48 protein-coding genes and 2 pseudogenes (2 of these 50 only partly in view) are annotated in these 57,671 nt (G+C 59.0%); 26 read left to right on the forward strand and 24 right to left on the reverse strand.

The features are described 5' to 3' along the window. The 4 genes from RHIBUN_RS0108090 to RHIBUN_RS0108105 form a co-directional block, all read right to left on the reverse strand. Positions 1-254: the start of a sugar ABC transporter substrate-binding protein gene (locus RHIBUN_RS0108090; protein WP_025659172.1), read on the reverse strand. The gene continues 1,003 nt to the left of window position 1, outside the view; the window shows 254 of its 1,257 coding nt (coding positions 1-254); the start codon lies at positions 252-254; its stop codon lies off the left edge, out of view. Continuing rightward, positions 247-1,245, reverse strand: coding sequence for a BadF/BadG/BcrA/BcrD ATPase family protein (locus RHIBUN_RS0108095; protein ID WP_025659173.1), 999 nt, complete (start codon positions 1,243-1,245; stop codon positions 247-249). Before RHIBUN_RS0108095 ends, RHIBUN_RS0108090 begins: the two co-directional genes overlap by 8 nt. Next, entirely contained in the window at positions 1,238-2,035 is a 798-nt protein-coding gene (locus RHIBUN_RS0108100; RefSeq protein ID WP_025659174.1) for a DeoR/GlpR family DNA-binding transcription regulator, read from the reverse strand. The genes RHIBUN_RS0108095 and RHIBUN_RS0108100 overlap by 8 nt, the downstream gene beginning before the upstream one ends. A 145-nt stretch (positions 2,036-2,180) precedes the next feature. Next, positions 2,181-3,494: an alpha-glucosidase/alpha-galactosidase gene (locus RHIBUN_RS0108105; protein ID WP_025659175.1), complete on the reverse strand. Its 1,314-nt coding sequence runs from the start codon at positions 3,492-3,494 to the stop codon at positions 2,181-2,183. A gap of 101 nt (positions 3,495-3,595) precedes the next feature. Here RHIBUN_RS0108105 and RHIBUN_RS0108110 point away from each other — a divergent pair, with 101 nt between their 5' ends. Beyond that, on the forward strand, positions 3,596-4,489 hold the full coding sequence (locus RHIBUN_RS0108110; protein ID WP_025659176.1) for a helix-turn-helix domain-containing protein: 894 nt from the start codon (positions 3,596-3,598) through the stop codon (positions 4,487-4,489). A gap of 115 nt (positions 4,490-4,604) precedes the next feature. On the opposite strand, the gene RHIBUN_RS0108115 is transcribed toward RHIBUN_RS0108110, so the two are convergent. The 3 genes from RHIBUN_RS0108115 to RHIBUN_RS0108125 are packed head-to-tail and all read right to left on the reverse strand — an operon-like array spanning position 4,605 to position 8,793. Continuing rightward, positions 4,605-7,085: an ImcF-related family protein gene (locus tag RHIBUN_RS0108115; RefSeq protein ID WP_037215309.1), complete on the reverse strand. Its 2,481-nt coding sequence runs from the start codon at positions 7,083-7,085 to the stop codon at positions 4,605-4,607. Positions 7,086-7,129: 44 nt separating this feature from the next. Further along, entirely contained in the window at positions 7,130-8,038 is a 909-nt protein-coding gene (locus RHIBUN_RS0108120; protein WP_025659178.1) for a M15 family metallopeptidase, read from the reverse strand. Next, entirely contained in the window at positions 8,035-8,793 is a 759-nt protein-coding gene (locus tag RHIBUN_RS0108125; RefSeq protein ID WP_025659179.1) for a protein phosphatase 2C domain-containing protein, read from the reverse strand. Before RHIBUN_RS0108125 ends, RHIBUN_RS0108120 begins: the two co-directional genes overlap by 4 nt. Positions 8,794-8,909: 116 nt before the next feature. On the opposite strand from RHIBUN_RS0108125, the gene RHIBUN_RS0108130 reads away from it, so the two are divergent. Beyond that, complete coding sequence (locus RHIBUN_RS0108130; protein ID WP_025659180.1) at positions 8,910-9,662, forward strand: OmpA family protein; 753 nt, start codon at positions 8,910-8,912, stop codon at positions 9,660-9,662. 31 nt (positions 9,663-9,693) lie between these two features. Here RHIBUN_RS0108130 and tssH read toward each other — a convergent pair whose 3' ends face one another. Then, positions 9,694-12,420 (reverse strand): type VI secretion system ATPase TssH, encoded by a 2,727-nt coding sequence (tssH, locus tag RHIBUN_RS0108135; protein WP_025659181.1) that lies wholly within the window; start codon positions 12,418-12,420, stop codon positions 9,694-9,696. A 164-nt stretch (positions 12,421-12,584) separates the two neighbouring features. On the opposite strand from tssH, the gene RHIBUN_RS0108140 reads away from it, so the two are divergent. From RHIBUN_RS0108140 to RHIBUN_RS0108225, 18 genes are all read left to right on the forward strand, one after another. Further along, the gene (locus tag RHIBUN_RS0108140) at positions 12,585-14,681 is read left to right on the forward strand and encodes a serine/threonine-protein kinase (protein WP_025659182.1); all 2,097 of its coding nucleotides are present in this window, start codon (positions 12,585-12,587) and stop codon (positions 14,679-14,681) included. Between the two features lie 94 nt (positions 14,682-14,775). Then, complete coding sequence (locus tag RHIBUN_RS0108145) at positions 14,776-15,939, forward strand: type VI secretion system ImpA family N-terminal domain-containing protein (protein ID WP_025659183.1); 1,164 nt, start codon at positions 14,776-14,778, stop codon at positions 15,937-15,939. Continuing rightward, positions 15,936-16,472 (forward strand): type VI secretion system contractile sheath small subunit, encoded by a 537-nt coding sequence (tssB, locus tag RHIBUN_RS0108150; protein WP_018856378.1) that lies wholly within the window; start codon positions 15,936-15,938, stop codon positions 16,470-16,472. The genes RHIBUN_RS0108145 and tssB overlap by 4 nt, the downstream gene beginning before the upstream one ends. Before the next feature lie 3 nt (positions 16,473-16,475). Then, positions 16,476-17,984, forward strand: coding sequence for a type VI secretion system contractile sheath large subunit (gene tssC, locus RHIBUN_RS0108155; protein ID WP_018856377.1), 1,509 nt, complete (start codon positions 16,476-16,478; stop codon positions 17,982-17,984). 28 nt (positions 17,985-18,012) lie between these two features. Continuing rightward, on the forward strand, positions 18,013-18,462 hold the full coding sequence (gene tssD / locus RHIBUN_RS0108160) for a type VI secretion system tube protein TssD (RefSeq protein ID WP_025659184.1): 450 nt from the start codon (positions 18,013-18,015) through the stop codon (positions 18,460-18,462). Then, positions 18,449-19,210, forward strand: a complete 762-nt coding sequence (gene tssE / locus RHIBUN_RS0108165) for a type VI secretion system baseplate subunit TssE (RefSeq protein ID WP_025659185.1) — start codon at positions 18,449-18,451, stop codon at positions 19,208-19,210. The genes tssD and tssE overlap by 14 nt, the downstream gene beginning before the upstream one ends. Before the next feature lie 2 nt (positions 19,211-19,212). Next, on the forward strand, positions 19,213-21,087 hold the full coding sequence (gene tssF, locus RHIBUN_RS0108170; RefSeq protein WP_025659186.1) for a type VI secretion system baseplate subunit TssF: 1,875 nt from the start codon (positions 19,213-19,215) through the stop codon (positions 21,085-21,087). Then, on the forward strand, positions 21,051-22,115 hold the full coding sequence (gene tssG / locus RHIBUN_RS0108175; protein ID WP_025659293.1) for a type VI secretion system baseplate subunit TssG: 1,065 nt from the start codon (positions 21,051-21,053) through the stop codon (positions 22,113-22,115). The genes tssF and tssG overlap by 37 nt, the downstream gene beginning before the upstream one ends. After that, positions 22,112-23,374, forward strand: a complete 1,263-nt coding sequence (gene tagH / locus RHIBUN_RS0108180; protein ID WP_025659187.1) for a type VI secretion system-associated FHA domain protein TagH — start codon at positions 22,112-22,114, stop codon at positions 23,372-23,374. The genes tssG and tagH overlap by 4 nt, the downstream gene beginning before the upstream one ends. Then, positions 23,374-23,835: a type VI secretion system lipoprotein TssJ gene (gene tssJ / locus RHIBUN_RS0108185; protein ID WP_025659188.1), complete on the forward strand. Its 462-nt coding sequence runs from the start codon at positions 23,374-23,376 to the stop codon at positions 23,833-23,835. The genes tagH and tssJ overlap by 1 nt, the downstream gene beginning before the upstream one ends. Positions 23,836-23,851: 16 nt before the next feature. Continuing rightward, positions 23,852-25,186: a type VI secretion system baseplate subunit TssK gene (gene tssK, locus RHIBUN_RS0108190; RefSeq protein WP_025659189.1), complete on the forward strand. Its 1,335-nt coding sequence runs from the start codon at positions 23,852-23,854 to the stop codon at positions 25,184-25,186. 4 nt (positions 25,187-25,190) lie between these two features. Continuing rightward, entirely contained in the window at positions 25,191-26,513 is a 1,323-nt protein-coding gene (icmH, locus tag RHIBUN_RS0108195; RefSeq protein WP_025659190.1) for a type IVB secretion system protein IcmH/DotU, read from the forward strand. Position 26,514: 1 nt separating this feature from the next. Continuing rightward, positions 26,515-30,042 carry a type VI secretion system membrane subunit TssM gene (tssM, locus tag RHIBUN_RS0108200; protein WP_025659191.1) on the forward strand — a complete coding sequence of 1,176 codons (3,528 nt, stop codon included), beginning with the start codon at positions 26,515-26,517 and terminating at the stop codon, positions 30,040-30,042. Beyond that, positions 30,024-30,569 (forward strand): type VI secretion system-associated protein TagF, encoded by a 546-nt coding sequence (gene tagF / locus RHIBUN_RS0108205; RefSeq protein ID WP_025659192.1) that lies wholly within the window; start codon positions 30,024-30,026, stop codon positions 30,567-30,569. Before tssM ends, tagF begins: the two co-directional genes overlap by 19 nt. Then, the gene (locus RHIBUN_RS0108210; protein WP_025659193.1) at positions 30,569-31,669 is read left to right on the forward strand and encodes a DUF2169 domain-containing protein; all 1,101 of its coding nucleotides are present in this window, start codon (positions 30,569-30,571) and stop codon (positions 31,667-31,669) included. The genes tagF and RHIBUN_RS0108210 overlap by 1 nt, the downstream gene beginning before the upstream one ends. Beyond that, positions 31,666-32,688, forward strand: coding sequence for a 3-oxoacyl-ACP synthase (locus tag RHIBUN_RS0108215; protein WP_025659194.1), 1,023 nt, complete (start codon positions 31,666-31,668; stop codon positions 32,686-32,688). The genes RHIBUN_RS0108210 and RHIBUN_RS0108215 overlap by 4 nt, the downstream gene beginning before the upstream one ends. Further along, positions 32,689-33,645, forward strand: coding sequence for a DUF4150 domain-containing protein (locus RHIBUN_RS0108220; protein WP_025659195.1), 957 nt, complete (start codon positions 32,689-32,691; stop codon positions 33,643-33,645). Next, positions 33,645-34,577 (forward strand): hypothetical protein, encoded by a 933-nt coding sequence (locus RHIBUN_RS0108225; RefSeq protein ID WP_025659196.1) that lies wholly within the window; start codon positions 33,645-33,647, stop codon positions 34,575-34,577. The genes RHIBUN_RS0108220 and RHIBUN_RS0108225 overlap by 1 nt, the downstream gene beginning before the upstream one ends. Before the next feature lie 27 nt (positions 34,578-34,604). On the opposite strand, the gene RHIBUN_RS0108230 is transcribed toward RHIBUN_RS0108225, so the two are convergent. The 3 genes from RHIBUN_RS0108230 to tssI are packed head-to-tail and all read right to left on the reverse strand — an operon-like array spanning position 34,605 to position 37,695. Beyond that, complete coding sequence (locus RHIBUN_RS0108230; RefSeq protein WP_025659197.1) at positions 34,605-34,952, reverse strand: hypothetical protein; 348 nt, start codon at positions 34,950-34,952, stop codon at positions 34,605-34,607. Continuing rightward, entirely contained in the window at positions 34,952-35,377 is a 426-nt protein-coding gene (locus RHIBUN_RS0108235; protein ID WP_025659198.1) for a DUF6484 domain-containing protein, read from the reverse strand. The genes RHIBUN_RS0108230 and RHIBUN_RS0108235 overlap by 1 nt, the downstream gene beginning before the upstream one ends. 11 nt (positions 35,378-35,388) lie before the next feature. Continuing rightward, positions 35,389-37,695 carry a type VI secretion system tip protein VgrG gene (tssI, locus tag RHIBUN_RS0108240; RefSeq protein WP_025659199.1) on the reverse strand — a complete coding sequence of 769 codons (2,307 nt, stop codon included), beginning with the start codon at positions 37,693-37,695 and terminating at the stop codon, positions 35,389-35,391. A 378-nt stretch (positions 37,696-38,073) separates the two neighbouring features. On the opposite strand from tssI, the gene RHIBUN_RS0108245 reads away from it, so the two are divergent. Continuing rightward, on the forward strand, positions 38,074-40,218 hold the full coding sequence (locus RHIBUN_RS0108245) for a caspase family protein (protein ID WP_025659200.1): 2,145 nt from the start codon (positions 38,074-38,076) through the stop codon (positions 40,216-40,218). A 521-nt stretch (positions 40,219-40,739) separates the two neighbouring features. On the opposite strand, the gene RHIBUN_RS0108250 is transcribed toward RHIBUN_RS0108245, so the two are convergent. Beyond that, positions 40,740-43,001 carry a glycosyltransferase gene (locus RHIBUN_RS0108250; protein ID WP_025659201.1) on the reverse strand — a complete coding sequence of 754 codons (2,262 nt, stop codon included), beginning with the start codon at positions 42,999-43,001 and terminating at the stop codon, positions 40,740-40,742. Positions 43,002-43,782: 781 nt separating this feature from the next. On the opposite strand from RHIBUN_RS0108250, the gene yghU reads away from it, so the two are divergent. Together yghU and RHIBUN_RS36320 are read left to right on the forward strand one after the other, a co-directional pair. Continuing rightward, the gene (yghU, locus tag RHIBUN_RS0108255) at positions 43,783-44,673 is read left to right on the forward strand and encodes a glutathione-dependent disulfide-bond oxidoreductase (RefSeq protein WP_025659202.1); all 891 of its coding nucleotides are present in this window, start codon (positions 43,783-43,785) and stop codon (positions 44,671-44,673) included. Positions 44,674-45,581: 908 nt separating this feature from the next. Further along, the gene (locus RHIBUN_RS36320; protein ID WP_156932679.1) at positions 45,582-45,728 is read left to right on the forward strand and encodes a hypothetical protein; all 147 of its coding nucleotides are present in this window, start codon (positions 45,582-45,584) and stop codon (positions 45,726-45,728) included. 400 nt (positions 45,729-46,128) lie between these two features. Here RHIBUN_RS36320 and RHIBUN_RS0108275 read toward each other — a convergent pair whose 3' ends face one another. The 8 genes and pseudogenes from RHIBUN_RS0108275 to RHIBUN_RS0108305 form a co-directional block, all read right to left on the reverse strand. Further along, on the reverse strand, positions 46,129-46,479 hold the full coding sequence (locus tag RHIBUN_RS0108275; RefSeq protein WP_156932680.1) for a hypothetical protein: 351 nt from the start codon (positions 46,477-46,479) through the stop codon (positions 46,129-46,131). A 191-nt stretch (positions 46,480-46,670) separates the two neighbouring features. Beyond that, positions 46,671-46,898, reverse strand: a complete 228-nt coding sequence (locus RHIBUN_RS0108280; RefSeq protein ID WP_025659206.1) for a DUF72 domain-containing protein — start codon at positions 46,896-46,898, stop codon at positions 46,671-46,673. A gap of 107 nt (positions 46,899-47,005) precedes the next feature. Then, entirely contained in the window at positions 47,006-47,278 is a 273-nt protein-coding gene (locus RHIBUN_RS0108285; protein WP_025659207.1) for a BON domain-containing protein, read from the reverse strand. 632 nt (positions 47,279-47,910) lie between these two features. Next, positions 47,911-48,236: pseudogene (locus tag RHIBUN_RS36325) on the reverse strand (DUF4334 domain-containing protein); the annotation flags it as partial. Further along, a complete protein-coding gene (locus tag RHIBUN_RS0108295; protein WP_025659209.1) occupies positions 48,173-49,090 on the reverse strand; it encodes a hypothetical protein in 918 nt (305 codons plus the stop codon). The pseudogene RHIBUN_RS36325 and the gene RHIBUN_RS0108295, both read right to left, overlap by 64 nt. Before the next feature lie 30 nt (positions 49,091-49,120). After that, positions 49,121-49,502, reverse strand: a pseudogene (locus tag RHIBUN_RS35205) (ATP-dependent DNA ligase); the annotation flags it as partial. 3 nt (positions 49,503-49,505) lie between these two features. Then, a complete protein-coding gene (locus RHIBUN_RS0108300; RefSeq protein ID WP_025659210.1) occupies positions 49,506-49,955 on the reverse strand; it encodes a BA14K family protein in 450 nt (149 codons plus the stop codon). A 457-nt stretch (positions 49,956-50,412) separates the two neighbouring features. After that, the gene (locus RHIBUN_RS0108305; RefSeq protein WP_025659211.1) at positions 50,413-50,622 is read right to left on the reverse strand and encodes a cold-shock protein; all 210 of its coding nucleotides are present in this window, start codon (positions 50,620-50,622) and stop codon (positions 50,413-50,415) included. Between the two features lie 316 nt (positions 50,623-50,938). On the opposite strand from RHIBUN_RS0108305, the gene adhP reads away from it, so the two are divergent. After that, positions 50,939-51,964 (forward strand): alcohol dehydrogenase AdhP, encoded by a 1,026-nt coding sequence (adhP, locus tag RHIBUN_RS0108310; protein WP_025659212.1) that lies wholly within the window; start codon positions 50,939-50,941, stop codon positions 51,962-51,964. Positions 51,965-52,171: 207 nt separating this feature from the next. Continuing rightward, a complete protein-coding gene (locus RHIBUN_RS0108315; protein WP_025659213.1) occupies positions 52,172-54,526 on the forward strand; it encodes an ethanolamine ammonia-lyase in 2,355 nt (784 codons plus the stop codon). Between the two features lie 206 nt (positions 54,527-54,732). Here the strand turns inward: RHIBUN_RS0108315 and RHIBUN_RS37225 are convergent, their stop codons facing one another. The 3 genes from RHIBUN_RS37225 to RHIBUN_RS0108330 form a co-directional block, all read right to left on the reverse strand. Next, the gene (locus tag RHIBUN_RS37225) at positions 54,733-54,945 is read right to left on the reverse strand and encodes a VOC family protein (RefSeq protein WP_051420043.1); all 213 of its coding nucleotides are present in this window, start codon (positions 54,943-54,945) and stop codon (positions 54,733-54,735) included. Positions 54,946-55,319: 374 nt separating this feature from the next. Beyond that, the gene (locus RHIBUN_RS38005; protein WP_348625972.1) at positions 55,320-55,469 is read right to left on the reverse strand and encodes an ATPase inhibitor subunit zeta; all 150 of its coding nucleotides are present in this window, start codon (positions 55,467-55,469) and stop codon (positions 55,320-55,322) included. Then, positions 55,462-55,695, reverse strand: coding sequence for a hypothetical protein (locus RHIBUN_RS0108330; RefSeq protein ID WP_025659214.1), 234 nt, complete (start codon positions 55,693-55,695; stop codon positions 55,462-55,464). The genes RHIBUN_RS38005 and RHIBUN_RS0108330 overlap by 8 nt, the downstream gene beginning before the upstream one ends. A gap of 579 nt (positions 55,696-56,274) precedes the next feature. On the opposite strand from RHIBUN_RS0108330, the gene RHIBUN_RS0108340 reads away from it, so the two are divergent. Beyond that, positions 56,275-56,463: a hypothetical protein gene (locus RHIBUN_RS0108340; protein ID WP_025659216.1), complete on the forward strand. Its 189-nt coding sequence runs from the start codon at positions 56,275-56,277 to the stop codon at positions 56,461-56,463. Between the two features lie 221 nt (positions 56,464-56,684). Here the strand turns inward: RHIBUN_RS0108340 and RHIBUN_RS0108345 are convergent, their stop codons facing one another. Beyond that, positions 56,685-57,671: the 3' portion of an AraC family transcriptional regulator gene (locus RHIBUN_RS0108345; RefSeq protein WP_025659217.1), read on the reverse strand. The gene runs 78 nt beyond the window's last position; 987 of the gene's 1,065 nt are visible here — the last part of the coding sequence; its start codon lies off the right edge, out of view — the gene reads right to left on this strand; it ends in the stop codon at positions 56,685-56,687.

Genomic DNA, 57,671 nt, shown 5'->3' on the forward strand with positions numbered 1-57,671 from the left:
GTCACGTCAGCAGGCGCAGTACCCGCCACCAAAGCAGTGACAAGCTTCGGTCGAATGTCGTCCCACGAAAGTGTCTGGAGATCGACATGGATTCCGGTTTCAGCTTCGAAGTCTGCCGCGATGTTCGGGCCCTGCGGAGAGGGCATCAAAACCGTAATGGACTGGCCGGCGAGTGGCTTGGCGTCATCGGCATGAGCTGGCGTTACGATCGCCAGGGCCGCCGAGGCGAGTAATGGCAAGATAAACTTATGCATGTTCCCATCCTTCATTGTTCTTAATGCTCAGTTTATTCGCAGACGTGCCAACGCTGTCGGCGGTGGCAGCGACTTGCCCGAACCAGCTCTCATCGGGGAACCAGTCGAGAAGTTGGGCGGCGGCAAGTAGCGCGCCACCAATGGGGGGAAGCTTCGAGGGGACTGGGGACTTTCCTATTCGGCGCGCCAGAGATCCCAGGAGCAGCGCACTATTGAAAATGCCTCCGGCATAGGTCCACGATGCGTCGTTGTCACAATGTCCAGAGATTGCACTGTGATGCCTGGCGAGCTCGTCAGCGGCCTGTTCGATCAGCCCGATCGCCGCCTCGTCGCCACAACGAGCAGCCCTATCCACCAATGTGGAAATCGCCGCGATACCTGCTCTTCGATTGGGTAGCAAAGTGACCCAGTCACCCAGCGCATTCATCGGATCGTCCGCTTCGATCTGCAATTCATCGAATAGAATCTTGGAAAGTGCTGTCGGGGGAGCGCGACCATCCAGACTCTTGCTGATTACACTCAGCGCGCTCCTGCCAATCCAGTAACTGCTACCTTCGTCTCCGATTTGATCGCCCCAACCGCCGATCCGTGCAGATTGGCCAGAGGCGTTGCGCGCCCACGCCATTGACCCCGTTCCCGAGAGGATAAGGATACCGGGCCTTCCGGCGAACGCACCAAGGTGGGCAGCATCGACATCGTTGAGGATGTGTCGGCGCGTGTTGGGAAACAGCCGGTCAATGGCTTGCTGCTGCAGTTCCGACAGGCGTGCAACTTCCCCGAACGCAGGCAGGGCCGCGGCCACTGCGGCCACGTTTTGGTGATTGAGGAACGGGCCAAGTTGCTCTTCCAGTTCCCGCAGCCAATTTGGATTATCCATCGGGTTAACGCCGCGACCGCGAGACGACTGCACGATACGTCCGGACCTGTCAGCTAACGCGACCAGGACCTTGCTGCCCCCGCCATCGATTCCCAGGACAAACTCGTCACTCATTCCTTCCCCCCAACTCCGCGATCGTGGTCGCGACGCCGAGCTTAGCGAGGTCGTCTCGCCAATGAACCGCTAGTCCGGAGTCAGTGATAACCTGTGCGACATTCAGCGGCGCGACCTTGTAGGTGGCCATTGTCCCGAACTTTGAGGAATCGGCGAGGACGAAGCGATTTGCCGATCTGGCGAGCATGTGGCGGTTCAAGCTCGCCTCGGCGCTATCAACGCTGTAGATCGCGCCATCAGGACTAATGGCGCTGACACCAAGGAAGAGCTGATCGAACCATATGCCGTCCAGCATCGCCTCGGCCTGGGGGCCCACGAGCGAAGCGTTTTCACTCCTCAACTGGCCCCCAAGCAAGACCACCTCGAGGTTCGGGATATTCAGGAACTCCTGGGCGACGGTCAGGCCGTTGGTGAAGATCCTCAATGGCAACGGGTTAATGCGGATCAGGCGAGCAAGCTGAAGGACGGTCGTGCCCGCATCGAGGAAGATTGCGGATCGCGGATGAAGCAATTCATAGGCGGCCGTCGCGATGACCCGCTTAGCCGAAAGGTGCTGCTTTTCCCGCTCCTGAAATGCAATCTCTACCGACGATCCCTCGGCAATGCGGGCCCCCCCATGCACCCGGTCAATCGCACCTTCTTCCTCAAGGATCTGGAGGTCCCGCCGAACGGTCGCAAGCGATGAACCGGTTGCATCAGCCAGCGCCTGGATCGTCGAAAATCCGTTCGCATACAAATGGCTGCGGATAGCATCCAGACGATCGACCTTAACCCCGATTGGTTGGCTCATTCACATCTCCGAGGATACAATATCAATCACCCTCCCACCGCAATTAATCAGAGTCAATCACAATTTTGATCGTTTCTGATGTTTTTGCGGTGAAAAGCAGAGCAGTGGGAACTGCGCACGGTCAGCCGCTGAGCGGGAATCCCATTCAGTGATATGTCGGCAGGAGGTCTCCGTGTGCCTCGATCAAGTCGTTGACAAGACTCCAGATCTGATCGGGAGAGAGTTCCGCGGAGGTGTGGGGATCAACCAGGGCCGCCTGGTAGATGCGATCTCGATTTTTTGTCAGCGCGGCTTCAACGGTGAGCTTTTGAACGGAAACGCTCAGGCTCATGACGGCCGCAAGCTGCGAGGGTACCCGCCCTATCCTGATCGGCTGAATTCCATTGCGATCCACATGGCAAGGCACTTCGACAATGCAATCGTTCGGCAGGTTCTCTATCAGTCCGTTGTTTGGAACATTTCCATAAATCAGGGCTGGAATGCCCGTTGTCGCCGCGTGAATGATCCCTGCGGCATACTCATTGCTCCGGCAAACCTCGATCGGCTTGTCGCCTTCAAGGTCCCTGCGCAGTGCGTGCCAATGAGCTATCTGAACTTCACAACGACGGATGTATTCGTCGAGAGGAATGTTGAGTTGATCAACCAGATCGCCCCTTCCTTCCTTGATGTACCAGGATGTGTATTCGGAAAAATGCTCGCTCGACTCTGTTACGAAGTAACCGAGCCGTTTGAGCACGTCGAAGCGAACGCGGTCATCCGCCGGAACACGCCCCTCAGCTGCCAGGGATTTGAGGCGCGGGTATAAGTCTTCACGGCGCCCATCTTGATGAACCTTCTCGTAACGCAGGAAGAACGCGACATGATTTATCCCGGCCGAAACGTAGTTCACGTCTGCGACGTCTTCACCGAGGCATTTCGCCAGGTGTCCGGCGGTGTGCTGGACGCTATGGCACAAACCCACACTTCGGATTTCCGGGGCTATTTCCTTGATCGCCCAGCAATTGATGGCCATGGGATTTACGTATTGCATCAAGATTGCCTGCGGGCAGACCTCTTGCATGTCACGGCAAATCGCTTCCAGCACTGGTATAGTGCGCAGCCCCCGGAAGATGCCACCAACTCCAAGTGTGTCGGCGATCGTCTGCCTTAGTCCATATTTTTTTGGAATTTCGAAATCGGCAACCGTGGCCGGCCGATAGCCGCCAACCTGCATCATCAGGATCACGAAGTCCGATCCGCTCAGCGCCACCCGCCGGTCCAGCGTCGCCTCCACTTTGACCCCGACGAGTTTGAGGGCGTCGCAAATCCGGCGCGCAACAATTTCCGATGTCTTTAAACGTTCTGGATCGATGTCGAACAGGCTGATCGTGAAGTCGCAGCCTTGCGATGAAAGCACGTCTCCAAGGATATTCTGAGCAAAAACGGTGCTGCCGGCACCGACGAGGCAAATCTTCGGCATTGCAATCTCCTTTCAGATCATGCTTCGTAATGCGCTTTAAAATTAGGGATTTCCTCCTTCGAAATGCCAATTTACTCCGATAATCGAGCGCGAAAGATATTATGAAACGCAGAGGTGAGCGCGGGGAATGGACAGGATCCAGAGGCGTCTTTTTGGTGGAGCGTCATACCGCGGACGCTATGGCCTCCGCTCACTGGCACGACCACTTGGAAATTAATCTGCTATTGGAAGGGCAAATGACCTACCTTTTCAATGGGCGACAGGAAGTGGTTGAGGCGGGCAGAATGGTTCTCTTCTGGGCCGCTATTCCGCACCAGACGATATTGGTCAGCGATAACGCGCCGCTTGTTTGCGCTTATCTTCCGCTCGTTGATTTTCTGGCTCTGCCAATAGACAAGGACGCCAGACGATTGATCATGCAGGGGAGATTTCTCGCAGATCAGCTATCGGATGGGTCAGATGCGATCGCCTTTCCGCGGTGGGAACGTGAATGGCAAAATGCTGATGCTGTTCGGCAAAGATTGATTGTGGACGAGGTGAAAGTCCGAATTCGGCGATTGATATTAGATAATGCGGACGCGGCGACTTCGACCCGACATACTGTCGGCACTACCACGAAGGGACACGCGGTCCGGCACGTTGAGATACTGAGCGACCTGATCAATTCGCAGTTTTCAAATGCAGTCAGTGTGCCGGACCTCACGAAGATCGCGGGTATGCATGAGACCACCGCCAACCGGGCGTTTCGGGATGTTCTCGGGATGTCCGTCAACGAATATCTGACCCGTTACCGCATCGCCCGGGCGATGCAACTTCTCACTGATACGGACCGGTCAGTCTTGCAAATTGCGTTTGATTGCGGATTCGGCTCGAGCAGCCGGTTTTACGAAACCTTCAAAGAGCGCACTGGGACGACTCCCCGTCAGTTCCGAATATCGATGACCCCGATAAGTCCCCCTGATCGGTTGAGCAATATCAGGGCGCGATCCTTCTGACCGCTGGGAGCTCAGGGATCTTCCAGACGAATTTTATGGCCGTCGGCCCGACGGGGTCACACTCTTCCAAATCGCACGAGGCTTCGCCCGCATGCGAAAGATAGGATAGTGAAATTCACAATGCCAGCGGACAGGTCAGGCCGCGCATCAGCGAGCGCGCCGACACCGGATTGGCAGGCCCGGCGAAGGACATCTGCAGATAGGCGCGCGCTCCCTTGGCGCGCACATCGATCAGGAACCGCCGGCCAGCGTCGCGGGGCCGCAACCGTGATCCGTCCAGGAACCGCAGGAGGCCCCATGGTCCGGCTTCGCCCTTCTTGTCGACTGCAATGCCATTATCGAAGGATATCTCAAATCCGCGCGCTGGTGACGCTCCTGGCCATTTCAAGGTCACTGCCTCCCCCGAAGTGACGACCGGAGCACGAGCGCCGCCGATTGAGACGGTCGCAGCTCCTCGTTGGGCGAGCGCCTCCAGCACGATCGGGACATTGGGCGGTGTTCCCTGTTGGAACAGAGCCTGCCCAAGGGCCACTGCCCGCTGCAAGAATGCTGCGCTTTCCGGTGTATAGCCGGAAAGCCGCGCCTCCGGTCTCCAACGCCACGGTGTCGTCGACGTGTCCATCAAATGTGCCAGTTGCGCCCGAAAATACTTTTCGATCGTGCCCTCCGGCGCGAAGATCCGTGCGACCTCGGCCATGTCCGCGTCAGGGCCATCGAAGAACGGATAATGGCCATTCACGGCGGCCCGGCAGGCGGCTGAAATCTGCGAACCCCAAGATGACTGGGACTGAGACTGGGGCTGAGACTGGGGCTGCGGCACCTCCTTTGCAACATGATCCGTTGCAACGTCCGGCGCCTGATCCAACGTAGGTTCGGCGGCCCTCGGGGCAGCCGTCTGGGAAATCACATCCTCGACGATTTGCACGACCAGAAGCGGTGCTTGCTGCAAGGCAACGATGGAGTTCGCACGCTCCTGTGCGTCCATGAGGGATTTCTTGCCAATCTGTGCATCTGCATCGAGAACAGCAAGAGCGACGTTCAACGATACGAAAAGTTGCGAGATTTCCGACATCCGCCCCTGCTCGACGAACTGGATCGCCGGCCCCAACGCCGCCGCGATCCGAAGCTGATTGGCGTGGCTTCGGCCACGATCCGTCCCGCCCGACTGGCGCCAGGCCTCACGGATAAGTGCCGAGAGCGGCGAGTTGCGTGCGCTTAGCGCACCGCTGATCACGACCGCCGTTGGCTGGTCGGTGAACGGCCTGACGCGTAGCTCACCCAGATACTCCGTCCATACGTCAAGCGTACGCTTTTGAAGCAGATCCATCACCGCGTCTTCGGTCGTCGTGCCATTGGAGGCAATAAGAGTAGCGGCCTCGGACCTTGCCCTCCGGATCGCCTCGCTTGCACCGTCGGACCGCGCGTAGCTCCATCCAGCCTCCGTATAGAGGCCGGCGATACCGCGCCCGATCGGTACGCCTGACCGGTGGATCAGGATCGTCTCGAGACCTGGCACTGCCTGGGAAAGAGACCAAGCAGGAAGTGCTGCGGCCTTTTCGGCACGGGTCAGTTCAAGCAATGCGCGCTCGCTTGCCGAGCCTTCAGCAGCGAACTGCCGTGCCTGGGCGACCGTTTCCGGATCCGGAGATGGAAGTCTCGGCTGTGGCCCGGACATGGCGGCGACATGCTCGGCCAGCAAGGCAAGTTCGGGAAAGGCCTCGGCTCGGTCGGCGACCCAACCAGCAAGAAACCGAGGCTGCCAGTCAGAAGTGCCCTTCAGGATCGACCAGGCGCGCAGGGAATCGTAGAGTGCGTTGGCCTCGCCTTCGGTGGCAAGGGCAACACCGAGTGCCTCGGCGAGTGGCTCGGCAACAAGGGATTCGGCCGCCTCGCCATAGCGACGACGTGCAGCCGCTGCCGGGTCGAGCATCTCAATATGATGAATCAGGCCAAGCGGAGACTGGCCCGCGTCCTGCTCGACAAGCTGGACTGCCGCCAGGAACGCATCGAGTTGGGCCGCCCGCGCAGCCGGCGTAGCGGCCTTGCCGGCTTCTACAACGCTTCCAACGGCTGGCAATTGCGCCAACAACCGCTCGCGAAACCGCCATTCCGCCCATCCAGCCCAGCCGACGAGCATCGCGAAAAAAAGGACAATCGCAAGAAAGACGAGTCCACGGTCTGCCCGCGTTCTATGCTGCTCCGCCTTCGACTGCGCGGCTTGCACTGCCTCATTGCAATGTCCGAGAAAGCGGGCCAGATCGCGCCGCGCCAAGCCCCCTTTCGCGGCCTGGGCAGCGCGTTCGGCGAGCCCATCGACGCCAATCATGTGGCCAATTGGAAGGGCGGCCGCAAGAGCACGTTCCCATCGCTTGGCCGGCAGCGCCGGATTGCTGCGAGCCCGCACGTCAAGCAGCGCGACGAGCGCGTCGCGCGCATCCAGGAGCCAGTCAGGGGGAATGTTCCTGCGGCGTCCTTCTTTCTCGAACTCGGCCACAAGGAGGCGGGCAGTCGCTGCCAGCTCCTGCGGATCGGGCCGCTTCTCGCTTTCGGCGCGCTTGGCGAGGCTCAGCAGCGGCTCGGCCAATGCGGGAAGCATGTCCGCTCCCGTGACATCCCGACCCGGCGGTTGGCCATGGTCGCTCACAGCTTGCCCTCCGCAGCCCATTTGCGCAGCAGCGCCTCGCCGACTTCAAAGTGCATGGAATCTTCGCGACTATAGCCGGCACCCCAGTACCAGCCGGCATCGTTGAAAAACTCCGCAAGGACAACAAGTCCGAACTGCGTGTTGTCATCGCCCATTCGGTCGAGGTTCTTCTTGAGTGTCAGGTCGACGGCCGCGCCCCAGGCGTGCGAGGAGACAGATTTCGTGGAGCCGCGCACATAACGCGCGCAAAGCGCACCGGCCGTTCCGATCGCGGCGTAGATGTCTGGCTCTTCCTTTCGCAGACGCTCCATGATCTGCCCCAAGGAATCGAGCGCAGGCCTGATCATCGTCAGGCGGAAATGCCCTATGTCTCGGCTTTCCAGGGTTCTCAGTAATTTTGGGTTGGTGACCGGCTGGCAGCTTGTGGAATAGACACTTCGTGGCTCGCCAAGGACCTCGCGTAACACTGCCGGGGTCGGGCGTATGACACGCTCGTTGAAGCGCTTCTTCGCCAATTGCATGGGCTCCGTCATATTTTCGGTTTCTTCCGGCGGCGCAATGCCACCGAACTGATCGATCGAAAACGACTGCGGGCTCACAGGTTCGCCGGGCGGCGGCGAAACCGCAGAGCTTTGCGGGACGGGTTCGGGACGAGGCGCCTCTGCCAGTTCCTTCACCTTTCCTTCTAGATCGGTTACCCTTCGCTTAAATGAGTTCAGTTCAGCGCGCAGATCCTGGATTTCCGCGTCCTGTTTGGCAAGCTGTTGCGTTGCCCGATCAATCCTTCCCTCATTCGGATCGAGCTCGGTATTTCGCAGCAAGTCTCCAACCAACGCGAACGCGACCGCCGCAAGAATGATGCTCATTCCAATGACGACGGCTGCAATCGGATCTAGTGGCCTCAAGGCGCTGCAGCTCCGTCAATCCGAACGACCACCACAGAGACGTTGTCCGGAGCGCCATTATGGAGAGCGGCGGCTATCAGTCGCTGGCAGGCGACGTCGGGGTTTGGCGCGCTCAACTGTGCGATGATCTCTGGCTCGGCAACACAGTCAGTCAATCCGTCGGAACAAAGAAGCAAATAATCCCCCGGCTTGAGAGGGACTTCGACAGAGTCGACATCGAGCCGTTCGGCGGCACCGATCGCGCGGGTAACAACGTGCGCTTGCGGATGCTGCCAGACAGCGTCAGGCGTCAAACGTCCATCATCGACAAGTTCCTGCACGACCGAATGATCGCGCGTGAGCTGCAACAAATCCCCTGCTCGCAAACGGTAGGCCCGGCTATCGCCCACCCACGCGATCGTCGCTGTTCCACCATCAATGAGTGCGACCACCACTGTTGCGCCCATCTGCGCAACATTGGCCGACGCCGCCCAACGACGGATGGCGGCATTGGCTGATTGCAGTGCAGCGACGAGATGAGCGCCGGAAATGGGTGCATGCGGAAGGAGCGCGAGCTGTTCGATGACCAGGTCTGCCGCGACATCTCCGTGGCCGTATCCGCCCATCCCGTCGGTTACCGCCCAAAGTGCGCCTGAGGGGTCAATGAGAATCGCGTCTTCGTTGTTTGTGCGCACATGCCCGGTATGGCTCAGTCCCGCTCCTTGCGGCCTGGACGGCCAGCGCGTCGAAGGATTGTCCCGAGAATCCGGGGTCATGATCGGATAACCCCATTGATCGATCCGTCGTGAGCGCAACTGCCGGATCGGTTGCAGCCACAATGATCCTATAGTATTTTCAAGGGGGGCGAAACCTTTTTGCCAAGGAGCCTGAGATGAAGCGCCTGATGACCACAAAGCTGACGGTGTTTCTCGCTCTGTTCTTCGTGACACAAGGTGGTTTGGGTGCACAGGAACTGAACGATTCCGCGCTCAAGGAACGATTCCAGCGACAGATCGACTTGTTCAAGGCGGCACGCCTCGGAGCGACGCGCGGCCTGGTTCTTACCAACGGCAACGCAGCGCCCAACGCCCAAGCCGTCCCGGTGACAATTGCAACGCCCGAGACTGAACCGGCCAAGACCGCTCCAGCTCCCCATGCAACCGTTGAGTCCCAAGGCACCCAGACTGCTCCAGCGGCCCCCAATACAGCTCAGCCATCTGCCCCGTTGCCGACGGCGACGTCGTCGGCAACGGCAGGGTCCGCGGCCGCGGCGACGACAGACCCACAGACATACTGGAAGCTCCCGCCTGATGACCAGATCAACGTCCGGGTGAATTTTGCATTTGACTCTGCGGCGATCGCTTCGGAGCAAAGACCAATGCTGAGGCAGCTTTGCGAAGTCGTAAAGGACATGGACATCAAACTCGTCCGTATCATCGGTCACACGGATTCTGTCGGAGGCGCGAGCTACAACCAGCATCTGTCGGTTCTGCGGGCGAAGGAAGTCGCGCGGTTTTTCACGGATGATTGCCATATCCCGCGCGAGCGGCTCGAAGCGGTTGGTGTCGGCGAGCAGTTTCTTCTCAACCAGGAAAACCCGAAGGCCGACGAAAACAGGCGCGTGGAATTCCAGGCGGTGAGCTAACGGCGCTCCCCGGCGACAGCCACGTCTTTGCCTATTCGAATGCGTAAGTGAAGCCTTCCGGGGATGTTCCGATCGTGGCCTTGGTAAGGCGTTTACCCTCGAGGGACCAGTTCAGAAGACCCTGGCTGAGGGTCGGCAGAAGTGTATTGGTCAGGATCGCGTCTATCATGCGCCCCCCCGATTCGACCTCGGTACACCGTGCCTTTATCAACTCCAGGACCCCGTCTCCGATGACCAGCTCGGCGTCATGGTTGGCGCGAAGCCGGCGCGCGATCTTCGCGAAATGATGTTGTGTTATCGCCTCAATCATTGAATCCGAGAGCGGATAATAGGGAACGACAATCACACGTCCGAGGAAGGCTGGCGGGAACACTTTCAACAGTGGTGAACGTAGTGCGCGTTCGAGCTCCTCGGGCGGCGGCCGCCTCTTGCCGCCGTCGGCAAGCTTCATGATAACATCCGAACCGACATTCGACGTCAGCAGGATGAGACTGTTCCTGAAGTCGATCCGCCGGCCCTCGCTGTCGTCCATCATTCCTTTGTCGAAAACCTGGAAGAAGATTTCGTGCACATCGGGATGCGCCTTCTCCACTTCATCGAGCAAAATGACGGAATAGGGCCGCCGGCGCACGGCCTCGGTCAGCACGCCCCCCTTGCCATAGCCGACATAGCCGGGAGGCGCGCCCTTAAGGGTCGAGACCGTATGGGCCTCCTGGAACTCCGACATGTTGATGGAGATCAGGTTCTGCTCGCCGCCATAGAGGGTTTCGGCGAGAGCCAGCGCCGTTTCTGTCTTGCCGACGCCCGACGGACCGCATAGCAGGAACACGCCCACCGGCTTTTCGGGAGAGGCCAGGCCCGCACGGCTGGTTTGCACACGCCGGGCGATCGATTCCATTGCGTCCTCCTGGCCGACGACACGCTCGCCCAGAACCGCGGCAAGCTTTAGCGCCTTTTCGGTCTGGCTGGTCAGCATCCGACCGACAGGAATGCCCGTCCAGTCCTTTACGACAGAGGCAACAGCGTTCTTGTCGACGGAAAGGAGGACCAGCGGTGCCTCGCCCTGGACCCCGGCAAGCTCCGCCGTCCGGGCCTTGAGCCGTTCAAGCTCGGCGCGTTGATCCGATGCATCGGCGGCCTTCCGCCCGGGCCGCTCTACGTCGGCGGCACCCGGCAATTCCCCGCCTGCCTCCGCGTCAGCAAGCGCGGCATCGAGCGCAACTCCTCTTCCTCGCAGGCTAGCTCGCAGACCAAGGATCTCGTCGACCATCGACTGTTCGCTTTCCCAGCGAGCCTTTGCAGCAAGCAACGCGGACTCTATTTCGGCGAGAGCGGCTTCAACTTTGGACTGGCGCTCGGCGACTTCAATGCCGATTGCCGCTTCACGCCCGATAATGCCCTGCTCGATCTCAAGGGACTGCTTGCGCCTCAGAAGGTCTTCAACCTCAGCCGGCGTCGCGTGCTGCGATACCGCCACCCGCGCGCAGGCCGTATCGAGCAGGCTGACTGCCTTGTCAGGAAGTTGGCGGGCGGGAATATAGCGATGTGACAGGCCAACGGCCGTCTCGATCGCTTCGTCCAGGATCTGCACCTGATGGTGTTTCTCCAATACACCGGCCACCCCACGCAGCATCAGGATGGCAGCTTCCTCATCAGGCTCTTCAATCTTGACAACCTGGAACCGGCGGGTCAACGCCGGGTCTTTTTCGATATGCTGCTTGTACTCTCCCCATGTCGTTGCGGCGATTGTGCGAAGCTCGCCACGCGCCAAGGCTGGCTTGAGAAGGTTCGCAGCATCTCCCGTTCCCGCTGCCCCGCCTGCCCCGATCAAAGTATGAGCTTCGTCGATGAAGAGGATGATCGGCGTCTCCGATGCCTGAACTTCGTCGATGACCATCTTTAGCCGCTTTTCGAACTCACCCTTGACGCTTGCCCCCGCCTGCATCAATCCGATGTCAAGCATGTGTAGCGCCACGCCCTTCAGCGGAGGCGGGACATCTTCTGCTGCAAGGCGAAGCGCAAAACCCTCGACCACAGCTGTCTTGCCTACGCCGGCTTCACCAGTCAGGATCGGGTTGTTTTGTCGCCGTCGCATGAGAATATCGACAATCTGGCGGACCTCGGGATCGCGGCCGACGACCGGGTCAATTTTCCCATCGCGCGCTCGACGGGTGAGGTCCGTCGCATACTTCGCCAATGCGGAGTCACCGCCTGCCGGGCGTTTTTTGCGGGGCTGTTCTTGGATCTCGGCCTTGCCGGCATTTTCAAGTGATCCGGCAAGCAGGTCATCCAGCCGTGGAAGTATCGAATCCGCCTCGATCCGATCGAATTCGGCGCTGATCTTCAACAGAAGGCCGTCAAGCACCGCAACCTTTCTGCATGCCAGGAGCACATAAGCCCCGCGGACTTCTTCGGATCCAAACTGCAGGCTTGCCAGGCTCCAGGCTTCCTGGATGGCATGAAATATGTGATCGGAAAATTCCTCGATAGAGGTCGCGCCATAAGGCAGCTTGTCTATTGCCCTTGCCATGTCGGCAGCAAGCCGGCCAAGATCGATGCCGGCATCGGCAAAGAGAAGCTGAAAATCCGCACGGTCCACCAGAGCCAGCTGTTCGACCCAGTGAACAAGTTCGACGTAGGGATTGCCGCGAAGCTTGGCCGCGTCCGCCGCCGCCTTGAACGCGCGCAGGCAAACGGGATTAAGTTTTCCGACCAGTTCCTTGCGCTTGAAGCTCTGCGAAGACATGTTCTGCTCCATGTCGATCGGCTCCTGCCCAGGTGATCTTAAAGAGGTCCCGAGCCTCGTCTTTGATCGCTGGTCACAGCGTGCCACATTAGAGTATTCTTGACAAATATTCAGGGCCACGTGTTCCTGGTGAACAGTCTCGCGTAATTTCCACTGGGTGCGCTGGGAGGCTCCAGATGATCGATCCGCTGCCTGGCGACATCTTTCGCAAAGCTCAGGTGCTTAACAACACCTACGAGATCGAGGGTATCCTCGGCCGCGGCGGCACAGGTGAGGTCTACAGGGCAAGCAACCGGATCACAGGCCGTGTGGTGGCGCTAAAGGCGCTGAAACGCGAGCTATCGGGAAACGCCGGGTATCTGGAGCTCATGAAGCGTGAGGAGGAGATGCGCAACATCTCCCACGATGCGGTTGTGCGCTACACCGACTGCAGCCAGACCGCAGACGGCCACGTCTATCTGGTGATGGATTACGTCGCCGGCACACCTCTCAGCGAGTGGCTCGAACGTGGCGGGGCGTCGCCTCGGGATCTGCTGGTCGTGGCCCACAGAGTGGCCGAAGGCCTTGTCGCGACGCACGAGCGCAAGATCGTTCATCGCGACCTTTCCCCTGACAATATCATCCTGCGCGACGGCAGGCCGGAGGAAGCCGTTATCATCGACTTCGGTATCGCGAAGGACAGCAAGACAGGGGCCCGTACAATTGTCGGCAAGGAATTTGCGGGCAAATACGAATATGCGGCGCCGGAACAGTTGCATGGGCAGGCGGAGCCACGCTCTGACCTTTATGCGCTCGGCGCTTCGCTGCTTGCCACCTTTCGAGGAAGGATTCCTGACGTGGGAACCAGTCCCGGCGAGGTTGTCCGTCACAAGGAACGGCGACTTGATACCTCGGGTGTTCCTGAACCGTTGAAGGCGCTGATCGACGATCTCACCAGGCCGGACCCTGCCCAACGCCCTCCGAGTGCTGCCGCAGTCGTCAAGGAAATCGGCAGATTGCTGCAGCCTGGTCTCGCCAAGGCACGGCGGGAGACCGGGCATCAAGCAAGGCCCAGGTGGCAGCCATGGCTGGCGATCCTGCCCCTGGTGGCGCTGGCGGCAATCGCCGGGTTTTGGTTTTTCGGGGTTTTTGAGCATTTGTCCCCGACTGCCCTTCCGATCGCAACCCCTTACAAACTCACGGCCGGGGTGGATGCCCAAAGCCGCCCCATGCTTGCGGGTTTTGCTCCGGATGCTGAGCAGCAACAGGCAATCCTGTCGACCTTCAACCGAACGGTCGGGCTTCCTCCGCCCAATGGCGCTCTGACGCTTGCCCAGGGTGCTCCATCTGAACGCTGGGCGCAGGACATTGACGCCTTGTTTAAAGCCGCCGCTCCACTCGTCGAGTGGAAGCTCGAAGTCGCTGATCGGACAGCTCGCCTCACCGGTCTGGCGGCGGACAAAGCTGCACGCGAAGATGCGGTCACCCGCTTTGACGCTGCGGCAAAGTCGACCGGTTACCAGAGTATCGTCCGGATCGCGGCCGGTCCGCGGGACCTGTCGCCGGACCAGTTGAAGCCTCTTCTCGCGCCACTTCAAACCTGCGGTCCGCTCCTCGTTCAACCTCCGGCGAGCGGCAGCTTTCCTCTCGGCTCGACGCTGGTCGTCCGTGGAAATGTCGCGTCCGGCGATGACGTCGAAGCTCTGAAAAAGACGCTCGCCCCTCGTGTCGGAGATCGCGAGCTACGCTTCGACGCCACAGTGCTCAACAGCCAACTGTGCGTTGTTCAAGAGCTGCTGCCAGATGCACCGCAAGGTCAAATGTCGATCGTTCTCGGCTACGGCGACAGGACCGAACCGAACATGGCAGGCGTCTATTCGGTCGGCGACAACCCGGTCATTGACGTAATTGCGCCGGCCTCGCTCGACAAGGGATACCTGTGGGTCGTCATCGCCGACGTCACCGGCAATCTTTTCAATGTTCTTCCGAACATAAAGAGGCCCGATCACGCCCTTGCCCAAATTGGGTCCGTGTCGGGTGGCGTGCGCACTATCCGTGTTGCCTACCCTGCCGCAGAGGGTGCAGCCGATCCTTCCAAGCTCTCCTTTTCCGTCGACGCCACGTTCGGCAGAAGTCTGATAATTGTCATGCAGACCGACCAGCCACTTTTCTCACAGCTTCGACCAACAACGGAGTCCACCAAGTCGTTTGCCGAAGATTTACGCGCTGCGATAGCTAATGGGCATGTGTCAATTCTCTCGATGAGCACCCGGCTGATCGACACCCGGAATTAATTAGAAGCCGGACATACACGGCATTAGTATAGACCGGGAAGTTGTGGTAAAAAGCAAATTGCAAGGGAATACTAGTCGGTTAACGGGGGTTCGGTTGTTCGACTCTGCTCTCTGGTTAAGTCCGCTGGACGGTGTGAACCCGTCAGGTGAAAGCTTGCGGAATGACGGACGGTTTCACGAGCTCGAGCGCCTCGTGCAACCGCAGATAGAAATTAGCCGTGACGAGCGCAATAACCCCGTTTCACGGACCGAGGTCCCGGTCGACTGGTCGACAGTCCTTCGAAAATCTGAAGAGTTGCGCCCCCATGGACGGGATCTGAGGCTCCTGGTGATCGTGACGCGCGCGCTTGCCAACGAACAGGGTCTTGCCGGGCTCGCTGACGGGCTGAACCTGATCACTGGAACCTTCGACATGCATTGGAAAACGATGCATCCGGAACTTCGCGAGGGCTTGCCACTCCGCGACGCCGCCCTACGTCGGATCAACGCTCTTCTACAGCTTCAGAACGACAAGGATGGCTTGCTCGGCGATCTTCGCAAGATGACCTTTTTTACGCCGCGGGGCGTCGGCCCTGTCACAGGGCGCGATCTGGATCGCGGGGCGATCGACACCCGAACCGTTCTCAGCGAGGCCGCACCCGGACTGAGCGAGGCCGAGAAGGCGTCGCTTGTAAGCGCCCATGACCAGTTGCTGAACCGTGTAAGGATCGGTTGCGCTGCCTTTGCAGAACAAACCCCCGACGAGGCGATTGCGCTTTTCGAGAGCGCAAAGGCTGCGGCGGCTGCAATGGAGGCGCTTGAAACATCGCTCAATCGGCAAATCGGGGAGGATGTACGTGTCACATTGCCGGATTTGAGCCGGTTCCTGCAGCGAGCGGTTTCCACGCTTGAACGAGTAAAGCCGAGCCCCAGGCAGGAAACCGCAAACGATGAAGGCCTCGACCGTGAGGGTGCGCCCGCAATAGCCACCGCCCCCGCCGCTCCGACTTACATCGGAGCACCGGCAGTCTTTCCGTCACGGCTTACATCGCGCGAGGATGTCACAAAGTGCATCGACCTGATCATCGCCTTTTACGACCGTACTGAACCGTCGAGCCCCATCCCTCATCTGGCGCGCAGGATCAAACGCATGGTGCCGATGGATTTTCTGGAACTCATGGAGGACCTGGCGCCCTCCGGTTTGAAGGAATTCCGGCTTCTGGCCGGGGTGCCGGAAAGCAAGAAACCTGTCCCTGGGACGAAAGGTGACCATCAATGAGCGAAACTAAGGCCAAGGTAATTGAAAGAAACCGGGCGCCTCGCGTCCAGATAGCTTACGAAGTCGAAACCTACGGCAGCCCGACAACCATTGAATTGCCGTTTGTAATGGGCGTGATGGCCGATCTCGCAGGCGCCTCCCAGACACCGGAGGCCAGCAAGTCCGTCCGGGACCGCGCCTTTGTCGAAACGGACGCAAACAGGTTTGGCCGCTTCATGGAAGCGCTCAGTCCACGTGTGAAAGCTCGCGTGAAGAACACCCTTCCCCAACCCGAGGGTGAAGAGCGCGATGAAGAGCTTGCAATCGACCTGACCTTTACCAGCATGGCTGATTTCGCGCCCGATCGTGTGGCCGAACAAGTCCCGCAGCTTGCAGAACTCTTGAGAATGCGCCGCCAACTCGAAGAATTGCTCGGCTTCATGGATGGACGCGTCGACGCTGAAAAACGCATCGCGCAACTTTTGAACAATGAGCCCCTGCTAGCAAAGATCGCCGACCAGGCGCTCGACGATAGCAGCAAGTCGGAGGTCTGAGCCATGGCCGAACAGGAAAAAGCCGCTACCGCTGGTGTCGCGGAAGCCGAGGGAGTCGACCTTCAGGAATTCAGCGGTCTTCTGGAGAAGGACTTCAAGGTCAAGAAGGATGACAGCGACAAGCTTCAAACCTTGGTCAGGAACCTGGCGCTTGCTGCCCGCGCCCGCGCGGAATCGACCGTCATCTCATCGAACGCGATCAAATCGATCAAGTCCTTGATTGGTGGCATCGACAAGCTGCTGACCGAGCAGACCAACGAAATTCTGCATGCGCCTGAAGTGCTCCAGATGGAAGGGACATGGCGCGGGCTGTGGTACCTCGTCAACAATACCGAGACGGATCAGAAGCTGAAGATCCGCGTCATGAACATTTCGAAGGAGCAGCTGGCTGATACGCTTGAGGATTACGAAGGTCAGATGTGGGATCAAAGTCCCATATTCAAAAAAGTCTACACCGACGAATACTCGATGCTTGGGGGTAATCCGTTCGGCTGCCTGATCGGCGCCTATGAATTCTCGAACCACCCGAAGGATGTCGGTCTGCTTCGCAACATGTCCGGCATCTGCGCCTCGGCGCACACACCGTTCATAGCAGCAGCCGCCCCTCGTCTCTTCCGCATGGAAAGCTGGCAGGAATTGCCGAACCCGCAAGACCTCCAACAGATCGTCTCGTCGCCGGCCTATGCCTCATGGCAGTCGCTGCGCGAGAGTGAGGATGCCCGTTACATAGGCCTGACGATGCCGCGCGTGCTTGCAAGGCTGCCTTATGGAGCAGAAACCGTTCCGGTGAAGGGCTTTGCATTTGAGGAAGAAGTCCAGGGCGATCATCATAAGTATGTCTGGATGAACGCGGCCTTTCCGATGGGCGTCAACATCAACCGCAGCCACAAGCTGTTCGGCTGGGGCACGCAGATCCGTGGTGTCGAGAACGGCGGGGCAGTGATCAATCTGCCTGTCCACAATTTCCCGACCGACGACGGCACGGTGGCGATGAAATGCCCGACCGAGGTCGCCATTGACGATCGGCGAGAGGCCGAGCTCGCCAAGCTGGGGCTGATGCCGATCCTCCATCGCAAGAACACCGATATTGCCGCCTTCATAGGCGCCCATTCACTGCAGGACGACGAAACGAGGGCCGGCCGGCTGGTCGACCCGGACGCTCAGGCCAACGAGAGATTGAGTGCAAACCTGCCTTACCTGTTCCCGGTTTCGCGGTTCGCCCATTACCTGAAGGCGATCGCCCGGGACAAGATCGGCTCGTTCAAGGAACGTGCCGACATGCAGATCTGGCTGACGGAGTGGATCAACCGCTACGTTCTCGCCAACCCTGTCTTTGCCGACGAAAAGGCCCGCGCAAAACGTCCCCTTGCTGCTGCCGAGGTCCAGGTTGACAGTGTTGAGGGCCGTCCCGGCTGGTACAATGCCCGGTTCTATCTGCGGCCCCACTACCAGTTGGAAGGTATCAACGCTTCGCTCCGGCTGGTTTCGGAGCTGCCGTCCATGAAGTCATGAGCAACAGATAGCTGATGGGAGGTTATTCATGAAAATTGACGGATTTCTCAAAGTACCTGATATCACCGGACCCAGCGTTCGCGATGGCCACGAGGAAGAAATCGAGGTCTACGGAGTGGAGTTTGAGATGGTGGCTCCCTTCGACCCCAATTCATTGTCGCGCAGAGGCCGCGTCAGCTTGGGAATGGTCAACTTCATCAAGCATTACGACAAGTCCTCGCCCTATCTGAAGAAGGCTCTCTTCGACAACACGCCTCTGGACGAGGTGAAGTTTTCGGCGCGCAGAACGATCGAAGGCGAAACGAGCGACTACCTGGTCATCACGCTGAAGGAAGCTTCGGTGACCAACTACCACATGAAGCCAAGTGCCGATGAGCCAGACGTGCTCGAAGAGCGGATCGGTTTCGCCTACAAGAACATCACGTTCAACTATGACGACAAGGACGAGGTCGAAATGGATGTCTATGTCGGCAAGTGACAGCTGGCAAAAAGGATTGGGACGGGAGGCAAGACCGCCCGGAGGTCACCCGCGGGCAACTCGCGAAGCCATCCAGCCCTCCCTGTGGGATCGCCTTGTGAACGACCTGCCGGGGCTCAGTTCGGAAATCCATCAACTCCGGCAGGCGATCCAGAACGAAATGGACGAGGAACGTCTCAACGCGCTGATTGCGGGAGGCCTCCATCAGATCGACGCTGCCACGGATATCAGTTCCGAGCAGAAGAAAAACATCCACCGTCTGCTCTCTCTGGAGCGACGGCAGGCGGAACTGGAAAGCCGTGGCGTCGTCGTCTCGATCAATGTGCTGCGCGAAGCAGTGCGACGCGACATAGAGGCGCTTTTCAATGCGCAACGCTTCGAATCCTCGCCACTCTTGACCGACTTCGAAGCCGATCAGGCAGGAGACGACCCTCCATCGCTCGAGGACTTCCCGGAGGTGCGCCGCAGCGTGATCAATTATGGCGTCCCGCCTTTTTCCGGCCGTTCCTCGCGTGACTTCGACCGCGATGAACTGGCCAAAGAGATCCGAAGCGTGCTCGCTGCATTTGAACCCCGACTCAAGGAGAGTGCGACGAAAGTCACCGTCAGTCTTGGCGACAGGGCAGCCGGTCTCAGGATCGACATCGACGCGCTGCTGCTTACCTCCCCCGCACCAGAGCGGCTGCTGCTGCGCACAATACTCAACCTCGATAACGGTTCGGCGCGGACTGAGCTGAAGGACACCTGACCATGGACCGGGTCTTCCTGGAGTATTACGAGGAAGAACTCACCCACATTCGGGCACTCGCCTCCGAGTTCGCGGGAATGCACCCCTCGATCGCGCGCAACCTCTCCCTGGACACGATCCCGTGTCCCGACCCCTTCGTCGAACGCCTTCTTGACGGTGTGGCCTATCTTGCTGCGCGCACTCGCCAGAAGGTCGATGCCGAGAGCTCGCGTTTCGCACGAAGCGTGCTCGAAAATTTCTATCCGGACCTGATCGCGCCTGCCCCCGCAACCGCCATGGCTTTGCTGAAGCCGGGCCAACAGGTCCAGACGATGCTCGCAGGGCACCTGGTAAAGCGAGGAACCCGACTGGTCTCGAGCGTCCGCCCTGGAGTACCCACCCGGTGCATTTATACGACGGCCCAGGACGTTACCCTTTGGCCGCTCGCGATAAGCTCGGTCTCCTATATTCAGGATCGAAGCGCGCTTGCAGCGGCCGGGATAGCCCCAATTGAAGGGGCAAGCGGTTCGGCGGCGCTGAGCGTCATCGTCAATCGAACCGGCAAAGGCAAGCTCAGCGAGTTGTCGCTCGACTGTCTGGATCTGCATTTTGGCGACAAGAGCAAGGCGCCCCTGCTTTTCGATACGCTCTTTGGCGCTTGCGCGGCCGTCGGAGCCCGCCCTGAAGGGCGCGATAACATTCTGAGCGCACTTCCGGATCCAGAGATGGTCGGGATTTGCGACGACGAAGCACTTATGCCGCGCACGCGCCAAACATTCGAAGGCTACAGGCTTTTGCGCGAATACTTCATGGCGCCGGAAAGATTTCACTATGTGCGCGTGAGAAGCCTGAAACCGGTCGTTCGGCGCTGCGGGAGCGGCTTGGAATTGGTCTTTCTGTTACGGCGTCCCGTTCCAGAGCTTGCGAATATCACGACAAGGGATTTCGAACTCTTCGTAACGCCAATCATCAATCTGTTCGAGCGCAGCTGCAACGTCATTGAACTCGATACACGCCGGACCCGGCAAGTACTTCACGCTGATCGCACGCGCCCACGAGACTTCGAAATCTATCGCACAATCGGCGTCGAAGACGCCGACGCCGAAGGCCCTGATGCCGAGATACCGGCACTCTTTAGCTTGGGCCAGAACCGTGGAAACGGCTGGGTCTATTTCGCCGAGCGCCGTCCGCGGCGACCGGGCGAGGACGAATTGCGCCAAGGACAAACTCGGACATCCTATACCGGCGACGATGTCTTCCTAACGCTTTCGCGCCCTGCCAAGTCAACAGCGGCCCGGCAACTGAAGCGGATTGAGGTTACGGCGCTTTGTACCAATCGCGATCTGCCTATCCTGGACGACACACCGTCCCTCTCGCTCGAAAGCGGCGACCCGGTCGAGACCGTTCAGCTCCTCGGGGCGCTGCGGCCGCCGTGGCCTTCGATTCCAGCGACGCTTCCGGCTGGAGCGGTGGAAGGCTCGAGGGCCGATGAACTCGCCTGGCGGCTCATCGCGCAACTTTCGCTGAACTTTCTCAGCCTGGCAGAAGAAGGTCGCGGCGTGGACCCGCTTCATGCGCTGCTTGAACTTTACGCGCACCGCGGGGATCCAAGCCTGAGCAGGCACGTTCGCGCGATCGCCCGCGTCGAGGCCCGGCCCGTGATCGAGCGCCTGGCAATTGCCGGGCCGATGTGCTTTGCGCGCGGCACTGAGGTTACGCTTCACATCGATCAATCTGTGCTTGCCGGGCACAGCACCTTGTTGCTTCCAGCGCTGCTGTCGAAGCTTTTTGCGCGCTATTCGGCAATCAACGCATTCGTGCGCACCCGCACGCGCATCATACAGAAACAGGAGGATGTGCTATGGCCGATAGCGCCGGGCAACCGCTTCCTGATCTGACGAAGGAAGCCACTCCATCCCTTGAGGCATTCGACTTCTTCGAGCTCCTGCGACACCTCGAAGACGACGGACAGCGCTTTGGCCAGGCCGGGCGACCGGACCGGGAGCCGGCCCGGCTCGGACAGCACGTGCGGCTTGGTTTTGCCGTGCAGGATGTCGCAAAGGTCGAGCCGGCCACGGAAAGCGCGCCGGCCCGTGTCACGGTGGCAAATATCGGCTTGCTGGGGCCAGAAGGCCCGATGCCCCTCCATCTGACGCGATGGGTGCTGGACCGACTTTCGCAGCGGTGGTTCGCAAGGGCGGACATGCGGGAGGTCTCCGATACAACATTCGTCGATTTCGTGAACATTCTTCAGCACCGCATGATCGCACTCTTTTATCGGGCCTGGGCCGACGCTCATCCGCCGGTTCAGGTCACACGCAACGACGGCGGCCGCATTCGCGCGATGTCGGCAGCCCTGGCGGGTCTCGGCTTGTGCGGAACGGGGCCTGGTGAGCCCTCGGAAATCGACGCCACCAAGATCTCCCACGCATCGGCCCTCGCCCATCAGGTGGATGGACCAGAGAGACTTACGCTGTTTCTCGCCGACCTAATGAAAGTGCCGGTTCGGCTTCGCGAATTTGTCGGCTCCTGGACGTCAATACCGCCAGAGCTTCAGTCACGGATTGGCGGCGGGCATGGGCAACTCGGACGAAGCGCCACGATTGGACCGAGGTCGTTCCAGCGACAGCAGAGGATAGAGCTCTCGATCGGCCCGCTGACGTTTGCCGACTATGTCGCTTTTCTGCCGGGCGGTGAACGGCGCGAAACCTTGCAATCCGCTGTCCGCGATCTGGTGGGAGACGGGCTCGACGTCGATGTAAGGCTGGTGCTCAAGAGGGACGACGTTCCCGCGGCCAGGATCGGAGCCATGCGGATCGGACACATCGCATGGCTTGCTCGACCGAACGACCGCGGTGACGCGGATGACTTGTGCATGCGCACCATCATTGGCTGGCGGCCAAAAATGCCGGAGGCCGCGGCATGAGCCTGATCCTCACCCTTGAACACTCACCCCGACCGCAGGCTGTTCGCCAGATGCGGCTTGTTGATGGCGAGCTCGTCATCGGCCGCAGCGCAGACGCTGGCTGGCGGATCGACGACCCCGACATGTATATCTCACGCGCTCATTGCACCATCGGTTTCGTTCGCGGCCGGTATGTGGTGACTGACACCTCCAGCGGTGGGCTTTTCATTGACGGCTCGCGCACGCCGCTTGGACTGGGGAATTCCGCCCCGCTGCATGACGGAGCGCGCCTGCAACTTGGAAATTACGTCGTCCGGGTTGAGTTCCAGGCGACACCGTCGGAGCGAGCTTCCGAACAGACGGATCCTCAGCCACAGGGTGGGCTCGAGCGGGACGACTTCTTCGCCGAGCGCAAGGAGCCGACAGTTCCTACCCCGCGGCCGGTTGGACTACCGGACCCGTTCGAACAACCAGCCCCGGGTGCGTTTGTCGCGTCGGACAGGGGCGCGACAGCAAAGAGGGCCCCGATATTCGACGATCCCTTCAGCCTCGATCCTCTGCCCGCGTCAGACCAGGGCAAACCCGCCTGGGATTTTTCCTTGCCAAGCACGCCACCGCAGCCCGTCTCCGAGCCCCCGCCCGAACCTCGTTTTTCCCCTGTACCGCAGGCGACGCTGACGACGAAAGAGACCGGACAATCCGAAACCGTCTTGCGCGAAGCCTTTCTGCGCGGACTGGGGCTTGGCGCTGAAGAGTTTGCCACATCCGATCCGGTTGCCCAGATGGAGAATTTCGGTCGCGAATACCGGCTGATGCTGGAAGGACTGATGCACCTCTTGCGCAAACGAGCCGAAGAAAAGGGCGAAGCAAGAATCGCCCAGACTGTGGTTGGCGCATCCGAGGTCAATCCTCTCAAATTCCTTCCCACGGTGGATGATGTAATCGCAACCTTCCTGGCTCAGCGCAACGCGGGCTTTCTTTCTCCGCAGGCCGCCATCGGCAATTCCATCCGCGATCTCGCCCACCACCATGTGCGAACGTGGCGTGGCGTCCAAGCAGCGCTTGCCAGGATGATAGATCGCTTCGACCCGGCGGCGCTCGAAAGCGAACTGAAGTCGCACTCAGCGTTGGATGCCCTGTTTGCCGGTGGACGGCGGGCGAAACTCTGGGAGCTCTATGAGAACCGCTATCGCGAAATCGCCAAGAGCGCGTCGACGCGCTTCCTCGGCGAAATCGGGAGCGACTTTCGGGATGGCTATGAAGAGAGGGAGGACAATTGATGCTTAACCGACGCGGTTTTCTCATTGTGACCGGCGCGACAGGCCTGCTTTCCGCTTGCATGGGCGGTCCACCCAAATCCTCGACCGTAATCGTCAGGGCGACGGGACAGGCCGGAATGAATGCTGCCGCCGGTGGCGGGGAGCGTCCCGTAACCCTCCTCGTTCTCCGGCTGAAGGATGTCGGGAAATTCAACTCGGCTGACATTTTTGCCCTTCAGTCAGATCCGTCCGGTGCGCTCGGCGCAGACCTCGTCGGATCCGAGCAATTGACGGTCGCTCCCGGTGCAACCGCCTCAAAGACGGTGGCGTTCCCGCCGGAGGCCACTTTCCTCGGGATTGTCGCGCTGTTCCGGGAACCCGGCAGCCGTACGTGGCGAAGGAGTGTTCCGATCAGGCCGGAATCGACGGTGACGGCGAATGTCGTACTCAGCCGCGGCGGTATGACGCTCGCGCTCGCCTGAATGGAGGGCGTTTAGCATGACCGATACCAACAAGGTTCTTTGGTCCGAGGGGCTCTTTCTGCGAACGCAGCATTTCCAGCAGCAGGACCGCTATACAGAAGCACTGATGCGCGGCTCGCTGCAGGCTGGACGGTTGCAGACCTTCGGCTTCAAGTCCCTGATGCTGGATGCCGCGCAGTTGGAAACCGGACGGATAGCGGTGACGTCGGCCCGTGGCATTTTCCCGGATGGCACTCCGTTCGCAATACCCGAAACGATGGACGCCCCGACCCCATTGACAATCACGAACGACATGGGCGCCGGCGCTGTTCAGCTCGCCCTGCCGCTCGAACCTCCGGGAGGTGCCAGCTTCGATCCTGCCCACCGAGATCCCACCGGTGCGAGGTATAGAGGAAGGATCGAGTGGGTTCGCGATGCCGTGCATGGCGGCGCTGATCCCGAAGAGATCGAGATCGCCCGTCCGCAAGCCCTGCTCCTTTCCCCGGCGCAGGCGACCGGTGGCTACACCGCAATGCCGGTGACCAACGTTACCGGGCTCCTGTCCGATGGCAGGGTGGCGATCTCCGAAAACTTCCTGCCGCCCGCACTCGCAACCGGGACCGTGCTGTTCTATGGCCAACTCCTCCAGGAAGTCATCACTGGGCTTGACCGCATAGCCGAAGCCCATGGCAAGATGGTGCTCGGCGGCCCCGGCCGCAGCGTAGAAAATCTGCTGGTGCTCGATCTTGCCAACAGCGCCCGCGCCCGGTTGGCGCATATGCTTCCTCAGGAGGTTTTTCATCCCGCCGAGCTCTTTCTGGAGCTCAGCGGACTGGCTGGCCGGATGGCGACCTACGGGTCAGGTTCCCGGCGACTGAGCGAGCTTCCCATTTATGAGCACATGGCGCCTGGACCAGCTTTTGCTGCACTCGCCGACACATTGCGCTCACTGATCCTGAGCCTGCGCTATGTCGAGCCGAAGTCGCGGGCGCTGCCTGTTTTGAAACACGCCACCAATGTCTGGAAGGTCCGCATCGACAATCCCGAACTTCTGACGGCCAGCCGCATTGTCGTGCGGGTCGGATGCGACATGTCCGACGAAGCGCTGCGCAAAATCTTCGTCAACCAGGTTACTGTGGGTGCTGCGGACGAATTCGAGGCGCTGTGGAAGTCTCGACTGCCCGGTATCGGCCTAAAACCTCTTCACTCTCAGCCCCGCGAAATTCCCTACGACGGAGATCGCCTCTGCCTCGAACTCGATCAACGCAGCGAGCACTGGGAGTCGCTTCTACGCTCGCCCGGTTTTGTGATTGGAGTCTCCGGTGTTTTGCCAAACGAACCACAGATCGACTGCTACTCGGTAAACAGGTAGTACCATGTCAAGTGAGGATCCATTCGGCCTATCGGAAGATCAGGGTCGTACGCGTATCCGCCCCGTCCCCCCGGGCGCAATGCCGGTCATTGCCACCGGCACACTGGCTCGACGCGCCCGATCCCATCCTAATCCATTGGTCAATGCCTTCGCCAGGTTGTTCGAATTTGCCCCCGAACTCGAGAATGCATTGCCACCCGGCAATCCGGAAGCATTGCGAACCAGGCTGATGGAGGAACTCGTTTCGGCACGCGATGCGGCCGTGGCGTCTGGCGAAAGCCTGGCCCGCGCTGATGCGGCCGCCTGGGCTGTCGCCGCACTGCTTGACGATCTGGCACTGAACACGCCTTGGGGTGGATCCAGCGCATGGCCGCGCCAGCCGCTGGTCGTCATGCTACGCGGCGATGTGGATGCCGGGGAGCAGTTCTTCGCCAGGCTGGAGGAGCTGGAACGCCATCCCGGTCGCGATCGTGAATTGCTGGAGCTGCAGTATATGTGCCTGGCGCTTGGGTTCCGCGGCAAATATCGGGTGCCGGGGCGTGCCGGCGATCGCTCCATTAACGCCGTTCGCGCTGCAGCCGCGCGCTTCTTGCGGGACGTGGATGCCGAGGGTGCGCCGCTTTCGCCGAGGTGGGAGGGCGTTACGGCGAAAGACGAGCCTTCCGGCTTTGCCATTCCGATCTGGGTGCTCGCTGTCGTGGCGGTCGCACTCGCGACTGCGATCTACGTGCTGTTATCGACGCGGTTGGGCTCCAAGGCGGAAGAGCTTGCGACGCTCGTTCGGGCGCTACCACCGCCGGAGCGCGCCGAAATTTATCGCCCGGAGAAACGCACACCGCCGCCGGGCGCGCCGCCAGTCGAACCCGTCGTCCTTGCGCTTTTACCAGAGTTCCGTGCCGCCGCGCCTCCTGCGCTTCTTCCGGCTTTGAAAGGCAATGAAAACGCCTCTCGGGTCACACTCCTGCTTCAGTCGAGCACTCCGGAGCTCTTCCCTTCTGCCCGGGCCGAATTGACAAAAAGCTTCGAACCCCTCGTCGCATCGATTGCGGCTGTGCTCAAGGACAACGCCGAGCTGATCAGAAGTGTCACGATCGTCGGACACACCGACAATGTTCCGCTCCAGGCCACCAATCCCCTGTCCAACAATCAGCGCCTCTCGGAGGCGCGCGCTGCAACGATTGCCGCCTTGTTGCGTGCCAGCGGCCTGCCGCCGGATCGCCTGAGGTCGGAAGGACGTGCAGCAACGCAGCCTCTGGCCGGAAACGACAGTCGCGAAGGCCGGGCTGCCAACCGCCGCATCGAGCTCCTGATCGAAAAGGGGCTCTGAGATGGCGGTCTTCCGATTCTTCTGGGCAATCCTCACCTCGCGCTGGCTCTGGACCTTCATCGGGCTCGTGCTGCTGTCCCTGATCATCTGGATCTTCGGCCCAATCATCAGTGTCGCAGAAAGCGCGCCATTGGCTTCTGAGACGGTACGACTGGTTGTCATCGGCCTTCTTGTCGTCCTCTTTCTCATCTGGTGGATCGCGGCGCAACGCCGGGCGATCAAGGCCAATCGCATTTTCGTTTCCGAGATCGTCCCTCCACCGGAAGCGCCGCCAAGCCCGGCGGAAGAAGGGGTCGCCTCTGTCGGCGCAAAGTTCCGAGAGGTGATGACGGAGCTGAAACGCCAGAAAGTCGGCGGCCGAAAACTTCTACGGGAGATGCCGTGGTACGTCATCATCGGGCCCCCGGCAACCGGCAAGACAACCGCACTGCGGCAGTCTGGACTGAGTTTTCCCATTGATCTGTCGGATGATTTGCATGGGGTCGGTGGGACGCGCAACTGCGACTGGTTCTTTACTGAAGAGGCTGTGCTGATCGACACTGCAGGCCGCTACGTTCAACAGGAAAGCCAGCCCGACGTCGATGCAGCCGAATGGCTTGGCTTCCTCGATCTTCTGAAAAAGCACCGGGGCCGCCGAGCCCTGAACGGCGTCATCGTGGCACTGGCAATTGACACGCTGGCGGAAGGTGACGCGGCCATTCGGGCACATGGCCGCCAGATCCGCAAACGGCTCACCGAACTGCAGGAGAGGCTGGAAATTCGTCTGCCCGTTTATCTGATGCTGACCAAGGCCGATCTCATCAAGGGGTTCGAGACTTTCTTCGCAGGCCTGTCGACGGCGGGACGCGAGCAGGTCTGGGGAGCAACCTTCTCACCCGGCGCTCGCATCGACGGCAGCGAAGTCACGCGGGAACTCGAAGCATTGGCTGGCGTGCTCGAACGACGCCTCATTCCCCGTCTGGAAAGCGAAGAAAACCTTAATGCCCGTGCGGAGATCTTCCGCTTCCCGGCGCAGGTCGAGAGCCTTTCCGAGCCTATTCGCGTGCTGGTAGAGACCATTTTCGGTGAAAGCCGCTATGCAGAGAGCGCCTGGCTGCGCGGTATCTATCTGACCTCCGCCACTCAGGAAGGCACCGCAATCGACCGGCTGACAGCAGCACTTTCTTCTTCTTTCGGCCTGCCCGCACAGCCCGCCACCCCAATGCCTCGGGTTGAAACGCGCAGCTTCTTCCTGAAGGACCTGCTCACGAAAGTGATCTTCAAGGAAGCAGGTCTCGGTACGTTTGATCCCGCGGCGGAGGAACGGCGCATATGGATATGGCGCGGTGCGGCAGTGGCCGCGGCGGCGTTGGTTCTCGTGGCCGGCCTGTTCTTTACGATCTCCTATCGGAAAAACAGCGCCGCGCTGGCCGCACAGGCCGAGCAGCTCGAAGCCCTGCAGATTCCGCTCACTCCGATTGCTGCGCGTCAGGCGCCACTCGAACCGCTCGATCTGGATGTGGCGCTCGAAGCTGCAACCGAAGTCTTAAATGGCCGTACCGAGCCGCCAGGCGGCATGGCTGCGTTGATCGGCCCTTCCGCGGCAACCGAGATCAGACAGGCGCAGGCCGACGCCTACGATCGCTCGCTGCGCAACATATTGGAACCACGCATGGTCGCGCTGCTCGAAGCGACCATGTGGCGTCAGATCCGCGACCCCGAATACCTGCTCGGAGCGCTGAAGACATATCGCATGATGACGGGCTTATCGCCGATGGATCCCGAATTTGCCAAGCAATGGTGGACCGAGCGGCTGCCCGAATTCGCACCGGTTCCACCGTTCCGCACCGACATGGCCGCCGATCATCAACTTGCGGCAATCGACAACATGGCGGCGGAGCAGGCCCTTATTCAACCCGATGAGGCGCTGGTGAGCGAGGCCTTGCGGGCCATCTGTTCAATTCCACTTCCAGTGCGTGCCTATAATGCACTGCTGTCCGACCCGGAAGTCAGGGCGCTCAAGGAATGGGTCCCGGCAGATCATGTCGGCCCGAATGGCCTCAAGGTACTCGCTCGGCGCTCGGACAAGACGCTTCGGGTAGGCATCAGCGGCACCTTCACCTATGACGGCTTCCACAACGTGGTTCTTGCGCGGCTGGAAGACGTCGCCACGCAGGCTGCGCTCGACCGCTCTGTTTTTGCCGGCGGTTGCTCGGAAAGCGCCACCCCTTCTGTCGCCGCGCTGTCGCAGGACATCCTCAAGCTTTACTACGACGATTACATTGCCAAGTGGGACAGCTTCCTGCGCGACGTAAGGCTCGCTCCACTGACCGACCTGCAGACGGCAAGCGAAAATCTCAAGGATCTCTCCAGCGCAGACTCTGCCATGAAACGGCTTCTGGACGCCGTCGTGCATGAGACGGAACTGACCCGTCCCGAAGATGAGGGTGGCGGTAAAGTCCCTCCTGCGGCAACCTCCAAGCTCCTGTCCAAGCTCGGCAAGATCGGCAAGCTTGCCAAGACGGGCGTGAAGTTGATGCCCGCCGGCTCCAAAGCCGAAGTGGACCTTTCGGGCGCTCCGGTCGCCGAGCACTTCAAATCCATCAAGGGCGCAATTGCCGAGGTCGATGGCCAGCCTCCGGCACTCAATGATGCCGTGGCCGCGATGACCGCGCTTTCGAACATGCTGCAGACAGTGTCGGCGAGCCCCGACGCCCAGGATGCCATAAAGCGGCAAGGAGGCTTGGCCGAGCTCACGGGGGCAGTTGCAAAACAGGCCATAACCCTGCCTGATCCATTGGACGACTGGCTGGCCGGCATCGCTGGCGATACGAGCGGCATTGCGACGAAAGCGGTGACCTCGGAACTCAACGCCATCTGGCGCGCTGATGTGTTGCCCTTCTGCCAGGCAGCGCTCGCGAACCGCTATCCATTCATTGCTGACAGCGCAATCGATGTGAACGTCGTCGACTTTGCACGCGTCTTTGGCCCGGGCGGGCTGATTGACAGCTTCATCAACAATCACCTGATCAACTACATTGACGTGACCCGCCACCCGTGGAAATGGCGAGCGGACATCCACCTCGATTCATCGTCTTTGGCAGCGTTGGAGCAGGCCCGGCTGATCCGCGACAACCTCTTTCCTGGCGGCGCCGGACCGATCCTGACCTTTACGCTCGAACCGAAGGATCTCTCTCCGACCGTCGGCCGTGTGACGTTAAACGTCGACGGCCAGAGCCTCACCTATTTCAACAACCCGACACGCCCGCAGCCAATGACCTGGCCAGGCAAGGACGGGACCGGTGTGATTACCCTTGCCTTCCAACCGCTCGACGGCTCACCGGAAGTGATGGTCAGCGAAACCGGAAGCTGGGCTTTCCTGCGAATGTTGCGTGCCGGTCGTCTGAGCGGAACGGAACTGCCCGAACTCTACAAGTTGCGGCTTGCCGCTCAGGGCCATTACGCCGATTTCGAGCTGCGGGCCGCGAGCGTGGCCAATCCCTACGATCTGAAAATGTTTGCGAGGTTCTCATGCCCGACGAGGCTTTGATCCTGCCAGGCTTCTTTGGAAAACTGCCCGCGATGGGGGATTTCGTGACGCGCGGTCTGCCGGCAGTCTTCGTTGGCCCGTGGGATCGCTGGATCAGCCGATATCTGGTTCATCGATTTTCTCGAGGTTCGGTGACCTCTCATCCGGCGTTGCGGTTTATCCTCGGATCCGAGGCCTTTGGGCCCATGACCGGCATCGTGATGGCAAGTTCCGACCGCGCAGGCCGCCGGTTTCCCTTGACCATCGCGGCCGCGCCGCCGACCCTGGCGGCCGAAATCGCGGTTTTCGCCGCGGACTGGTTCGATGCACTGGAAGCGGCGGGAAAATCTGCGCGCGACGGCGCAATGGACGGCGATGGGCTCGCTGCCCTTCTTGCGACCCTGCCCTATCCCGCGATCAAGATATCAGGCGATGTGGTCCGAGGCATGGCATTGTGGACGCAGCCTGGCGAGCCAATCGAGATTGATCCTGGTGCACCTGAACCAGCGCTTCGCCACCTCTTCCCCGAAAGTCTGGAGGCGAGCTGATGCAGATCTGGAACCAGACAGGCTTCCCGACCGAATTCACGATGGGGATGGACAAGGAGGGCCGCGAATACATCGCCATCGTCGTCAAGGGAACCTTCGACTTTCCCGAGACGCCAGGTGCCCCCGTGCAAAAATCATCCGTGCAGACACCGCTGGTGATGGCCGACACATACACGGGTGCACCCGGTTTTTCGGCCACCCTCTGGGAGACCGACTTCGCCTTTCGCAAGCCGCGCTGCGACGTCATCGCCAACGGATTTGCCTATGCTCCCGGCGGGCGTCCAGTCGACCGCGTCAGTGTCGGGATCAAGGTCGGCAACTGGTCGAAGGTCTTTGATGTCCTCGGCCATCGCGAGTGGCGCGCCCGCGGCCCACTCTTCGTTGCCACGAGTGCGCAATCCTTCCTGCGGCAACCTTTCTCCTACGACACTGCGTGGGGCGGTACGGACCGCCTCGACCCGGAGGACAAGCTGCCGGCGAGCTATCCGCTCAACCCCGTCGGCAGGGGATGGGCGCGACCGAAGAACCAGCATCTGGTCCCCGGTCTACCCCTTCCAAACACACAGGCGATAGGCGAGGAAATCCGCTCGCCGTTTGGCGACTACCGGCCAATGAGCTTTGGCCCATACGGGCGGGGTTGGCCGGGCCGCATTGAATTCGGCGGCACGTATGATCAGAACTGGATCGACAACATCTTCCCGTTCCTTCCGCCCGATTTCGACGAGCGCTACTTCCAGATGTCGCCGCCCGACCAGCAGATAGAACATCCGAAGGGCGGGGAGGACGTGGTGTTGGTCAATCTGACACCGGCCGGGCGCGAGAGTTTCCGGCTTCCAGCGACCAGTCTACCGATGACGTTGTTCAAGGGGCGCGAGAAAGTCTTCGAGAGCGCTTTGGCGCCCGACACTGTCTTGTTCGATCCGGAGAACAGGCGCTTCTCGCTGGTCTGGCGCATGTCGCAACGCATCCACCGAACGATCCTCGACTTCAGCGAGTGCTGGGTCGGACCGCCGACCCAATCGATGCTGAGGGCGCGGGCCACCGGTCGCACCTACGTGCGCGCGAGCAGTGCGCCCGCGGCGCAGGAGGAAGAGGCATGACCGCCCCGATCGACATCGTCTCGGTTGGAATGGCAACGGCCGTCGGCCTCGACACACAATCCGCCTGCGCGGCAATGAGAGCGCGCCTGGACGGCTTTCAAGAAACGCGTTTTCTGGGACCTGGTAGAGAATGGCTGATCGGAGCTCCAGTACCTCTGCCGCGCAACTGGCTTGGCGAAACGCGTATGGCCCGTCTCGCCGGGGGTGCCATTTGCGAGGCCTTCGAGGCCGCTCCTGAAGCCCGCGGCCAGACTGCGCTTATCCTCTGCCTCGCCGAGGAGGACAGGCACGGCCGCCCCGCCCCCGAAGGTGCCCGTTTGCTCCAGCGCATAGCTGAGATCGTGGAATGTCCGCCGCATGGCCGCTCGAGAATTGTACCCTATGGTCGTCCGTCGGGGCATGTCGCCCTGGAACAGGCCCGCCGCATACTGGCGGCGGATGCAGCGCCCTTTGTGATGATCGCTGGCGTCGACAGCTATCTGACGGCAGAGACCCTTTCTTATTATCTCGCCAGCGAACGCCTGCTGACTGCGGATAATCCAAATGGCTTTATCCCGGGGGAAGCCGCAGCAGCCGTGCTTTGCACCCGTTCACATAGTGGCGCCCTTGGTCTGGCCGGGCTCGGTCTGACCCGCGAGCGGGCCTTCATTTACAATGCGGAGGATCTACCGCTGCGGGGCGACGGCATGACCTCGGCGTACCGTGCCGCACTTCACGAAGCCGGCATTGAAATGAGCCGGGTGGGCTACCGCATCGCGGATCTTGTCGGCGAGCAATACTGGTTCAAACAATCGGCATTGGCGAGCCTACGCCTGTTGCGTGGCCGGCACGACTTCCAGGACATCTGGTCGCCCGGAGAAAGCCTCGGCAATGTCGGCGCGGCCGCTGTGCCCATTATGATCGGCATGGCCTTCATGGCCGCCCGCAAGGGCTACGCCGCCGGCAATCCGGTCTTAATCGAAGCCTCCAGCGATTCTGGCGCCTGCGGCGCTGCTATCCTGGCGACGAGGGCAGCTTAAATGTCCAACGTCTTCGCAAACGGCCTTGAAATTTCTGGCAGGGCCGTGAACGCCAGAACCATCGCGGTCTTCCCGGACACCTGCTTCACCCCGCCTGAGAACCCGGCAACACCGCCCGGCGTGCCCATCCCCTACCCCAGCTTCGGATTTGCCAGCGACACAGAGAAGGGCACGGGCACGGTTAAAATCGGCGGGCAAACCGTCAATATCAAGAACAAGTCAGACCTGTCGAGAACGTCCGGCACCGAAGCAGGCTGTGCCACCAAGAAGGGCATCATCACATCGAACAACACTGGCAAAGAGTATTTCAACAGCTGGTCGAATGATGTGAAATTTGACGGGGAGCCGGTCATCCGCTTCACCGATCTCGCCACCAACAATCATTCCTCCCCAGGCCCCAACACGGTTACATGGCCCCATATGGCCGGATTGAGCGCCGGGGGCCAGGACTGCGAAACCCTGCTCAACAAATATCAGATCCGGCTCCATCAGCATTCGAAGGCCGACTGCCCTGCGGGGTCCGAATCCGAACACTTCGTTCGCGTTGGGTGCTTCCAGAGCAGTCGCAAGCAGAACAAGTCTTTCACGCGATGGAAGGAGTACGACAACCAGACCGCCCCATGCATCTGCATGCGTTCCCGAAAGCACAAGAAAGGGGGCGGGTTTCAGCGCGGCGACGGCAGCAAGAAGGGAACGCCCCACAACTTGAAAACGAACCAAGAAGCCGCATTCTTCCGAAAGGAAAAGAAGCGACGCAGGAAGCCATCGCTGAAGAATGCGATGGAAAAGTCACTCGATGCTGTACGGAAGAACGAACCCGCGATTAAGAACGCGCCGCAGAAGGATGCCGACGACATGATTGAATGCTTGCGGCTCGTAATGATAAACTATCTTCAGGACGTAGTCCGACCGAAGAAGACACAGACCGAACTGAATGCAATGACGGTAGGAAGGTGATGACGGACGATCCAGAGCCGCGTCTCGACGACTACCCCCTTGACGAGATCGACATCGAGGCGATCAACGCCTTCCACCTGGGGAGAAATCTCTTCTCCGTATCCGTGCAACTTAGCGACAAGAACGACGAAGCGGGACGCTCGTTCCTGCTGCGGATGTCGCTCGACGACCAGATTCGCCAAGAAGTACTGCTGGACATCGACGATCTCATTCTCTCGCATGTCAGCCTCTCCGAGAAGGAACATATCGCGTTGCAGGTCGGTGGAACCACCCATCACATTCGCAACGGCACCATTGCGACTGGCGAAGGACCGGAGGCGTTCACGAACAAGCTCTGGCATCTCGACCAAAGGACTGCCTATCTTTATGGAGACGAAGGAACTGTTTGCCTGGCGCAGGGCACCCAATGGGTGCCGATCGAGACACGGACTTCGGCTTTCCTGCGTGCCATGCATGGTCCGACACTTAAGCTCATTCACGTGGCCGGCGATCAGGGGACATTGCTGCGCCTCGATGGCACTCGTTGGCGCCCAGTTCCTCTCGGATTCAACCACAGCATCTCTGCGTTGCAGGTTGCGCGTGACGGCAGCGTATATCTCGGCTGCGAAAATGGCTTCTGTGCCCGGTACGCGGATGAGGAATTAACGGAGATAGCTGGACCGGGTACACAGATATGCTCGATATGCGAGTTCGCTGGAAATCGGTACTGGGGAGATGACGAGTACGGCCTTTACGTCCAAAAAGGAATGAAACTCGTGCCGTTCAGATCACTGGGCTTCGTCTATGCGATGCATGCGACCGACGACTATCTTGTTGCGGTGGGCTGGAAAGAAGTCTTCACGTTTAACGGAAAGGCGTGGTCAGGGATCGAGTTTGGTTATGACGGTAACCTTTTTGTTCGTAGGATCGACATGACTCGCGAATTCATTTGACGAGCGCTGGCGGCGTTCGGCGTCTGCTCAAGCGGACGTCTCCAGAGTCACTTTCAAGTAGCGTCTGACCTTGTCGAGATCGAGTGCCCGAATCCGCAAGTCCGGTGAGCCAGATAGCATCCGCACCACAAACAACTCCCCGGCCTCGTGAAACGAGGCGTACCGCTCCTTGGCAATTTCCAGCCCGGTCTCTCCTGCCACTCGCAAGCCGTCGATATGCGCTTCCAGCCTCTCGATCAGCCGCGCAAGCCGCTCCTCGTCCATTTCGGGGTTTTCGTCCGGATGGAGCAGATGATAGTCGTAGACCGTCCACAGGAATGCCGCCATCTCAGCATGCTGGCGGACGATTTCGCGAAGAACAGGTGCGGCAGGCATCAGTTGAGGTTCACCGATCCGCCACGAATGCGGTTGGCGGCGCTGGCGTGGCTGGTCACATAGGTGCCGCGTATGGTGATATGGCCGTCCTTTTCCATGATGATCGTGGCCTTGCCGCAACGAAGCTCAATACGCTCCTCGCCGGTGATCCGCACGCGCTCGCCGTCGCGAACGACATGTGGCGACGAAGACTTGCGCGCCGGCTCCACGATCTGGCCGACAATCAGTGGCCGCATCGCCTCTCCGCCTTCAAAGAGCAGCGCCACCTCAGCACCGATCATTGCCGATGTGAGGTCGGCCAAGCTGCGCGCAGGCAACGCGGTGTCACGGGGGTTGCCGGGAAAGACGACCAGCGGCACGCCGGCATCGAACCCCAACAACACTCCGATCACCACCCCTTCTATACGTTCCCGAGTCTCGGCCATCTGACTGCCCCTCAATTGTGAGTGATCTTACTGCCTTTCCACGTGACTTCGCTTGAAGCCTTGCCATTGAACTTGCCTTTGGCGTTGACAGAAATATCCTTGCCTTCGATCGTAATCGTGCCATCCTTTTTCATTGAAATGGCCGCAGAGCCGCACTTGATGACGACTGAGTCACCGGCGTCAATCAGCAGATCTTTTCCGATCTTGATCAGCCCGTCCTCACCGACCTCGAGCGCGCTGCCTTTCGCAACTTTCACAACGCGGGCACCGCTGATCTCCGTAGCATCGTCCTCCCCGATCTTCGCGGTGCGTGTCTTGGCGATCTGGCTTGTCTGTCCACCGCCAATGCCGATGCTCTGGTCAGTGCCGACATCCCAGCTGTCGGAAGTTCCGATGTCATGGCTTTGGCTGATAGCGACGCTTACCGACCTGGTCGCGCCGATGGTGTTCATCTGAGCGGCTCCCACCGTTCTGGTCTCTGCGGCCCCGACCGTATCGATCCGCGCCGCACCCACGACGACCGTCTGGACGATGCCGACTGTCTGCGTGTGGTTGGAGCCGATCGTCTCGGTGGAGTTCGCGCCGATGCCAATCGTCTCGTCTGCGCCAACGGTAAGTGAGCGATTGATGCCCACCGTCTCGGTGTCGTTGGAACCGATATTGACCGTGCGGTCGACGCCTACCTTTGTCGTCTTGTTGTTGCCGACGTCCTCATCGAGGTTCACGCCGACGGAATGCTTTGCATTGTTGTCGATGCGGTCGGACTGGTCGTGCTGGACCAACTTGCCGCGGTCGTTCTTGATCAGCAGGTTGTGGTCCTTCTGAGCCTGGAAATAAACCTCTTCCGATCCGGCCTTGTCCTCGAAGCGCATTTCGTTCCAACCGCCGCCGCCCGGCGAAGAATTCGTCTTCAACCCCGATTGGGTGGCATTTCCCGGCAGCTCGTAGGGCGGCATCTCCTTGCCGTTATAAACCCTGCCGGTGATAATCGGCCGGTCCGGATCCCCCTCGAGGAAGTCCACGATCACTTCCTGGCCGATACGCGGGATCTGGATGAAGCCCCACCCGGCTCCGCCCCAGGTTTGCGAAACCCGTACAAAGCAGGAACTGTTCTGGTCCTTTTTGCCGAGGCGATCCCAGTGAAACTGCACCTTCACCCGCGCATACTTGTCGGTGAAGATTTCCTCCCCTGAAGGACCGACCACCGTCGCGGTTTGCGGCCCCCGCATGATTGGACGAGGCGTGATACGCTGCGGCCGGTAGGTGATGGAGGTTGGAGCGACCTGAAGTGCTGCGTGGAAGGTTTCCTCCCCTGCATAACCAGCCGGGCGGTAACCGGGGTCGAACAGGCGATATTCGGCGCGCAGGACAACATGCTCCGTGTTCTGGTCCTTCCGCCGGAAGTTTTCCAGTTTGAAGGTGCAGCCTGAAGCCAGCCCCCGCACAGTACCGGCGGCGGTGATACGCTGATGCGCCGCCTGTATTTCCTCGCGTCTTACCAAGGCCACAGCGTCGCCGCGGCCCACATTCAAATGGGCACCTGGATGGCGGTAGTGCTCTCCTTGTGATTCTGCGTGAGAAAAGGGCTGTGTCGACTGCGCCATGAGGTCGGCGCCCGGCTTGGTGAAATCATAGTCCGTGTGGGCGTAGGCGCCCGGGTGAACGGAACTGGTTGCCACCCATTGCGTGATATATTCCTGGTCCCGCCGCACAGGGTCGCCTTCCGCGCGGAACTTGACTGTCGCATAGCCCGGCGCCGGCTTCAGCTTGTTCATGGCGTCCGCGAGGATGAGCGTGTGCTCTCCGTCGCCATACTCGAAAAAATACATGATGCCTTCGTGCTCGAGCAGGCGCTGCACGAAATCCAGGTCGGTTTCGTCATACTGCACGCAGTATTCCCTCGCCTCATAGGATCCTTGCAGCCGCTTTTCAAACTTAGCCGGCTTATATTTCGAGAATATCTGCTCGACGATTTCCACGACACTCATGTTCTGAAAGATGCGGCAGTCAGTGGTGTTGGCGAGCAGCCAGAGCCACGGCCGCAGCTCCGCCTCGTAATAAGCAAAGCCTTCCTCGATCCGCGTCAGGCGGAAGTCTGAAACGAGCCCGCTGAACCACCGCTTGGGATTTCCGGCCTCGCCCTCAACCGAAATTGGCTTTCCAAGCAGTTTGAGCGCGTCGACGTTTTCGTCGGAACTGACGAAACCGACGGTGAAGGCAAAACACCGGCTTATCTCGTCATGGCCAATGAGGTGCGTAAATGTCAGCGTCGCGGGCCCAAGCGGCGTCTGGACGGTTGTCTTGCGTTCTTCAGCCATTCGGAGAGTGCCCCTGTCTCGTGACGCCGGCATTCCTGTATCAGGAGCCTAGCACAAAGACCCGCCACCTCGAAAGCCGCATCGGCGTTGCCGAGGTTCATACTCTCCGGACGAAGTACTGACGCCGATTGGGTTTTTTACGCGGTCACGCGATGATACCGATCGGCCATCATCACCCAGGCTTTTGCAGGGATCGGAGTTGGGCGGAGCACTTTGTGCCTCCATGGATCCGGTCAGACATACGTAGTCCCGCCACTAAGCCACACTTTCATCCTCAATCCTTTTCCCTAGGCGAAGCTGCAAAAATTGCATTACTATGGACGCTGTATCCTTGCCGTTCATCAGGACAACGAAGTCAACAATCTGGGCTTACCTGCCATGACGCAAAGAAGTTCGGGCCTTCGGCCGCAATGGATTTTTTTGATCCCGCTGTTGGTGCTGTTTTTAACGGCGTTCTCGCAGATGGCCCATGCGGAGCGTAAAGCCGCTATCGTGGTCGGGAACGGCGAATACGAATTTGCGCCTTTGTCGAATCCAAAAAACGATTCCAAGCTGATTGCCGCAACGCTCACCGAGCTTGGCTTCGATGTCCTGCTCTTCTACGACGTAAAGAAAGCCGCCGTCGGCGATCTCGAGAATGCAATCCGCAGCCACCTGATCGGTGCCGATCTTGCCATTCTCTATTATGCGGGACACGCGCTCCAGCACGAGGGCCGAAGCTTGCTGCTACCCGTCGATGTACGGACGGGGTCTGCCAAGGAGGTTATCGATGACGCCATCGCCCTCAATGATCTCATAGACATCGTCAAGAACGATCCAGTCGGCGTCAAACTGATCATTCTGGACGCTTGCCGCAACAATCCGCTCACCACCGAAAAAGGACTGGAACAGGGCCTCGCCAACATGGAGGCCGGCGCCGGTCAGGTTCTCATTGCCTTCGCTACCGGCGCCGGGGAAGTCGCCTATGACGGCACAGGCGCAAACAGCCCTTATTCTTTGGCGCTTGCCAATGCACTTCAGCAGCCGGGTCTCGACATCTACGACACGTTCAGAACAGTGCGGGGGGACGTGCGCCTGGCCACCAACGGATCGCAGATCCCGTGGATCACGGGATCGATCGAAACCAAATTCGTCCTGAAGCCGGCAGGCAGCGAGAAACCGGCGCCCGTGGTTGCGGGCGGTGACGGGGCACTGACGATCGATCAGGTTCTCTGGTATTTCATTCAAGACAGCGCGGATCCAACGGATTTCGAACGTTTTGCCAAAGCGTTTCCGAACAGCACGCTAGCCGCGGAGGCGGTCAAACGTAGCAGCCTTGAGGTTGCCGAGTTGCAGCAGCGTGGTCTGTTCGTCAGCGGCGCACTTGCCGCCACCCCGATTTCCACCGAGCCACCACCCTCCAATGAGGCCAATGCAGCTGCTGGGGCGGAGTTTGTCTTTCAGCAGGCAGGCGAGCGCGCCGTGAGTGAGACTTTTCGAATCTGGCCGCGCAAGATGCCTGACACACAAAGCGGCATGAAGTCTCTCGTTACGGATTGCGACCTGTACGCAGCCGATCCGAACGATCCTCAACGCGTGGTACCGGGCGTCACGAACGGACTGGTGAACATCCGCGACGGGCTACGCTCCTGCGGCTACGCGCTGGCGGCGGACCCCAACAATCCACGCCTGCAGTTCCAGTTGGCCCGCGTCCTCGAAATAGCCAAGCGCTATGACTGGGCGGAACATTTCTACCAACTTGCCGCCACGCAACAATACAGCGCTGCCCTCGTCAATCTCGGATACATGGCCCGTGCCGGCATAGGCCGCGAGGTCGACTACAAGCGGGCTCTCGATTTCTACATGCAGGCGGCACCGCTCGGAAATCTTAGAGCGAGGACGAATGTAGGAACCGCCTACATACGCGGCCAAGGCGTCCCACAGAATCCCGAAGAGGGAATCCTGTGGTACCGACTAGCGGCATCCAGCGGCTGGTCGAATGCAATCACTGCGCTCGGCGACAGCTTCCGGCGCGGCATCGGAGTGAAGAAGGATGACGTTGAAGCGACAAGGCTTTATGCCGCGGCGGCAGATGCCGGCCAGATCGACGCCATGACCAATCTGGGCCGTGCCTATGTCGGCGGCCTGGGCGTCGAGAAGGATGTCAAACGGGGCTTTGATCTGATGATCCGCGCCACGGAAATGGGTAACCAATACGCGCCTCTCTATGCAGCGCGCATTCTCGTCAAAGGCGAGGGCAAGGTTCGTCCCGATGCCAATCGCGCACTTTCCCTGCTGGAACTGTCGGCACGCCGAGGCTTCGAGGACGCCTATCTCGAGCTCGCCAAGGGTTACGCTGCGGGCAGCTTTGCCCGCGGAAAGCCAGATTTGAGGAAGGCATATTTCAACGCGACACTCGCCACGCGTTTCAAAGTCGAAGAGGCGGAACGGACAAAGACCTCGGTGGGCGAGAAGCTGGACGCTGCTTCACGAGAGGAAATCGAGAAAGATGTCGAACTCTTCGTTCAGCAGAATGGGCTTTGAGAGCACGGTGGTACGGTCATAGTGACGTAGTTGCACGGAACGCGGGGATGGCATTGCGCTGGATTGTCGAAAGAATTGGCCGGCTCTTGCGTTTCGGGAGGTCGCAGAGCGCCGTCAGGATCGCCGATCCCGCCACCGACGGGGACAGTCTTCAGTACGTCCTGCGAGACCCAGTTGACGAAGCCAAACCCAGAAGCCTCATTTCCGTCCTCGGTGCCATGCCCGCTAATCTCGCCGAGATTCTTGACACTGCCGTCGAAGCTTGCAGGGCTAATGGCGAATTTCCAGTTATCGTTCTGTCAGAACTGCGTCCCGACCTGACTGCTGCAAGTTCTGCCCCTTTGGAATTTGTCCCAACCCGCAGCCACCTGCCATCACTTTCCCCCGAAATCTATGGCAGATACTCGCGCAGGCGGTGGTCATTGATCATTGCGAAATGGGATATCGCTAGTGAAATCACAATCTCATCGACCATCGAGGAGTTTCTTGCCGATCAGCTCGGCGCGGATGTTTCCATGAGCTCACATTCGAGCAATCGCGGCATGCAGGGGTCGGTCAGCGCGGATGCTGAAGACAAGCTGCTCGACCGCTTTCGCGGCCATGGCGGCTCCATTAACGAAATTCAGGCGCCCCAGACGCCGGCGAACCTCGGTGCGGAAGGCATCTGATAGCGCCAGGTCGAGCGTTGTCGTGACACGATCCGACTCCGAGTATCGTAAGCAAAGACCCAGGCCCGCAGTTTGGGCATAAACGGCGCGAAGTTGCTGATCGTCCATTTCCGGCGCCTGGTTGGGCACGAAGATCGAGGGGATCCCTCCCAGGATGCTCTCATGGAAGCTGTTGTACCCCGCAGTGGTGACAAGAAGATCGATCGCGCTGGCGCACTCAGCCAAGGGGTAAACGCTTGTGCGCAAAACGCTCGGCCATTCCTGCTTGGGAGGTGGCGCCAACGGATTGAGGACCTGTACCGTCTGCACATTCCGTCTGGCCAGATCGGCGAAGATCAGACTGGGGAGATCCTCCAGGTCGAAATTTCGTTGCGACCCAAGTTGTACAGCAACCGTGAACCGGTCCGGGTTGACGCCAAGCTTGGCGGCAGCTTCTCTCCTGGGCAGGCCCGAACCGGGATCCAACAGAAGCACAGGGGGAACAGCAACTGCCCCGGGCATATCGCGGGTCGGACCATGGTCTTCGTCATGCGCAAATTCGCCTGGTTCGATCACCATGTCGAATATGTCCTGGACGCCCGGCTCGAAATTGTGGGAAAGACGCCACAACGCACGCCGGATCCAGATCCAGGCGAGGTCGCGTCGGCATTCGGCAACGGCAATTAACCCTGGAAACGGCCTGTTTCCATCAAACACCACCGCCGAGGCATCAAACGCCTCGACTGCCGTCACCAGCTCCTGCGCATAAGCCCTGTTCCAGCTTTCATCTGTTACGCCGATTGCCAAACCGGAAGGCGTATAGTCAACAGCATGACCTCGCGCATGGGCCAACGCGGATCCGGCCGATCGAGTAAAGAATATCGGATCCATATCATCGGGCAGCCGCTCTGCGATCGCCATCAGTCGTGTGATATGACCGAGCCCGATGCCGTTTGTCGCGACAAGAAGCACTCGGCGCTTCTTGCCTACACGTCGCGGGGCGGATTCAGGCGTCACACTTTCGGCAGTCTTGCCAGGTGAACAACCGCTGCCCACGGTCCGGCTGTTTTCCAGCCAAGAAGGTCTGCGAAGCTCAAGATCATCATAGAGGCGTGCCATGCGTTGCGGATATTGGTCGATCGCAAATTTCCTTCGGACAAGCTCCTTGGCGGCATTTGATTGTTGGAGATAGGTCGAAGGAGAGGCAATGAGGCGCTCGATGACGCTTCGCGTTTCTGCAATGTTGCAGTAGACCGCGCCATCTTCGAACAGGCTTTCAAATGAAGGGTCAAGCACTGTCACCAAGCCGCTGGCCATTGCTTCTGCGATACATACCCCGAAGGCTTCCACCCATTGCCGGCTGTGAAAATAGACATAGAAATCAAGGCGTCTGAGAAAGTCTGGGACGCTGTTTTGCGCGAATGGACTGATCTGCCAGTTCGAGCCGATCCACGGCTGGATTGGCTCTGGGACACCGCCCAACACCTTGATGGCGAAATTGGGTGCGTCGGGGTAAGCTGCCCGCAGGTCATCTGCAGAACTGGGCCATTTCGCCGGGTCTCCCCTCGTGTGGCGTCCCAGATTCACGATACCTGCCGGAGCTGATCGCTCGGGTAACGCCCATTCAGCGGCGTCGACCATATTATACAAATCGTGTCGGAGAAGCGGGGGGCTTTCGGTCCCAATACTATTTAACTGTGACCGGACCTTTGGCCCGACAGGGGCGAACGCGACTGGCACGCCAAAGAGCCTGTCCAAGACACGTCCCACGACCGTCAGATCGTATTGCGGAACGCGATTGCCGTCGAACAGAGGATGATGGACCACGCAAACGACGCGGCGAGGTCTTATGCGCACTGGCGAACTCGGCATACGCTCGAACACTGCAGGATGGTGAGCCAGAAGAATGTCGCACGTTGCCTCTTCCGACCCTGTTAGCCAGACGGCATTCGATTGTTCAATTGTGGCGGCCGTGCGAGTGTCGAAGACGCCTAACTCGCGGGTGCGCTGTCCGAGGAAGGGCAATAGCCCACAGCTCACTTCCAACTGTCTCGCCGCCTTGAGCTCGGCTCTCAGTGCGCTCGACGTACCGCCAAGAAATCGTGGGTCGGCAGCATGAACAACGTCAAAATGCATCAGCCAACCCCGAGATTATTTGCTGCACCCGGAATACCCTACCCTCAAATGAGCTTGAACCCTGTTTCAAATACCCTGATGCAGCGAGACATTTCCACCGCACTGCTCGCAGCCCCCGAGGCAGAGAACAGAACGGGCGCTAATAGGCTGATCCGCGGCCCCAGCCCCGTTCGGATTGGGTGTCCAACTTCCGTACTGCAACAGGTTGCCGTTGAACCCCCTTCTTCATCCTTTCGACCGCCAAGTTGCCGTAGCAACTGCGAGGGTGCTTTGCGAGGAAAGCCTGATAGGATTGACGCGTGTTCAGCTTTTGTGCCCGGCGCCAATCGGCAGATTCAGCTCGACTCGGCGGCGCACTTTGACAGTTACGGGCATTAGTTGGCGCAAAGGGTGGGTATGGCCAGGACGGCACGCATGCCGTCAAAAAGACCGAGAAAAGGACGGAAACACGTTTCAGCATGCGAGACGCTCCAATCCGGGATTTAGGCTAAAAACCTACAAGGAAGAGTAGAATAACTGTCGCCAAATAACAAGCTCCGCAATTCGCACCGACGTCCACGCGCCATCCTTTGCGACGAGAAAACTATTCCAGTAGCTCCGAGCTTACGGGCACAAGCTTTCTCGATTAACCCCGTCAAACATCGTTCCTATAGGGCCGGCGAAACCGGCCCGGAGCGCAGTCGCGAATGGCAGTGCCGGGCGCGGCACTCTCGTGTCGCGGTTCCATTATAACAATTGAAGCCTATGTGCCTGCCCATGACTGCCCAACAGAGGATCTAGTATGACTGAAAATAGCTCCGCCAATAATTTCCCTCCCGGGTACGAACTGCCAAAGGTATGGCATTGGGAAAAAGGCAACGGCGGACAGTTTGCCAACATTAACAGGCCCATTGCCGGCCCCACCCACGATAAGCTTCTGCCTGTCGGAACGCATCCCCTGCAACTCTACTCTCTGGCAACTCCGAATGGCGTGAAGGTCACTATCATGCTGGAGGAACTGCTTGCGCTCGGCCGCAGCGGAGCGGAATACGACGCGTGGCTCATTAGGATCGGCGATGGCGACCAGTTCGGTTCCGGCTTTGTGGAGGTTAATCCAAACTCGAAGATTCCAGCACTGATGGACCGTTCTACACCTGAGCCGACACGGGTGTTCGAAAGCGGATCAATCCTTCTTTATCTGGCAAGGAAATTTGACGCCCTGATACCACGGGAGCAGAAGGCGCAGACGGAGACGATGAATTGGCTGTTCTGGCAAATGGCCTCGGCGCCCTACCTCGGCGGCGGCTTTGGCCATTTTTACGCCTACGCTCCAATGCATATCAAATATGCCATTGATCGTTTTTCGATGGAGGTGAAGCGTCAGCTTGACGTGTTGGACCGTCATCTTGAAGGCAACCGGTTCATGGCGGGCGACGAATACTCGATTGCGGATATCGCAATTTGGCCCTGGTACGGGAACCTCGCGCAAGGAAAGGCTTACGGCGACTCCGGAACCTTCCTTGATGTTGAGAACTATAAGAATCTGCAGCGCTGGACTGCTGAGATCGCAAACCGGCCGGCGGTCAAGCGCGGCCGCATGGTCAACCGGATCAATGGCGATCCTTCAGAACAACTCCATGAACGACACGATGCCTCCGACTTCGAAACGCAAACACAGGATAAGATAGGCTAGAGGCAGAGGGGCCGTCTTACTCGGTTGGTTGCGAAGGTTTCGGCTGCAGGCGCACGTCAAACCTGCCGATCTTGTTCCTGCGCTTCCAGCCGTGCCCTTCGAAGTCGCTCGCTTTTTTCTTCCCTCTCTCGGCGCTCTTCCTCCACACTCTGGCGAGCGAGGCGCGTCGTTTCTTCGAAAGAATCGAGCCGTTGCTGCCTGCTCGACCTCGAGGATTTTCTGTTACCGTGCCCTGTCATTTCCATTCTCCTCGCGAGGGGCGTCGTGTCATTCGCACTCCTGAGCCGCGTCCGACGGTATCTAATCGTGCATACAGCAGTTGCAGCGCAGGATGCTCGCGCGCCGGTGAATGGATTTTCACCTGCTCTTGTCTGCGCGAGAAAAGAGAAACGTTCTGCTTCACAAACCGTTCAGTGCAGCACCGTACGAGCGCTTTGACTGCGAGATAGGGCGTTCCATCTCGATGAAAATGGCCGCTGTCGAATTCCTCAACCTCGATGAGGCAGCTATGTTCCACGTTCTGATGAGATGTTTGCGGCATTCAGATCATCGGTGCCAAATGTCATTCGCATTTCATGTGCCGGCTCGAAGCCAAGACTGCGATAAAGCGCTTCACCTGCTTTTGACGAATGCAACACAATCCCCGTGCGACCGCGGCTTTTCGAATAAGCAACAGAGTTGGGCATCAACCTCGTGGCAACGCCGCCCAATCCTCTAAACTCCTGCTCGACCCGGACACTCCACACATACCCGGTTTTGATATGCTGGCTTTCAAAACCTGGGGTAGCGCAACAAATGCAGTTGAACCGAGACGGAGCCTACGGACGTTCCCTCGTAAACCGCGAGGAAGGACGCGATCGCCAGCCTCGTCCAGGCAGCAACAATCGAAAGAACCGAAGAAGTTGGAAATGGAGATCATTTCGGCTCTGAGGCTGCCAATCACCTCCTGTGCCAACAGGATCAAGGGTTTCGGGGATGATGCAGCAAGTACTGTCGCTGGCGCAACGCCGGAAACCGTGTCGGCAACCTCGCAGCGCGCTAACAAGATGATCTAAGACGCCAAAGAGGCTCGCCACGAGATACCTGAGGCGAGCCCTTAGCATGTGATGTTGCGCCACGATAACCTACCCGCGACAAATGAAAATCTGACACATAAAGATTAAGGACCTGCTAAAATGCAAGCGGAGACAATGTGTTTATGCTCTGCGGCTGAGATCGACCCGTAATCCTTAAAAACCACGACGTTCGCAGGCGCCTCATGGCTTCAGGCTTTTCGGCGACATCTTCAGCCTTGATGTAGATCCATTTCAAGTTGCAAACCATTTTCAATGGGCGGCCCGCCAACCGAGCCGGATCATGCGCGCACCCTTACGGCGGCTGCCTAGCTGAGGCCGTCGCCAGACGCCAGGCTGGCGCTTGGGTTTCATTTCCGCTGACCCGCTGATCTGGACAGTTTTACGCGACGCGGTATGCCAACCCAAGGCACAAGCCAGAGATGAAAAGTATCAATGCGATCGCGAACTTCGTTCGATCAGTGAAGGCATAGAACGACGCCTCGGGAGGCGCTCCGTCGATACTGTCGGCGGGTGTCTCCTCTTCTTGTTTTTCAGGATCGCCCGCTAATGGCCGCAGGTCGCACGGAATATCGGCAGTTGAAACGACGACCCGTCTCACGCTGGCCTCATCAAACTTCACAGAAAAGGAAATCTCCTTGCTCTCTTTGATCGTCAGCAAGGCTTTCCGAGCGGCGGCCTCCTCGTTTTCGGCTTCGACAAGTGACGTGTGCATCACGAGATAATGCGGCATTCGATCCCTCTTGCTGTGCTGTTCGACGGTGATCGGCAACTCCACCGGCCACGTCAAGCGCTAGAGCGTGGTAATGTGTGCCCCTGACGCAAAATCCGGTTTCACGCCAGAGCGGGTCGAGAATGAAAAATCATTGCGCCTGCCTCGGATGGACTACGGTGCGCTACTGCCGTCGAGGCTTCTCCAGCGAGCTAAGCTTGCTCCCGTCGAAACATCATTTCTTTCTGCCCAACCACGAGCCCAAGACGCTTCGCCAACATATGCGCATCGGCAGGCGCTCGAACTTTAACGTCGTTGTCGAAATAGAGGTAAACATCCCACCCCTTTTTGGACGGGGAAAGCGGCGCGGTAACCCGTTCCGCGTCAACGGGCTCTTCGCCGCGGGCCCATGCAGTAACCCGCTCCGCCCAAGTTTTCAAAGCGTCATCGTAAGAAACGATAAGAGGAAGCTTCCCGCACGCCCATCCACTTTCCGGGCCTGCGAAATATGCGCATCACAAATAACCGAGAACCACGACTGATGATGCTAGTGTTCAATAATGCGACCTAGCATTCGATCTTGGACATTTTCTGGTCCGACTATTAACGCGGCGATTGAAGTTGCGCGTTCCCGCTCGGCGTAGTTATTGATGTATCCCTCTAGCAGCATGACAGGACCCAGCATCTTGATCGTGATGGCAGAGCTATCCAGATCGGGGTCGGCGGACATTGCCGCTTCAACGGATGCAATAGTCGCAGCCGAACTATGACCGCTCGTGCAATGCTGTTCATGGCTAAAGCTGTCTGATCCGAACTTCATCGTCTTTTCTCCTTCCGGCTCCCTTAAGAAACAGTCGAAGGATCATTAAGTTCGGGCGTTGGACTTAGGTCTGAATGAGAGGCGATGCTCTAGCGTTTGTGGCGGGCCACACTTGGAGTGGTTCGCATTCGTCTACGCAAGTCGAGAGATTCATTTTAGCGGCAATGAAAGGATGACCTGAGTTAAAGAGATCCCAGAGAATATTGTTGCTTATTTCAATGTCTTATCTTGAATACTTCCACTGTTAGGAAAGCTACGCAAGAGGCTTCCATGGCTTAGTGGCGTCGATAGACTGAAGGCTAAATGGCCGGCCGACCCTCAAGCAGGAAGACTAGCCTTCGCTCAGCCGACTTTGATCGCGCAGATCAAGTTTCGCCGATTGTCAATGCCACACTCCGCCATGCAGTAGAGCAGTGAGATCCAGGACAATGTTGTTGTCCATGGCCGAGAAAATGCAGAATAAAACAGGCAGGGCGCTCGACCCTTGCGGGGAGCGCCCTGCCAAACCCGGACGACCGCAGGCGGCAGAAATCTGCTCGGCAAGGACCATCGAAACGGGTAGTGGGGCGTTATTTGGTGTGCGCGTGTTCTTTTTCAAGCTCTTCCGTCCGTTCGAGTTCAAAGAAGTAGATTTAGTCTTCGCCTTTGATCGTCATCGCTCCCATGATCTTTCTTTCATCGACGCGGCGGAATAGTCGACAATCGGCTGCTCGTCATAGACCATCGCCGCACTCTCGGCGCTGGCAAACCGCATGATCCTCAGGCAAGCCACCGGACCACTCGCCTGAAAACCGCGGCGCAGATAGGAGAACAGGATCCGCGCCGCTCCCGTGCTCCCGAGCTTGTGGAAACGAAGTGCGAGGCGAACCGGTATCCGTGCTGGATCGATGGCAATCAGGCGCCGCTCTCGCGTCCAAAACAGTAGTGCGTCTGCACGCATGTCCGCCGCTCTTTCGCCAGCCGTCTGGATCTCGCGTCGCGTCGCGCAGGTCGCAACTCCTCCAGCGTCGGCATCCACCAGCCCCGATCGAGCTCACTCTTGTTGGGTGGTGTTCGTGCAGGCCATGTCGTGACCAGTTCTTCAAGTGTGCCTGCGCGCCACGACGCCCAGACATATTCTACGCTTTCAGTTGCGGGAAAGTAGAACGCGCTGACCGTGGGCCGGTCCGCTAACTCGCCGTCAGTGCCGATGAAACAGACGACTCCGACATGCGTCCCGATTGCGCGCGCGAAAGGCGGGCCATCATGTGCGGGAACAGGGTATCGCTTCCGCCGACGCTCCCGTGTCCTCGCCTTGGACAAGCCCTCTTCTTCCGTTCCCTTGATGGCCTCCCGCCGCGCGCGCCTCGCTTCGGGCTCACTGCGCTCGGAAGCCGCTTCGATCGCCGGCCAACGACTGCGGAGGTCCTCGAACGACCGGTAAGGAACAGTCCATAAGCGGCGATCAACGTCCCAGCGTGCATAAGGGATCTCCCGGATCTCCTTGATGACACTTCGTGAATAGGGCGTCCGGATCTGGAACGTCGCCGTCGCGGCTTCGAGATATCGGCTTTCGATTGGACCGAATGCAAACGCGTCCCTGCCCTTTTCGTCAGCAAATGCATCTGCCTCAGCCTCCACTTCGGCGAACCATCGGCTGATACGCCTTTCCGCAGTACGACCGGGCACGAACCAGGCGTTCAGGCTGTCGCTCCACCGCGCACGAGGAAACGCTTCTCGAAAGCGCTCCACCGTTATCCGGTCGTGCGGCAGATCAGTCGTTGCACCGAGACGCCAAGGTCGGGTGGCCGTGGTTTTTGCTTCTTTGTCCATGTGCCGTGGCCTTAAGACACAACTGGCAACTCATGCTGGCCGTTTTGCTTTTCCGAGACGCTTGATTGCCTCTTCAAGCGGTCGCTCACCATCACAATAGTCCTGCCAGGCTGAGCTTTTTCGCAAGCAGCACAGGCACCGTTCGAACAGTGAACCGCGCCGGGTCGAGATCGGACTTATGCTTGTGCCCAGGTCAGCGGCATAGAGATGGTACCGCCTGGTCGCGCCCGCGGCGACGGAGGCGCGCCACGGCCGTCGCCATGCGATTGTTTCGTAGATAGTCAAGAAAGAAATTTTGCCAATCCGAAGGCTTTTGGTCATCTTGATAAGATGGAGGTCGGGGGGTATCGCGCGCCATCAGCTAGCAGACATCATGCGCAAATCCTTTCGCTTCCGCCAAGGGCCGCGCGCGCCATCAGTAGTAGGGCGAGACACACGCTTGTCGTGGGCCATAATAGGGCTGGAACGTGTTGTCATAACTCCTGTAGGATCGATAACGCGCATAACACCAGCGCGTATGCGCATTGCCACCGTAATACGCTCTGCGATAATATCGAGGCGCATAATAAGACGGGCCGTAGTAACCCGGGTCGTAGTAATCAGGTGCATAATAGTTCGGCTGCGCTAGCAATCCGCCGATTATTGCGCCTGCCGCGAGACCGCCGAGCGCCCAGCCCCACCCGCCGTCGCCATGATGGTGATAGTATCCGCCGTGGTAGTAACCGCCGTGGCCGCCATGATAGTCCACCGGCTGCGCCTGCGGGGAATCGATCTTCGGGGCGACGATGGTGGGGAATGCCATTGCCGGCGCGACGCTCGTCAACGCCGTCGCAAGCGACACGGCAACGAATGCTAGCCTTTTCATCGGCTTCCCTTCCGTCAACTTTGCAGTCCACCATTATACCGCGGAAAGGACGATGTCGCACTTGATTTCCAGTGGGCGGTGAACGGTCCAGAAGGGCTGCCTTTTACCTCACTGCGACTATGATCGCTAAATGCCCGCATGGCCAGAGCCCTGTAATCCAAAGCGGCCCGCGATCGCGAGAGAAGCGCAGGCGTTGCCTAAAAAGAGCTAAGCTTCTCCCCCTCTGGCATGGGAGATTTCGTCCTGTACAGGATGCTGGGTGCCCAGTTGCGCCCTGTTTGAGCCGCACCTCTCAAAGATACCACGTCGTGACCGTCATCAGGTCAGCTACGTCTTCACCCTCCCGCCGGGGCAACCCATAGCAACAAACCCATCGATCTGCAGAATGCCGGCATCGGCATCGACGATGATATATCCTTGTCACCATACAGTAGGCGGGCCAATGACTGAGGATCCGTCACCGCAGTTCAATATTGACAGCCTTCGGACCTTTTCCTCTTTTATCCGGCTCCGTGTCGAATGAGATTTTCTGCCCCTCGCGGATGGTCTGGATCCCAGACGCCTGAAGAGCCGAGATGTGCAGGAACACATCGTTGCCGCCCCCCTCGGGACTGATAAAACCGAACCCCTTGTCTTCGTTGAAGAATTTCACCGTGCCCGTTGCCATTATGACCTCCCGACCAAGAATATGATCAACATGGAGCCGACGCGCAGCCTACGCAAGCGGAAATATGGGCCTCAGCCGCTGGTCCAGGCTGCTCTCTGCCAGGATATTTCGCCCGACCACTGACTGCCGAAGGCACCTCGACGCTTCATTGTTGTCGACCGATCGGAAGAGGTTTACGTTTGCGACGATATCGGGACGTGACTTACTGTGTTTTGCGTTGTGGACCAGGCGCGGTCTCTCGGCAATCCCGCGCATCGTTGGCCCACGACGCACCTTCAGATTGACCGGCGTCTCGTTTCCAGTTGGGAGGCAACTCATGGGTCAGATGATGAAGGCCGCTGTCGTTCGACAGTTCCGCACACCCCTGGTGATCGAAGATGTGCCGGTGCCATCTCCGCATCCGGGGCAGATACTCGTCAAATACGAAGCGACTGGCGTGTGCCATACCGACCTCCATGCAGCCAATGGGGATTGGCCAGTGAAGCCGAGCCCCCCATTCATACCGGGGCACGAGGGCGTTGGCTATGTTGCGGCAATCGGCGCCGGTGTCACGAGAGTGAAGGAGGGCGACCGTGTTGGCGTGCCCTGGCTTCACAGCGCGTGCGGCTACTGCCCGCAGTGCCGAACCGGTTGGGAAACACTCTGCGCCTCGCAGTCGAACACCGGATACTCCGTTAATGGCACCTTCGCCGAATATGGGCTCGCTGATCCTGAGTTCGTCGGCGCACTGCCTGACCATTTGGAGTTCGGCCCCGCTGCCCCGGTTCTCTGCGCAGGCGTCACTGTCTACAAGGGATTGAAAGAGACAGAGGTGCGCCCAGGCGAATGGGTTGCCATTTCGGGCGTTGGAGGCTTGGGTCATATGGCCGTCCAGTATGCCAAGGCGATGGGCATGCATGTCGTCGCCGCCGACATCTTCGAAGAGAAACTGGCTTTGGCAAAACAGCTCGGGGCGGACGTCACGATCAACTGCAAGGCTGGCGACGCCGTCGAGCAGGTTCGGAAGGCGACCGATGGCGGTGTACATGGGGCTCTCGTTACGGCGGTCTCCCCCGCCGCCATGGAGCAGGCCTTTGGCTTCCTGCGATCGCGTGGGACGATGGCACTCGTCGGCCTGCCGCCGGGGATGATATCGCTGCCGGTGTTCGAAACAGTCCTGAAACGCATAACAGTTCGGGGATCGATCGTCGGTACGCGCCAGGATCTGGAGGAATCGCTACAATTCGCGGCCGAAGGAAAAGTCACACCTCATTTCTCCTGGGAGGGTCTCGAGAGCATCAATGACATTTTCCACCGTATGGAAGCGGGAAAGATCGACGGTCGCATCGTCATGAGATTGTAACGCTTGTACCAGCCAACCGGCGGTTCCGATTTTGGACAACAGGGTTCGCAAGGCGGCATTGCGATCGGTAATCTTGCGGGCGGATCCGTCAGTTGAGAAATGACCTTAGTTAGCTCAGAACCGTGCCGCTGCGGAAGGTTTTCGCTCCGACAGCCGGTTCGAAGCATAGCAGAGCCAATGACCTTTGACCCACGGAAGGGTATCGCCATGAACAAGGGCTTGTTGTCTGATGCGCGTGACGGACTATCCAGAAGAGATCTTCTGCTGGTGGCGGGAACCGCCGCCGCGACGATCGCCAGTTACAGCAATGGCGCCAAGTCCGCGTCCCAGCCGGATGCATTCTCCATCAAGGACGTGAAACAAGGCGAGGATATTTTTACCTACATCTCAAGAATGAAGGGCGGCTTTGAACCGACCTTATACCAGCAGGTTATCGGTGCTGCCAATGAGTTCAAGGAAGGAGATCAAGCAATCGGCGTTGGCGCCGACAACGATGCGACGCGACGAAATGCACGCATTCTGTTGGCGAATACCAAGCTCGCAGACCTCTACGCGAGGCCATTATTTCAGGATGATCTGCAACAACTCATCTGGCAGACCACCGACCCGGCCCAGTACGAAAAGGTCAAGGACTGGACCATGGGAGAATTGAGGGAATTTCTCCTCGCAAAGCCAGAGGACGAGATTAGGGGTGTCATGAATGGCCTGACCAGCGACACCATCGGCTGCGTGCCGAAATTGATGAGCAATGAAGAGCTCGTCTCCGTCAGCCGAAAGATCTTTAACGCAATGCCTGGCACCAAGCTTGGCGCGAAGGGATACATGGGCGCACGCATCCAGCCCAATTCGCCGACGGACCATCCCGACGACATAATCTGGCAGGTCTTCGACGCATTTTCGTATGCCACGGGCGACATCGTCATCGGCACCAATCCTGTTGACAGTACGGTCAACAGCGTCGCCACTGTCGAACGTGCGCTCAAGGACGTTGTCGAAACCTTCAAGCTGCAGGATGTGATCCCGTGGTGCGTCCTCTCGCACATCGATGTCCAGGCCGAGGTAGGCGACAGCTTCCCCAAAACCGTCTCGACGATGTTCCAGAGCCTTGCTGGAACTGATGATTGTAACAAGATCTTCGACATCACGATTGACAAAATCCTGAAGTATGCGCGGGCGAAGAAGGGGCAGCGATATGGCCTCTACTTTGAAACCGGACAGGGCTCGGAATTCACCAATGGGGCGGCGAACGGCGTCGACATGATGGTTCTCGAGTCACGAAAATACGGTTTCAGCAGGGCTGTAGGATTGGAGCTTGCCAAGGTGCAGCCCGAGGGCGCCTGGCTTCACGTCAATGATGTCGCCGGCTTTATCGGGCCGGAGGTTTTCAAGAGCCGCGACCAACTCGTGCGATGCTGTCTCGAAGACTTGGTCATGGGCAAGCTCCATGGCCTTACCATCGGTCTGGACATTTGTACGACATTGCACATGACAGTGAGCCTTGATGACCTGGATTGGTGCCAGGATCAGATCATGCCGGCCAATCCCGCTTATCTGATAGCGCTGCCAACGAAGAACGACCCGATGTTGAGTTACCTCACCACATCGTTTCAGGATCACGTGCGCTTGCGCGAAAAGTTCGGCTTTAGGGTCAACGATGCGATTTGGGACTTCTACAAGCGGCTCGGCGTGGTGGGCAAGGACAACCGCTACACGGCGAATTATGGAAATCCCCTTTGGGTGTACTTCCAATATCGCCTGGCCAAGGGCGACAAAAGATCGCGTGAGCAGGTCTATGCGGAAGGCCGGCAGAAGATGCGGGAGATTGAGAAGCGAGGGGTCGACATTGCCACAGCGCATGGAAGGAACAGATGGGATCTCAATCAGACGCTTTCGACCAAGGTCAAAGGCTTGTACGAGGATGCGAAGCAGTCCCTCTGGACCGAATTCACGCCCGAGTTTATCGCCGGCATTCCCGATGCCGTCTCAGTGCACACACAGTCCAGGGATCGCAATGACTACATAGCCCATCCCATGAGCGGCGAGATGTTGAACGCGGAAGGAATGCGGGACGTCGAAAGACTGAGAGATGCCTGGGGAGAGGATGTCCCTCAAGGTCAGATCGTCATTTCCGACGGACTGAACGCAAAGGCAATCATGGATGATGGACATCTTGCACCCTATCTCGAGGAGATGCGCCGGCTGCTGGCCACAGCTGGCGTCACAATGAGCAACAAGAACATTGTTGTTACCAGCGGAAGGGTGAGAGCCGGATACAGGATCGGCGAGGTACTGTTCGCAAGGGCAAATCCCAACAGCTTCCGGGGCATTCTTCACATCATCGGCGAACGACCAGGGACGATGCACCACGCCTATTCGGTCTACATTACTGTCGCCAAGGGCAAGCGATGGTCCGAAAAGGATATCGATCACGACATCACCAAGCTTGTCAGCAATGTCGCGGACACGGCCCTGCCGCCCAACGAAGCCGCAAGAGAAACACTGACCATCATCAGGGAAATCGTCGGACGGAATGTAAACAGCAGTCGTCGCTACGGGGAATAGAAAGGCGGTGTGCGGGTTTGCTCCTCTCCCCGATATCAGGACCGCAGGTCCAGACCCGATCAATCGATCCTCCGGCCCACGCGCACCAGGTGTTCGTCCGGATCGGACACTGCGAATTCGAACATGCCCCATGGCTGCTTGACTGGTGGATAAAGAAGCCTGCCTTTTAGCCGGGCCGCCAGTTCTTCGACATTGTCAGTGTAGAACTAGATGCCGAACGGGCTCTTGCCGGGAACGAGCCAGTTCTCGGCCGCTTTCGTCAGGTGGATTTCAGCGCCTCCGTCGTCCGTCAATATCACGTAATCGCCGTAGTCCTCAGAATCCGGATCGCGACGGCAGCCCAGCAGGCCGTAAAAGTCTTCGCTCGCAGCGAGATTATTGCAAGGTATAACGGCGACGACCCTTCGCTTCTCGGACATAGGTAGGCTCCAGCTTGTTGTGACCGATATCCGAATAGCACCTGAGGCCCTTTCGGGAAAAGATCGAAGCCAGCCCCAATGGGCGGCAATGGACATAGACGCGCCGACGCCATTTTATGGATCGCTTCACCAATTTCCGTGAACCAAGCCAGACCGTGCGCTGACGAAGGACGGTCACAAGACACCAGCCCACGCCGCGCCTTAGACCACCGGTAGCGCCGCCAATCCGCCGCCTCTCTGGCACGCAGAGTTTAACCAGACTTTACTTCACCAGGTTGCGCGCAATCCGAACAAGCGCACCGTCACTGGCATCCGACGTCTCTGTTTGATTTCCAGCCTCAAGCCAGCAGACGTTCATAACTGCCAGAATATCCTCATTCGATTGATTCAACCGCCCCTCGGGCAAGCTCATCCGAGTATGCTTTGGCATTTTCTTCGGCAAGCGCCAGTTTTTCCGCCGCCCACATGCCAACCAGCTTGTTGCGCCTCACCATTCTCATCACATCTATCCGAAGGCTAGCCATCGAAAACCCTCCGTTGCGTGTCTGCCTGCATCATCTCCTTGTCTGCGATCCCCGACAAATACGATGAATGGAACTGGCTCTTGAATAGTACGCTGCGTGCTCGACGAACTTTATCTGCACGCAGCGCCAGCTGAAGGCTGGAATGGCGTGGCATTTTCTTGATTTCAGTCGGAACAAAAGGGGCAGTGTTGCTTGTTTGATGGATTGAAATGGCGGCTTCTTTCATTATTCGCCATTTCTTTAATGTCCAAACGCTCTCCTCGCCCCGCTTGCGCTCAGGCGGGGCCTTTTTGCCTCACCAACCTGATCCGATGCCCGAGGTTTTGATTACACTCGCGATCACCATCGTCGCGTATCGTTATGCCGATGGCCCGAAGCCACAACTGCCGCTCCTCGGGCCAGCGGTGCGGATGGCTATCTAAACCTGATCCATCAGCGTTTCTGCCTGAAGGGGAGTGCGTAATCCGCACACTGTGAACCCGTGGCAGCCTAACGCAAGCAATTGTCTTCTGGCAGCAAGATTTCGACCGGTCGAAAACGGTACTGGTTTTGCGCAGAGACGAAGTAGTTGAGTGTCAATGCACGGCAATGCGATCGGAGGGCTGGGATCTGGTTGCATTGTCGGTCGTACTGCGGCCCGGATGGGTCCTTTTGTTCAATCAAACGGCACCTTGCAAAAGCAAGCGCCCTCCCGTCCAGAATGGCTGACGGTCGAAGAATGCGGCCAAGCTGCTGCGCACCCCGAGGAGACCGGGCAGTCTCGCCATCGCGCCCGCCCGCGCAAACGCCTCTGGAGGGGGAACTGATGTCAGCGAGAACGCTGCGGGAAGAATTCGAGCACCTGTCGCGCTTCGTGTGGGTGTCATGGAACAACAGCGGTCGCGAGCAGGCTCTGCTCGTGGCCCGCAGCTTCGCCGCCGACTTCCCCTCGGTCGGCACGGCCGAAGACTTCATGCGCCGCGCCGAAGCAATGCGACAGGAGTCCGGCAACTGACCCAAAGCTCGACGCATCCGTCCTCCACGCTGTCCGCCATCTGCCCGAAAGCAACGGATTAGCTGGGCTGCATTGCGCAAGCAGATCAGATGGCGAGGTAGGCGTCATGCGACGAACGGCACGTTACAAGGGCCGACTGGCATGTCGCGCGTCTGTCACCGGCACAAATGAGCTGGCAGGAAGAAAGGTGCGGTCCGAGTTCGCGTATAAAAAGAAAAGCATCATGCTGTCGCTTCGACTGTCGGGATTTGGACAGGAGCGCGCCGAAATTCGAGCGGGCTCTTGCCTGTCCAACGGCGGCAAGCGTGACTGAAGGAGCTCGGATGGTGAAACCCCAACAACCAGGCAATCTGGGACGCCTGAAGATCTTCTTCGAGGTAACGCATCGCAAGATCACGGCGCATTTGATCCAGGACCTCACTAAAGTTTAGGCCCTCGGCCGCCAATTTTCGAGCAAATGTCCTCTCGCTCAAACCAAGTCGTTTTGCAACAGTTCTTGTGGTCGCCTCGGCATGCGGCAACAGAGGCGCAATATTGTTTTCCACGATCGTTCGGAACCGGCTGGTATTGGCCATGCGGGTTGCCATCGCCTCGTCGCACATCTTCAGTATCAGTTCGTTGAGAAATGGGTCGTCTCCAACGACCGGGAGCTCCAGCGTTCCGGCGTTGAAAATAATTTCATCCGTTTCTGCTCCGAATTCGACCTCACATCCAAATACTCGCCGGATATAGGTCAGGTCGCCAGTTCTATGATGGACAAATCTCACCTTGTGCGGCGAAAGATCCCGTCCGACGAGTTTGCGGCAGAGGCGCAACAGGGCAAATAACAGCAACTCCATGTTGTGCTGGTCGCGATGCCTCTGTACCCCCGTGTAGGAGACTTCGACAGAGCATGCGGGCTTCTCCTTAAGCCGCACGACGAGTGCCTCGTTTCCAAGGCGGACATATCTTCCAAGGCGCGTGAAAGCGTCACTCAGATCGTGTGACGAGGCCATCACGTAGTAAAGCATCCCCATTTCACGCAAGTCGCATTCCTTGGCCAAGGCAAGCCCCATCCAAGCATCCTTCGAAACATGAGCGACCAACTGCAGGAACTGCATTTGCGCGGCGACATGAATTCGCCGGCGCTCTGCGATCGCTGCGCTTGAAAGGCCGGACCGCGACAGCAAAGGCGCAACCTCGATTCCAGCACGTTCCAGATGCCGAAC

It is taken from the genome of Rhizobium sp. IBUN (assembly GCF_000510625.1).
In the GTDB taxonomy this organism is placed as follows: domain Bacteria; phylum Pseudomonadota; class Alphaproteobacteria; order Rhizobiales; family Rhizobiaceae; genus Rhizobium; species Rhizobium altiplani.

Bases quoted from the DNA above. Each gene is read 5' to 3' on its own strand.
- tagH (WP_025659187.1), top strand. From the start codon at position 22,112: ATGAGCCTGATCCTCACCCTTGAACACTCACCCCGACCGCAGGCTGTT.
- adhP (WP_025659212.1), top strand. From the start codon at position 50,939: ATGGGTCAGATGATGAAGGCCGCTGTCGTTCGACAGTTCCGCACACCC.
- RHIBUN_RS0108250 (WP_025659201.1), bottom strand. From the start codon at position 43,001: ATGCATTTTGACGTTGTTCATGCTGCCGACCCACGATTTCTTGGCGGT.
- RHIBUN_RS0108140 (WP_025659182.1), top strand. From the start codon at position 12,585: ATGATCGATCCGCTGCCTGGCGACATCTTTCGCAAAGCTCAGGTGCTT.
- icmH (WP_025659190.1), top strand. From the start codon at position 25,191: ATGTCAAGTGAGGATCCATTCGGCCTATCGGAAGATCAGGGTCGTACG.
- RHIBUN_RS0108295 (WP_025659209.1), bottom strand. From the start codon at position 49,090: ATGGACAAAGAAGCAAAAACCACGGCCACCCGACCTTGGCGTCTCGGT.
- RHIBUN_RS0108330 (WP_025659214.1), bottom strand. From the start codon at position 55,695: ATGAAAGAAGCCGCCATTTCAATCCATCAAACAAGCAACACTGCCCCT.
- tssB (WP_018856378.1), top strand. From the start codon at position 15,936: ATGAGCGAAACTAAGGCCAAGGTAATTGAAAGAAACCGGGCGCCTCGC.
- tssC (WP_018856377.1), top strand. From the start codon at position 16,476: ATGGCCGAACAGGAAAAAGCCGCTACCGCTGGTGTCGCGGAAGCCGAG.
- RHIBUN_RS0108115 (WP_037215309.1), bottom strand. From the start codon at position 7,085: ATGCTTCCCGCATTGGCCGAGCCGCTGCTGAGCCTCGCCAAGCGCGCC.
- RHIBUN_RS0108100 (WP_025659174.1), bottom strand. From the start codon at position 2,035: ATGAGCCAACCAATCGGGGTTAAGGTCGATCGTCTGGATGCTATCCGC.
- RHIBUN_RS0108315 (WP_025659213.1), top strand. From the start codon at position 52,172: ATGAACAAGGGCTTGTTGTCTGATGCGCGTGACGGACTATCCAGAAGA.
- RHIBUN_RS0108275 (WP_156932680.1), bottom strand. From the start codon at position 46,479: ATGCCGCATTATCTCGTGATGCACACGTCACTTGTCGAAGCCGAAAAC.
- RHIBUN_RS0108245 (WP_025659200.1), top strand. From the start codon at position 38,074: ATGACGCAAAGAAGTTCGGGCCTTCGGCCGCAATGGATTTTTTTGATC.
- tssF (WP_025659186.1), top strand. From the start codon at position 19,213: ATGGACCGGGTCTTCCTGGAGTATTACGAGGAAGAACTCACCCACATT.
- tssM (WP_025659191.1), top strand. From the start codon at position 26,515: ATGGCGGTCTTCCGATTCTTCTGGGCAATCCTCACCTCGCGCTGGCTC.
- yghU (WP_025659202.1), top strand. From the start codon at position 43,783: ATGACTGAAAATAGCTCCGCCAATAATTTCCCTCCCGGGTACGAACTG.
- RHIBUN_RS0108095 (WP_025659173.1), bottom strand. From the start codon at position 1,245: ATGAGTGACGAGTTTGTCCTGGGAATCGATGGCGGGGGCAGCAAGGTC.
- tssH (WP_025659181.1), bottom strand. From the start codon at position 12,420: ATGGAGCAGAACATGTCTTCGCAGAGCTTCAAGCGCAAGGAACTGGTC.
- RHIBUN_RS0108305 (WP_025659211.1), bottom strand. From the start codon at position 50,622: ATGGCAACGGGCACGGTGAAATTCTTCAACGAAGACAAGGGGTTCGGT.
- tssK (WP_025659189.1), top strand. From the start codon at position 23,852: ATGACCGATACCAACAAGGTTCTTTGGTCCGAGGGGCTCTTTCTGCGA.
- tssI (WP_025659199.1), bottom strand. From the start codon at position 37,695: ATGGCTGAAGAACGCAAGACAACCGTCCAGACGCCGCTTGGGCCCGCG.
- RHIBUN_RS0108230 (WP_025659197.1), bottom strand. From the start codon at position 34,952: ATGCCTGCCGCACCTGTTCTTCGCGAAATCGTCCGCCAGCATGCTGAG.
- RHIBUN_RS37225 (WP_051420043.1), bottom strand. From the start codon at position 54,945: ATGTCCGAGAAGCGAAGGGTCGTCGCCGTTATACCTTGCAATAATCTC.
- RHIBUN_RS0108225 (WP_025659196.1), top strand. From the start codon at position 33,645: ATGACGGACGATCCAGAGCCGCGTCTCGACGACTACCCCCTTGACGAG.
- RHIBUN_RS36320 (WP_156932679.1), top strand. From the start codon at position 45,582: ATGGAGATCATTTCGGCTCTGAGGCTGCCAATCACCTCCTGTGCCAAC.
- RHIBUN_RS0108110 (WP_025659176.1), top strand. From the start codon at position 3,596: ATGAAACGCAGAGGTGAGCGCGGGGAATGGACAGGATCCAGAGGCGTC.
- RHIBUN_RS0108215 (WP_025659194.1), top strand. From the start codon at position 31,666: ATGACCGCCCCGATCGACATCGTCTCGGTTGGAATGGCAACGGCCGTC.
- tssE (WP_025659185.1), top strand. From the start codon at position 18,449: ATGTCGGCAAGTGACAGCTGGCAAAAAGGATTGGGACGGGAGGCAAGA.
- RHIBUN_RS0108210 (WP_025659193.1), top strand. From the start codon at position 30,569: ATGCAGATCTGGAACCAGACAGGCTTCCCGACCGAATTCACGATGGGG.
- tssG (WP_025659293.1), top strand. From the start codon at position 21,051: ATGGCCGATAGCGCCGGGCAACCGCTTCCTGATCTGACGAAGGAAGCC.
- RHIBUN_RS0108300 (WP_025659210.1), bottom strand. From the start codon at position 49,955: ATGAAAAGGCTAGCATTCGTTGCCGTGTCGCTTGCGACGGCGTTGACG.
- RHIBUN_RS0108130 (WP_025659180.1), top strand. From the start codon at position 8,910: ATGAAGCGCCTGATGACCACAAAGCTGACGGTGTTTCTCGCTCTGTTC.
- tagF (WP_025659192.1), top strand. From the start codon at position 30,024: ATGCCCGACGAGGCTTTGATCCTGCCAGGCTTCTTTGGAAAACTGCCC.
- RHIBUN_RS0108340 (WP_025659216.1), top strand. From the start codon at position 56,275: ATGTCAGCGAGAACGCTGCGGGAAGAATTCGAGCACCTGTCGCGCTTC.
- tssJ (WP_025659188.1), top strand. From the start codon at position 23,374: ATGCTTAACCGACGCGGTTTTCTCATTGTGACCGGCGCGACAGGCCTG.
- RHIBUN_RS0108125 (WP_025659179.1), bottom strand. From the start codon at position 8,793: ATGACCCCGGATTCTCGGGACAATCCTTCGACGCGCTGGCCGTCCAGG.
- RHIBUN_RS0108105 (WP_025659175.1), bottom strand. From the start codon at position 3,494: ATGCCGAAGATTTGCCTCGTCGGTGCCGGCAGCACCGTTTTTGCTCAG.
- RHIBUN_RS38005 (WP_348625972.1), bottom strand. From the start codon at position 55,469: ATGGCTAGCCTTCGGATAGATGTGATGAGAATGGTGAGGCGCAACAAG.
- RHIBUN_RS0108235 (WP_025659198.1), bottom strand. From the start codon at position 35,377: ATGGCCGAGACTCGGGAACGTATAGAAGGGGTGGTGATCGGAGTGTTG.
- RHIBUN_RS0108285 (WP_025659207.1), bottom strand. From the start codon at position 47,278: ATGAAGTTCGGATCAGACAGCTTTAGCCATGAACAGCATTGCACGAGC.
- tssD (WP_025659184.1), top strand. From the start codon at position 18,013: ATGAAAATTGACGGATTTCTCAAAGTACCTGATATCACCGGACCCAGC.
- RHIBUN_RS0108220 (WP_025659195.1), top strand. From the start codon at position 32,689: ATGTCCAACGTCTTCGCAAACGGCCTTGAAATTTCTGGCAGGGCCGTG.